Below are 57,313 nucleotides of genomic sequence, written 5' to 3'. Positions count from 1 at the left end.
GTGGCGGAATCACTCCGCGAAGCGCGGCAGGTAACGCCCAAACGTCAGCTTTCAACATGGCTAGGAGAGCGCTTCCCCAAGCGATTGGCGCAAGCATTGCTTGAATGGTATCCCGACCACGATCCAGCGCGGCCGCTGGCACACTATGCCAATCACGCGCTGGACGAGTGGGCCGAAAGGCTCAATGCCTGGCAATTGAAGCCAGCGGGCACCGAAGGTTGGCGAACGGCAGAAGTCACCATGGGGGGCGTTAACACCGACGCTATATCTTCTAAAACCTTTGAAGTGAAAGGCTTGCCGCAGCTACGTTTTATCGGTGAGGTGTTGGATGTAACAGGGGAGCTTGGGGGATATAACTTTCAGTGGGCCTGGGCAAGTGGAGTTGCCTGTGGGCAATCCTGCTGAGCTAGAAATGCATTTTACGTAAACTCTGGCTCAGCAAAACGTGTAGATTAAGTGGCTACTTTGGCTAATAACTTAAGCTTTTTAAGTAGCATATAACCTGCCAACGCCGTTCTACCCGCTGCCATAGCGCCACCAGGGTGGCGTACTATCTTGAAGGCAGCCATGCCGCCAACTATATAAAGCGGCAGTCTAAAGCTTTTCCAGCTTTGATCGAGCGGCGAGGCTGCCTGCTGCAAATATTCGCTATCGACCAATATATCCACACGCTGCTGTTCCAACTCAGCCAACAGTTGGGCTTTACGCTCAGCGCGGCTCAGTGGTTTAGTGGCCGGTTTAACGGCCTCTGCGGATGGTTTCATCACTTGGTTCCTCAAGCAAAGCTCGATCAGCGGCAAGCTGTTTGAGTGTTTCTTTTAAGAGAGAGTGACGCTTTGATTGGCGGATAGCGATATATGCAAGCAGTAAACCTGCGCCTATCAATACGCCTGCACTGATCGCAATGGCTGCGAGGCGATAACTGTCCCAGAACAGAACCACGATGAGTGCCGTTAACGTGGCAATGCCTAGTAGCAGAAGCAATAAACTTGCTCCTGAAAGCAGCAGCAGAACCATTAAGCGGGCACGCTCTTCTTCTAACTCAAACACCGCCAAACGCAGACGGGTTTCGCTATTGGCTATCAGCGAGTTCAGTAAGCGTTTGGCGGCAGAGAAGACGCGTTGGGTTGGCCCCAAAGCCATTAGCGACGACCGAGCAGCATACCGACGACCAAACCCGCAGCAGCACCGATACCGATGCTAGTCCAGGGATTCTCGTGCACGTAACGATCACATGCATCGGCTTGATGCGTTAATGAGTCGCGCGTTTCGTCGTAAATGCGCTCGCCACGCGCTTCAAGCCGCGCACGAGTATCCTTCAAACGGCGCTCGGCACGTGAGCGAAGGTCGTTCATCTCTCCGCTGGCATCTTTGGCTGTCGCATTGACTAGCTCTTCAACGGTTTCACTTAAGTGGCGCAGATCATCTTTAAGTTGATCGGCTTGAGTAGAGTAAGTGGCTTGACGTTTAGCCATGGAGTCTTCCTTTGACGAGTGAATGATTTAGCTGCTGTTCAGCATAGCAGCCACACAATAACAGACAAGCAATTGTGACTATCGGTTCAGCCCTGAAGCACTAAATAAGGGATTGAGGCTAAATCCAATACTTAAACGGTGCACGCGATGGTCATAATCGATCAAACTTTCGCCGTATCCATAATAGTACTGTACATGCGCACGCAAGCTGTTGAAAGCAGGCCAGCTATAATCGATCTGTGTGCCAATATTACCAGCGCTTGGGTTGCCGCGTAATTGTCCGCTCATTTCATGGTTGTTATTAAGACGTTTGGCGAGACGAATATCGCCATATCCCATGTAGCGCTCGATATCCGGGTTGTCGTCATCCTCTTTGGATTCCGGTATGCGCCAATGCGGTGCGACGGTAAACGCCCAATCGCCACGCTGAAAAGTGCTTTCCAGATAGACACGGTTCCAGCTACGCGAAAGCGGATCTGAGCGACCGTTAGACTGGTGATTAAGGGATACTCGGTTGCGGGTGTTCACCCACCCAAGCGCCTCCCAGGCATTATCAAAATCGATAAATATTTCAGGCTCGTAGTTGGTCTCACGGAAAGGTGATGAGGCATCGGTATTGTAAGCCTGCCACCAGCTACGCTGGGTATAACCAAAGTAGACATCGCCATAGTTACCAAAAACCTGCTCAGCGAGATTAACCTTAGCGCTGAACTGGAATTTCAACTCCACGTCATCCGGTTTGCCATCATTAGAAATGTTGCGAAAGCTCTCAGGATTTTGGTTGGCATTGTAACTAACCGGAAACAGGTAGTTGGTGCGGTGCGTAGTGATTGAAAACGGGTTGCGGCTGGATTCCTGTTCAAGCTCGCGACGATCGCTTAGGTCTTCCCGTGCCGCATCTTCAGGCAGCGGTTCAACCTCAGTGCCGAGTGTGGCTGTCTGTGGGTCTTCCGCCTGCTGCAACTGCTGGCGCAAGTCATACAGCTCAGCGTTAAGCGCGCGGATGCGCTCTTCGATCTCTTGCTGGGATTCAGCGAAGGCATCTGCACTGAAAGTGGCAAGGCCCAGCAGGAGGATTAATTTCTTTAACGGCAATTTTGGGGTGACCATCAAGGTGACTCGCAAAGTAATAGGGTGGCAAAAGCCAACCTCGTTTCTAACACGCCGCCTGCGGAAGTCAACACCTCTGATTGCGCTGGCTATCAGAACGTCTGACAATAACCCTAATATCCGTGTATGCGGAGCATTCGATGTCAACGAGGCATAAGTAACGTGGTGAAATGCGTCTATAAATGGATTGTAACGTGTTTATTCCTACTGCTAATTAGCAGTACCGCTATTAATCAGACTTATGCCGCGGTTCAAGCGAACATGCTTGATCGTGTCCCTGAGCAGGCTGAATTGGCAGCACGGCTCGCTGAGCTAGAAGGACTAGAGGATACATTAACCGATCAGCAGGCCAGCGACAAAGGGGCCTTAGAGGCCGCTATTGAAGCCTACGAGCGGCTGACGTCGGTTAATGAGCGGCTCAATGCACTAGACGCTCGGGTTGAGCAAGCCCCGGAGCTTCTATCAAGCCTTCAGCTTGAGTTGAATGACGCGGAAGAGGCAGCCCAGCAGCTTTCAGTTGCCGATTTGAGTGATCGTCCCCTCGACGAGCTGGAATCCTTGCAAACCGAGGCAGTGGTTGAGCTTCAACGGCTGCAAAGTCAACTGGCGGAAGTGAACTCGCAGCTGTTAGCTGCGCAGACTCTTCCTGAGCGTGCTCAACAATCTATTGCGGAAACGCTTCAACGCGCGGAGAGTTTACGCCGACAACACGATGAGCGCGAGGCTTTGCTTGCGGATCGCCAACTTTCTGCGTTGAATGACGCACGGCTTATCCAGTTCCGCCTAGAGCGCGCGCTGGCTGACCGCGAAGTGAGATTTTATCAGCGTGAGCTGAGCGCCAATAGCCGGCTGCGTGAATTGGCTCAGCAGCGCCGTGATGTGCTTATGATACAGGTCGACTATCAAGAGCAGCAGCTCAACATGCTGCAAGGAGTGATAGATCAACAGCGCCGTTTGGCCTCCGAGCAGGCGATTGCCGATGCGGCACGGGATAACCCATTAATTGCCGCCGGACAACCCGTGGTTGTGCAAGCACAACAGACCAATCAAACCCTAAGCCTGGAACTGCTGCGAGCGACGGATCGCGCTAATAGTATTGTGCGCGAGAATATTGAAGCGCAGCGTCAGTTGGAGCATGTGCGTCAACTGCAGCGCAGCCTCAATGAACAAATTGAGGCGATTCGTGGCAGCCAACTGCTATCACGTATTCTCCGTGAACAGCGCCAATCATTGCCTCCGTTAGCTGCCCCACGTGATTTGCAGGATGAAATTGCCGATCTGCGTTTAAAGCAGTTTGATTTGGCACGCCAACGTGACGATCTGCGTCAAAGCGAACAGTTTGCTACCTCGCGATTGGCAGAGGCCGGTATTGAGGCGACGCCGGGCCTTGTCGATTCGTTGTCGCGGCTATATCAATCCAGGCGCGAGCTGGTCGAGCAGTTAGAGCAGTCTTACGGAAGCTTGCTAAGCGCGGCAATTGAGCTGCAACTGAACCAGCAGCAACTGTTGACCACCACCAGCGAACTGCGTGAAACCATCGATGAGCAGCTGTTTTGGGTCGCCAATAGCCGCCCTTTAGATCTTAATTGGCTGCGTCAGTTGCCACATAACCTGCTATTGGAGTGGCAGGAGGGAGAGTGGCGGGCGGTTTTACCTACGCACTGGCAAGGGCTTTCCTGGGAAGTGCTAAGAGGAGCGCCGCTGATCGTGCTGAGCCTAGTGCTTATAGGCTTACGGCGGCAAATAAAGGCTATCTTGGCCAAGCTGCATTCACAAATTGGGCGATTAAAGAGTGATACGCAGTTACATACCCCGAGAGCGGTGTTACTCAATGCGCTGTTGGCAATCTCCGGCCCGTTGGCATTAGCCGGCGTTGGTGTGGGGTTGCTGGCTGCGGAAGGGCCGTTGGCCAAGAGCGTAGCACCTGCGCTGCTGCAATTGGCGCTTAGTTGGGCGGCGGTCGCGTGGGTACGCAGGCTACTGGTTCCCGATGGCGTGGCGGAGCGCCACTTTACCTGGTCGCCCCAGTACAACGCCCGCTTGCGTCAATTATTGGGTGGTTTAGGCGTGGCTTTAGTACCGGTCATTGCGATTGCGGCAATGTCAGGGGAAATGGAAACGCCGCTAGCGCTGCGGCCTGTAGCACTAGGGTTATTATCACTAGGTCTGATAGCCATGAGTTGGTGGTTGGCGCAGCTGATACTGGCACATATCCCCATTTTTGGCGTTCGGCTGTTTCGTTTGCTGCTAGGGTTAGCCATGGCCTCGGTGCCGCTTATCTTGCTGGGTTTGGTGGTTTGGGGCTACGAGTACACGGCGTTACGTCTGGTGGGCAGGTTCGCTATCACCCTTTATCTGCTAGGACTGTGGGTGGTCGTGGAAGCCACGTTGGTGAGAAGCCTTGCGGTGGCTGCGCGTCGGCTGGCCTATCGGCGCGCGCTGGCGCGCCGCCGGGCTCAGGTACAGGAGGGCGCCGAAGGCGGGCTTGAGGTAGTGGAAGAGCCTCCGCTCGACATGGAGCAGATCAATAGTCAGTCGCTGCGGCTCTCTAAGCTGATCGTATTGATAGGCTTTAGCGCGCTGTTTTATTTAGTTTGGTCTGATTTACTCTCGGTGCTGGGCTATTTAGATAACGTGTCGCTGTGGGAGTCGCAAGAGGGTGATCTCGTCAACAACGTTCTGTCGATATCCGACGTGTTTACCGCTCTGTTGGTGGTGGCGATTACGTTTATTATGGCGAGTAATTTGCCCGGCCTTTTGGAAGTGATGGTGCTGTCCCGGCTGTCATTGAAGCAGGGCAGTTCTTATGCGATTACCTCGCTGCTTTCCTACACCATTGTGGGTACCGGTGTGGTCATGGGGCTAGCGACACTGGGCGTGTCCTGGGACAAGCTGCAGTGGCTAGTGGCTGCGTTAAGTGTAGGATTGGGCTTTGGTCTACAGGAGATTTTTGCCAACTTTATATCGGGCTTGATTATCCTGTTTGAACGTCCGATTCGTATTGGCGATACCATTACCATCGGCAACTTACATGGTACCGTCAGTCGCATTCGTATTCGTGCGACTACCGTCACAGACTTTGACCGCAAAGAGATCATTATTCCCAATAAGACCTTTGTCACCGATCAACTGATTAACTGGTCGCTGTCGGACAATATTACCCGGGTGGTGCTTACCTACGGCGTGGCTCACGGCTCGGATATGGAGAAAGTGCACCAGCTATTGTACCAAGCTGCAGATGAAAACCCACGGGTTCTAACCGACCCTGAACCGCAAGTTTTCTGCCTAAGCTACGGCCAGCATAGCCTTAACTTTGAGTTACGCATTTTCGTTAACGACTTGCTCGATCGTCTATTTGCCGCTGATGAGATTAACTGCCGGGTAGACGAGCTGTTTCGAGAGGCAGGCGTTCGAGTGGCCTTTGAGCAGATGGATGTTTGGCTTCATCGAGACCAGGATGAGGGGGTAAAAGTCCAATCCGCAACGCGCCTTTCACCGCCTGGAACGAGTTAAGCCACTTTGACCGCATGAAGGAGGAATTCGCGATTGCCATCACCGCCAGTGATCGGGCTCTCCTGCCAGTGGCGAATGGCCAACCCGCAAGCCTCACAGGCGCTGCGGATGCTGGCTTCCACTTCGTCAAAGCGCTTGGCATCACGCACTACGCCGCGTTTATCCAACGCGCCGGGTGTCAGTTCAAACTGGGGTTTGACTAGTGAGATTAGCTGGCCGTTCGGAGGCAAGAGGTTGGCAATTTCAGGTAGAATTAGCGTTTGGGATATAAACGAGACGTCCATAATAGCGATATCAATAGGTTTAGCGGTCAGCACATTGATAAGCGCGTCGGCACTGCTCATTGAGCGCGCGTTCAAGCCTTCCAGGCAGGTGACGCGAGGATCGCCGCGCAGCTCAGAGGCAAGCTGTCCGTGGCCGACCTCCACGCCCACCACGTGGTGGGCACCAAAATGCAGCGCGCAGTCTGTAAAGCCGCCAGTGGACTGTCCGATATCAAGCACAACATCGTCATCGAAACGAAGCCCAAGCGCTAAAAGCACCGCCTCAAGCTTTAGACCTGCGCGGGATACATAGCGCTCTTCAGGGTCTTCGTCGACGTTAAAATGCGTATCTTCGGGCCATTTCTCCGACGCCTTCATTAACGGTTTACCGTTCTCCGCCAGCTTTATCCGTCCGTGACGAATTAGCCGCTGAGCGCGGGTGCGTGAGTTGGCCAGCCCTTGGCTGACCAACAGTTGGTCGAGTCGCATCATAGTGCTTGAGACATAGTGCTTGAGACATAGTGCTTGAGACATAGTGCTTGAGACATAGTGCTTGAGACATAGTGATTGAGAGTGTCGTTCGGCGGGCTGCTTAACCCGCCTCAGGAGGTGCGTTAGGGCCTTGGTCTGCCTGAAGTTCGGTAGGCGGTAAGCGCGAAGCCCCCCAACTACGATGCAGGTAGTGTTTAACATTACTCAACTCTTCGCTAGTAACAGAAACCAATTCACCGCGTTCGAGTGGATCATAATGATAAATATACAGTCGCGATGCAAAGCGATCAAAAGGTAACGACGCCTCTCCAAAGCGTTCGCCGTTGCCCGATGTGCTCACAATAACGCCATCGCCCCAATCCTGGCCGCTATCATTATTCGGATTGTAGAAATACACCCTCATGATATCGGAAGGGTCGAGGGAGGCACGCAAAATGGTAATCGCATGCCAACCGATAAAACGCGCCGCGCTATCGGTAACTGCAATGCCTGCAGGTTGGGGATGAATCAGCGGCTGATTGCCATTGTAATAAGGGTGATAGTAGGCGTAGAAGCGACGCACAAAATCGTCCACATCGGTTAACTGCCCAGTGGCTACATCGACATTGATACGAAAACCGCGGCCCGACCACCAGCCGTGAAACTCAGGGTTAACCCAGCGGTGGGGGTCGCCCTCGCGGCTCACACAGCGCCGGCCCATTTCCGCATAAATACGGTCCAGGTGGGGCACGACGATCAGTGAGACAGGGTCGAGATCCATTGGCAGTTCCTTGGCAACGCCTGCAATGGTCTCCATTGACGAAATCGCCTGACCTTCAAAATGCATAATGATTTCGTCGTCACGCGCGGCCCAGGCCACCATCTGCAGTAAATAGTCCGGGTCGTTGTAAGCCCACATTGAAAGCGCCCGGGCCGATTGGCAAGTTGGGTTATTGCCTTGGCCCACCCCTAGCGGTAGCCCCAGCATGCACAGCACGCCTTCGATCAAGCGAGCGCGTGGGGATGCAAGGTCCCCGTACGCCATGTTAAGCCGCGACTGTGACCACTCTGAAAGTGGCAGGTTCAGCTGGCGCCACATCGCCGGCGCCACCGGCGGCTGGTAGAGAATGCCACGCTCGAGCATCAGCGCAAGGCCGTAGACTGCCTGCGCTGTGGCGGGATAAACGCCGCCACGTATAAGCGCTTGAACCAGTTCGCGATAACAGAGCAAGCAGTCGCGCCCCGTTGACGATAGCCCCAGCGCCTCGGAAAGTAAGTGATCCCCCTCTTCAAGCAAGTGGCGTAACAGCACGGCGTGATAAGGCGACACGAGACCGGTGTCGTGCATTGCCCGAGCAAACCCTGTGGATTCAGCCTGCAGGGCGGCCTGATCCATATGCTCTAACCGGTCGCGATAAACATCGACGCCGGGATCTTCACGACAGGCCTGGGTGGGGCCATAAAGCGAACTCACTAGACGGTCGGCGCCTTGTCCGCTGGCGCCCAGATCAATGCTGGGATTGGCCTGGCACAGCGCAATTTGGGTGATCATCTGTTTGATCGAATCAACCTGGATAGGGCGCTGTTTTAAAATGCGCCATATCTCATCAATCAGTTGATCAACAATATGTTCGTAGCCAATGCGATCAGCGAGATGCTGGAAGAGGTGACGAGGAATGGATGCCAAGCTTCCTTGCGTCTCACGTTCCGCCTCGCTGGGTGGTAAGAACAGCAGCCATAGATTAATCGCCATTACCTGGGTGAGGTAGTGGTGTGCATGTTCTGCGGAAACGAGAGAATGCACGAAATCGCCTTTGGCGACGGCAAGGAGCCGCAGCTCGCTTAATGCCTCAATGACGACCACATTGGCATCTGCGCTTTTTAGCGCGAAGGTTGTCAACGTAGGCACAAGAAATTGGGGTGTTTCCCAATCGGAGCCCAAAAATACGCCTGAATCTTCAAACGCTTGCGCGCGTAACTCCAGTGCTTCGCAACCGCCATCCTCCAGCAGTACACTCCGCGCAGTGTCTAATACACGTGGCAGTACGGCGGGCTTTGAGAAGGTTGGCGCCTGCGTGAGCAGGTGCACGGCTTCATCAAATTTGCTCAACAGGACATCGAGCTTGCTATCTTCTTGAGAAGACGACACTTGATCTGTCTCCACGGTGACTCCTTATCCCTGCATGAGCGGGGATTATACATAGAAGTCGAGATCTTCTTGGCGTTTTAGCAGATCGCGGATCGTATGCGCATCCTCGCCTTTAAAGTAGATCAGACCCCAATGGGTACCAAACGCGGTGCGTTTAGTGACGGTTTCTTCTACTGGTGAGGTTAGCTCATGTGACTCAAAATAGGTGTGATTTCCGGTCTCGTCAGGGGTGTTTAAGCGGCTGACCACACGACGCTTGTGTAAACGCTAAAATTATCGGCATCGGCTACGTTTTCTTGAACTTGAAGAATGAACAGATTTGCCAACTTATCTGAGTCACCATACACGAGGGTGGCATGAGCGGCTAATGAGTGTTTTGTCCGCAGCATTAACGCGCATAGATTGTCGAAGGCTTACCTGGGAGGCGTAACGGAAGGAATATGGTAAGCTAGGCGGTTCAACTTCATGTACAAGTGGCAAGAGGAACAGGCCAAGATGGCGGCCAAGCCGATCTACCGTGTAGTGGTTCACCAACAGGGTGAAATTTGGGATTTATACGTTCGAGAGATCTTTCAAAGCGAACTCTGGGGCTTTATTGAAGTCGAGGAGTTTGTCTTTGACGATGCTTCACGGGTAGTGGTCGACCCTGCAACTGAAAAATTGCAGCGAACCTTCGACGGCGTTAAGCGTAGCTACCTACCGTTAAATGCGATTGTGCGCATTGATGAAGTAGAGCGCGAAGGGCCATTGAAAGCGGTCAAGACCGATGCTCGGGTCGCGGAGTTCCCCCGTCCCTTTCCGCTACCACCTCGTGGCGAAGGGTAAGCGTATGAGACAAGCGCACCGCTCAGTTAAGCGACAAGCGCTGTTGGCTTCGTCCGCCTTGCAGCGTTTTTAATCAGGACATGATGTCATGCAAGTAAACAAAATACGTTTTCGATATTACGCCGCTGCGGCTGGCATTTTACTCAGTGCGGCGAGCATTGATGCCAGTGCTCAGTCCGATAGCCAGGCCTGGGTGACCGATGAGTTGAGCACTTACGTGCGCAGTGGTCCCACCGATGGTTATCGGATTATTGGCACTTTGAATGCCGGCGAACAGGTTGAAGTACTTGAAACTAGCGGTAATTACACTCGCGTGCGCAACAGCGATGGTAACGCGGTCTGGGTATTGAGCGATGAGCTTCAGCAAACGCCAAGCGCGGTTGAGCAGCTACCCGCACTTGAAGAACAGGTTGAAGAATTGACTGCCGAGCTTGATGGCATTAATGAGACCTGGGAAGAGCGGGTTTCTTCGATGACCGAGACGCTTGAGATTCGTGAGCGTCGCATTGCTGAGCTTGAAGCGAGCAATCAGGAGCTTGATAGCCAAGCGGAAGAGTCGCGTCGACAGGTTAGAGGACTTCAAGCCCGTTTGGAGACCCAGGAGGAAGACCTCTTGATGCGCTACTTCATGTACGGTGGCGGCGTCGCTGGTGCGGGATTGTTGGTAGGGCTGATCGTGCCACATCTGCCGCGCCGGCGTAAAAAGCGTGACCGCTGGTTCTGAAGCGATTTTAAAAACCAGTTCTAAGAACCTTTCAAAGGCAGCCCCACCATGAGTGAGCAGTGGCGCAAGCGTTGGCAAGAGGGGCGTATTGGCTTTCATCTGCAGCAGACGCACCCTGCGCTGCTGCGCCATTGGCAGACGCTGGGCGTTGCCAAACGCACTAAAGTGCTAGTGCCATTGTGTGGCAAAAGCCTTGATATGCGCTGGCTGGCAGATGAGGGATATCCAGTGTTGGGGATTGAGTTCGCCCCTGAAGCTATTGAGCAGTTTTTGGCCCAGCGCAGCACTTCAGTATCGCGTTATCGCCAGGCGGGGTTCAATATTTCCCGCCAAGGCAGTGTTGAACTCTGGTGTGGGGACTTTTTTCACCTGCATATTCAGCAGGCCGCTGAAATAGGCGCGTTTTATGATCGTGCCTCGCTGATTGCGCTGCCGCCTGCGACCCGTCAACGTTATGCTTTTCACCTTGCCCAACTAGTGCCGCCTGGTGCCAAAGGCTTATTGATCAGCTTGTCGCATAGCGAAGGTGAGGTAGGTCCGCCGTACAGTGTTCCCGCCAATGAGATTGAAAGGCTATTTACGCCAAATTTCTCCCTGACCTTTCTTGAACAGGGGGCCCCCGATGACCGCGGCAGAACTGAAAGCGTGTGGGGGCTGGAACGACGCGGGCCGCGCCTTTAAATTTGAAACATTGCAAACGTAAAAGGTGCGGCCCGTAACGGCGGTGCTTCTTAGAAGCTGGGGCCTTAGCGTGCGAGTAGGCGGCCCAGCTCTGGATCGCTAAAGGCGCGATTCATGCCATCGCTAAGTAGGTCGCTCAGCATGCGAGCATTGCTTTCGGCATCGGGTTTAAGAGCGTAGCCCTGAGTACGACGCGAAGTGTATGTGCCGGTATAGGTGGTGCCCTTGTTTTGAGCGATAGCCCGGAAAACCCCTTCAAGGCGCGCTTCGTCCACCAAAGGCTGGCCGCTGTCACCGCGGGCATAGTTCAGGCTAGCAAGTTCCAGCGTTAAACTCGGGCGTCCCTCAGCTTGCTCGGTAGTGGGGTTGAAGCCCATATCTCGTACAGCGCGTTCAGCCTCTTCCTGCAAACGCGGAATCAGCTCGTGGCTGCTAACGGTAATATGTGCCGTCGACATGCCGCCGCCAGCACGATTACCAATAATGTCGCTCTCGCGGCCATCCTGGGCAATGACCGTCACCTGCTGGCCGGAGCCAACTTGCGGTACCTGTGCACTGCGCTCGGGGTTGAGCTGCAAGTATTGGGGGCTGGCGCAACCAGCAAGCCATGCACTGGCAAGCAGTACACCTGAAATCCGTAAAAAGTGACGCCGAAGCATGGTCTTCCTCCGCTATGGCTAAAACGCCAGTATAACGCGGGTAGCGCGTTGGCGGTATGTTCTAGCGATGCGATTACTAACGATAATCTGGGCTTTCTGCCTCACTGTGCTTTTGACTATGACCAAGCGATGTTTTACGCACTGGGCACGATAGAGACTTTGCTATGGATCTGTTCGAAAACGACGACATGAAGTTGATCAAACTGCTTCCAAGGGATGGGGACGTCTATTACCACGGGAGCATTTTGGATGCTGCCACATCCGCAATGTATTTAGATAAATGCATTAGCGAGTTGAGCTGGGAGCATGACCGCGCGTTTATTTACGGCAAAGAGATTGTGACTAAACGACAGATTGTCTGGTACGCGGATAAGCCGGTCTCTTATACCTACTCGGGGTATACCAAGAGGGCGTTGGTATGGCCGGATTTTCTGCGCGAGATTAAGCAGCGGGTGGAGAGTGAGTGTGGAGAGAGGTTTAATTCGTGCCTGGGCAATTTCTATAGCTCTGGCGAAGAAGGTATGAGTTGGCACAGTGATGGCGAGAAAGACCTTGTCGAGAATGGGGTCATCGGGGCATTGAGCTTAGGCGGCGAAAGGAAGTTTTCGTTTAAACATAGACAAACAGGGGAGAGTGTTTCGCTTACGTTAGAGCACGGTAGTCTGCTGGTTATGAAAGGCAGCACCCAAAAAAATTGGTTACACAGTCTTCCAAAAACCAAGAAAGATGTTGAGCCACGGGTGAGCTTAACTTTTAGGCAAATGCGCTTGTGAGCTAACCTGACTAAAGCCCCAGCAGCACTGGCTACTGGGGCAGTGCTCAGCTTTTTCCTAAGCAACGCGGGTTTGTTCCGCCGCTTCTGTTTCTACCTTGGGAAAACGCCGCCAGTGGCGCGGATGGGCGAATAAGCGCTGTCCACGTTGTAGCGCCAGGTGTTCGAAGTCCGTGTGTCGCACGGTGGCTAGCCACGGCTGAGCGAGCCAATCGGCCTCCAGCTCCACGCGCACTTCGGCACCCACTGGCGAGATTGCTGTGATCGTGACCGGTAGGTGACTTTCAGCAGTGGGCTGCTCGGTTAGCCTCACTTCATGGGGGCGTAGCAGTAGCTCTTGATGGCCGTCGGGCAGATCAACGTGCCAATAGGCATCTCCGCAGGTTAAAACGCCGCTGCTTACGTTGCCTTCGAGATGGTTCACATCGCCTAAAAACTCAAACACAAAGCGATTTTTGGGCGTGCGGTAGAGCTCATCGGGGGTGTCGATCTGCTCAATGCGACCGTTGCTCATTACCACCACGCGGTCAGATAACTCCAGCGCCTCTTCCTGGTCGTGGGTCACAAACACGCTGGTAAAGTTGAATTCATCGTGAAGGTGGCGTAACCAGCGGCGTAGCTCCTGGCGCACTTTTGCATCCAGGGCGCCAAATGGCTCGTCCAGCAGCAGTACTTCCGGCTCTACGGCCAAGGCGCGTGCCAGCGAGACCCGCTGCTGCTGGCCGCCTGAAAGCTGAGCAGGGTAGCGGTTGGCAAGGTGCTCCAACTTAACCATTTCCAGCAGCCTAAATACACGAGAGCGGATCTCGCCGCTGCTGGGGCGACGCTTGCGCGAGAGCACGGTCAGCCCAAAGGCCACGTTGTCGTAAACGCTCATATGGCGGAACAGCGCGTAGTGCTGGAAAACAAAGCCAATGCGGCGATCGCGAACATGCATATTGGTCACGTCGCGGTCACCAAACAGGATCTTACCCGGCTGAGGAGAGCGGTCAGCATTTTCCAGGCCCGCAATGATTCGCAGCAGGGTGGTTTTGCCCGACCCCGAAGGGCCGAGTAGACCTACCAACTCGCCTTCGTGAATATCCAGATTGATCGGCTCTAACGCCTGGGTAGTGCCGAAGTGCTTAGCGATGTTGTGTAAATGAATGCTCATGCAAATGCCTCCCGTTGCGCTGCGCGCCATTCCAGCCCGGCCTTGGCGGCGAGCGTCAGTAGGGCAATCAATGCGAGTAGGGCCGCGCAGGCAAACGCCCCGACGGCGTTATAATCCTGGTAAAGCTGCTCAAGGTGCAGGGGTAGCGTATTGGTCTTGCCACGAATAGCGCCGGAGACCACTGATACGGCACCAAATTCTCCCACTGCGCGGGCGTTAGTAAGAATCACGCCATACAGTAACGCCCAACGAATGTTGGGCAGCGTGACGCGACGAAAGGTCGTCCAGCCTGAGGCACCCAGCGTCACAGCGGCTTCCTCTTCACGAGAGCCTTGCGCCTGCATCAGCGGAATCAGTTCGCGGGCAACAAAGGGGCAGGTAACAAAGATGGTCACCATTAAAATACCCGGCCAGGAGAACATTAGTTGGATATCGTAGCTATCCAGCCATCCGCCAATCCAGCCGTTGCGGCCATATAGCAGTAAATAGATAAGGCCAGCAACAACCGGGGAGACCGCAAACGGAATATCGATCAGCGTTTGCAGAATGCGTCGGCCTGGAAAGCTGAACCGCGTGACCAGCCACGCCAAGGCAACGCCGAATACCAAGCACACCGGAATGGTTAACAGCGCAATCACCAGCGTTAAGCCAATTGCATGTAGGGTAAAAGTATCACTGACGTTAGCCCAGAAGACCATAACGCCCTGGGAAAACGCCTGGGCAAAAATAGCCACTAGCGGCAGCAGCAAGAACAGCGCTGACAGCACCAGGGCGACACCTATCAGCAGGCGCCGGATAAGCGGCGCATCACCAATTCGACGCATTACCCCTTACCTCCATGCAGGCGGCGCACAAAGCGGCCCTGCCAAATGTTGATCGCCAGTAGCAGTGCCAGGGAGACAAACAGCACTACCGAGGCAATCGCCGATGCCCCGGCATAGTCATACTCCTGTAGCTTGACGAAGATCATCAGCGCGGTGATCTCCGTTTCGTAAGGCATATTGCCAGCGATAAAGATAATCGCACCGAACTCGCCTAACGAGCGCACAAACGCGAGTCCGGTGCCGGTCACTAGGGCGGGCCAGATGTGCGGTAGGATAACGCGGCGGAAGGCGACACCATCGGTAGCCCCCAGCGACATGGCGGCTTCATCGACCTCAATAGGCAAATCCTCTAGCACCGGCTGCACCGTGCGTACGACAAATGGAATGCTGGTAAAGGCCATGGCCAGGGCAATACCCACCCAGGTGTAAGCGACTTGGAAGCCAAGCGGCTCCAGCAATCCACCCATCCAACCGCTGCTGGCGTAAAGCGTTGCCAACGTAATGCCTGCCACGGCAGTGGGCAGCGCGAAGGGTAGATCCATCAGCGCGTCGAGCAGCCGTTTTCCGGGGAATTCATAGCGCACCAATACCCACGCCAGTAACAGCCCAAAGATAGCATTAATGATGGCGGCCACTGCCGCCGCGCCGATGGTGACCATATAACTGGCCACGACGCGACCTTCGGTAATGATCGCCCAGTACTCGGCAAGGCTAAGCCCTGCTAACTGGCCAAATAGTCCGGTAATCGGCAGCAGCAGTACCAGCGAGATAAACAGTACGCTGATACCCATAGAAAGGCCAAAACCCGGCAGCACGCGGGTGCTGCCGGTTCGCCAGGTGGCTAGTTGACTCATGGTTCAGGCTGGCTCATAAGTGAATATTAGCGACGCTGTAGCTGGTCGAGAAGAGCGCCACCTTCAAAGTGGGTCTTCATGGCCTCGTCCCAACTGCCGAACACTTCGTCAACTTCAAGCAGTTCGGTTTCCGGGAAGTGATCAGCGAACTCTTCGACCACGGTTTCGTTATGGACTCGGTAGTTGAAGCCTGCCAGCAGACGCTGGGTCTCTTCGGTATAGAGGTATTCAAGATAGCTCTGGGCCAAATCGCTGTTACCGTTGCGTTCAGCGTTTTCGCCGACAACCGCTACCGGGAACTCGGCCAGAATACTAACGGGCGGCACAATTACTTCGTAAGCATCGCTACCGTATTCGCTGCGAATATTGTTGACTTCCGACTCGAAGCTAATCAGCACATCGCCAATTTCACGCTCGATAAAGCTGGTGGTCGCCCCACGGCCGCCGGTATCAAATACCGCTACGTTGGCCAAGAAGGTGCGCATAAACTCTTCGATTTTCTCTTCATCACCGTCGAACTCATTTTCGGCAAAGCCCCAGGCGGCTAAGTAGGTGTAGCGACCATTACCCGAGGTTTTGGGGTTGGGGAACACCATCTCCACATCTTCTTTAACCAGGTCGTCCCAGCTCTCGATACCTTTGGGATTGCCTTTACGCACTAGGAAGGCAGTGGTGGAGTAGTAGGGCGAGGCGTTGTTCTCAAACGCATCCTGCCAATCTTCGGCTACCAGCCCTGCATCGGCGAGTACCTGCACATCGGTCACCTGATTAAAGGTCACCACATCGGCACGCAGGCCCTGCAAGATGGCGCGCGCTTGGGCAGAGGAGCCGCCGTGAGACTGGCTGATCTCAATCTCTTCACCATGCTCTTCTTGCCACCAAGCTTGAAACTCGGGATTGATCGCCGCAAACAGCTCGCGAGCAATATCGTAGGATGAGTTGAGCAGTTCACGCTCTTGAGCAGCGGCGGGGCTGCTCACTGTGACGCCTAAGGCAAGTGCAATCAGGCTGCGGCGGAAAATGGTCGGTAGTGTCATAAGCTAGTTCCTTCAAAAGAGTAAGCGCGTTTTATCGCAATATTGGCAAGGTTAAATCTATCAATGTGGAATTACAATTATGTTTTATATTCTATTTGAGAATATAAGTGTGCGTAGATGCCCAATGTAAAGGCATGTAAGTGATGGGGCTTGGCAGGTGGCTCTGGTAATATAGCGAACTCATTCCCCTGTTAATCTAGGAACCTGTTATGACCGCTGCGCAGGACTTTTTGATTGCTCCCTCTATTCTTTCCGCTAACTTTGCGCGGCTTGGCGAGGAAGTCGACAACGTGCTGGCGGCTGGCGCGGATGTAGTGCATTTCGATGTCATGGACAATCACTATGTGCCCAACCTCACCATTGGCCCCATGGTATGCAAAGCGCTGCGCCAGCACGGCGTCACCGCGCCGATTGATGTGCATCTAATGGTCAAGCCGGTAGACCGTATGATCAGTGACTTTATTGAGGCAGGCGCCAGCTACATTACCTTTCACCCAGAAGCCTCTGAACACATAGACCGCTCGCTTCAATTGATTCGTGATGGCGGGTGTAAAGCCGGATTAGTGTTTAACCCAGCCACGCCGCTCTCCTACCTCGACTATGTGATGGATAAAGTTGATATGGTGCTGCTGATGAGCGTCAACCCCGGCTTTGGTGGGCAGTCGTTTATCCCCGGCACACTGAACAAGCTACGCGAAGCGCGGGCGCGCATTGATGCCTCTGGACGTCCGGTTCGTCTGGAGATCGACGGTGGAGTGAAGGTGGATAACATCGGTGAGATCGCCGCTGCGGGCGCCGATACCTTTGTGGCCGGATCCGCCATTTTTAGCGCTCACCAAGCCAGCGACCCGCACGGCTATGACACGGTGATCAAGCAGATGCGTGCGGCGCTGGCCAAGTAAAGGGTAAGTGTCGTTTAGTGAAGCTTCATGCGCGGTTTTAAGTAACGATTAAGCTTATCGACCAGCCACGCTAGCCCCGTCTTCGGCGCCCCATGAATAGAGAGCTGGTGCATGCGGTAGAGCGATGCATAGGCTTGACGAGCCAGCCAGCCCTCTAGAAACAGCCCCTTGGAGGCGGAGCTACGCATTAAATTGCCCACCGCGTCAAAGCGGGCCAGCGATACCAGCGAGCCGTGATCGCGGTAACGGAAATCGGCGAGCGGTTTGCCTTCCAGTTGGTTGACCAGATTTTTGGCCAGCAGCTTAGCCTGCTGGTGAGCAGCCTGGGCGCGAGGCGGCACGGTGCTATCCTCTCCCATTGGGCAACTGGCGCAGTCGCCCAGGGCGAACACCTTCTCATCATCGACGCTTTGCAGGGTCCTGTTGACTTCAATTTGGTTTTTCTTGTTCGTCGTCAGGCCTAGCCCCGCCAAAAATGGCGGCGCTTTAATCCCCGCTGCCCACACGTTGATATCGGTCTTGATCACTTCATCGCCACCGGTGATCAGCTGATGTGCCTGGGCTTCCTTAATGGCGGTATCGGTGTGAACGGTCACGCCCAAGCTCTCAAGTTCTGTTTTGACGGTTTGACTAATGCGCTCGGAGAGCCCAGGGAGTAGGCGAGGGGCGGCTTCAATCAAATGGACGCTAATCGTTTGGTGGTCTTCCGCCGTCACGCCGTAGGCGTTGAGCATACGCGACGCATCAAACAGTTCAGCAGCAAGCTCTACCCCTGTCGCACCGCCGCCGACGATGCCAATCGTTAATTGAGCATGCTGGCGCAGGTTAGGGTCGGTATAGCGCAGAAAGGTGTTGATCATATCGCGCTGGAACGCCTTGGCCTGTTCGGGTGAGTCGATAAAGTGGCAGTGCTCCGTGACACCGGGCGTGCCAAAATCGTTGGAAACGCTGCCTAGCGCCATGACCAAGTAGTCATAGGCAAGCTCCCGGGCGGGCAGCACTTCTTGCCCATCTTCATCATGGATCGGCGCTAATTGCAGCGTCTGCTGCTCGCGATTGATGCCGGTTAGCGAGCCGCGTTGATAGCGGTAGAAGTGAGCAGACGAGTGCCCGCGAAGATCCACCTCGTCCATGCTGGAATTCAGCACTCCGGTGGCCAGTTCGTGGAGCAGCGGTTTCCAAACATGGGTGGTATCGCGATCCAGCAGCACAATTTCTGCGCGTTTGCGCTTCCCTAACGTGTGGCCTAATCGCGTGGCAAGGGCTAAGCCGCCCGCGCCGCCGCCAACAATCACGATTCTGGGAGTGGGCATATCACTACCTCCTGAACAAAATTAGCCCTAGCATAGAAGGTTCTAACGCATATGACTAATGCGAAAGATTGGCTTGAGCAGGTAAGATGGTGGCTTTATGCAAAGGGCTAGCGCAAAAGCTATTGTGAGCGACTATTTTGCAAAGTCATCGTAAAGGCCGAAGACGCCACGAGGGTTGAAAACGATGGTTGAAAAGGCGCTCCATCAGCGATGCAGCAAAAAAGGGGCTATTAAAAGTGCATTCAATACACTATCCGGCACTACATTCAGCATTAAAGGACAAACGGCTAATTGCGTTCGACTTGGATGGAACGCTGATTGATTCCGTGCCGGATCTTGCCGCCGCGGTGTCGCTTACATTAAATGAGCTGGGGCTGCCCCAACCGAGTGAATTAGAGGTGCGTGACTGGGTGGGCAATGGCGCGCCTGTGCTTGTCGAGAGAGCCCTCACCTGGGCCATAAAAGCTGCCCCTGAGGCTGAGCTTCAAGAGCGCGCCTATAACGCCTTTATGTCGCACTATGGCGCGGCGCCCAGTACCCTGACGGCTCTTTACCCCGGGGTTCAACAAGCTCTCCTGGAGCTGCATACCTACGGCTTGACACTTGTGTTGATCACCAACAAGCCGGAGCGCTTTATTGAGCCGCTATTGAGTCATTTCAAATTGCTGGAATACTTTACCCTGTGGATAGGCGGTGATTCGCTAGCCGAAAAAAAGCCCCATCCTTTGCCACTGTTGCACGCTGCCAAGGTATGCCAAATGTCGCCCGCTGAGTGTGTCATGGTCGGTGATTCGCGTCATGATATCGCTGCTGGAAAAGCGGCAGGGTTTGCCACATTGGCGTTAACCTACGGTTATAACCATGGCGAACCCATTGAAGAGAGTGACCCCGACCAAGTGCTTACCTCGTTAACCGAACTACTGATGACGGCACCCCAGGCGACAAGGACTGCTTAATGATGGCCCCGGAATATTTTCACGAGCTTAGCCAGGCAGGCTACAACCGAATTCCTGTTTCGCGTGATGTGCTCGCTGATCTCGATACGCCGCTTTCTACCTACTTGAAGTTAGCCAACACCCCCTGGACGTTCTTGTTTGAGTCCGTGCAGGGCGGTGAAAAGTGGGGTCGCTACTCAATGATTGGGCTGCCCAGCCATGAGCGTATCGAAGTGCGCGGCTTTACGGTTCGTCATATCAAAGAGGGCGAAACTGTCGGGGACACCGAAGTGGACGACCCGCTGGCGTGGATTGAGAAATTCCAAAGCCGATTCAAAGTGCCCAAATTAGATGATCAGCCGCGTTTCGACGGGGGGTTAGTCGGTTACTTCGGTTATGACACTATTCGCTATATAGAACCGCGCCTGCGTGGCGGGGCGGATAAGCCCGATCAGCTTAACGTGCCCGATATCCTGCTGATGGTGTGCAATGACTTTGTGGTGTTCGATAACCTTTCCGGGCGGTTAACGATCTGGACCCACGTAGATCCTGCGCAATCAGATGCCCTTGAGCGCGGCCAGGCGCATTTGAAACACCTTGAGACCCGCCTGCGCGAAGCGCATATCAGCCCCAATAATGCTGGCAGCGGCCGTCAGCCTGTGGAGGAGAGCGACTTTAACTCAGGTTTTACCGAGCAAGGGTTTAAAGCTGCCGTCGATAAAATCAAAGAGTACGTGCTAGCGGGAGACATCATGCAGTGCGTGCCCTCTCAGCGTATGTCGATTCCTTATCAGGCGTCACCGCTAGATCTCTACCGCGCATTGCGCAGCTTGAATCCGTCGCCGTATATGTTTTTCTTTAACTTGGGGGACCACCATGTGGTGGGCTCTTCGCCAGAGATTCTGACCCGCATGGAAGAGGGCGAAGTCACTGTGCGACCCATTGCAGGCACGCGTAAACGGGGTAAAACCCAGGAAGAAGACGATGCCCTGGAAGCGGATTTGCTCGCCGACCCGAAAGAGCTAGCCGAGCACCTGATGCTGATCGATTTGGGGCGCAATGACGTAGGGCGAATTTGCCAAACCGGCAGCGTTGAAGTCACTGATCAGATGGTCGTTGAGCGCTACTCACACGTAATGCATATCGTCTCCAACGTGACCGGCAGGCTGAAGCCGGGCTTAACCGCGATGGACGCGCTGCGGGCGACTTTCCCCGCCGGTACGGTATCGGGAGCGCCTAAAATTCGGGCGTTGGAAATTATCGATGAAGTAGAGCCAGTCAAACGTGGTATCTACTCCGGGGCAGTGGGCTATCTCTCCTGGCATGGCAATATGGATACCGCTATTGCGATTCGCACTGCGGTCATCAAAGACGGACAGCTCCACGTCCAGGCCGGGGCGGGCATTGTGGCCGATTCGGTACCCGAAATGGAGTGGCAGGAAACGCTCAACAAAGGACGGGCTATTTTCCGCGCCGTTGCCATGGCGGAGCGCGGGTTAGACAACCTTTAATATAACAGCCCGGCTACTCGGCTGTTGCGCCGCCTAGGGCCGCATGCAGTACGTCGGCATTGTGGCGCAGCATTGACGGATAATTGTCAGCCGGGCCGCCTGTGCCGCTTAGTGAGTCGACATAAAGCGGGCCTGCCAGTGGTATTGAGGTTTCCCGTGATAGTGAATCCATATGGATTGAAGAAGAGGTGCTTTCATAGAACAGCGCTGATGGGCTAGGGCGCTTCTCGTTAAGGTAGGCACTCATCTTAGCCATGGCATCAGCGCTGCCCTGGGTCTCGGTGTTTATCCCCCAAACCCCGTGCGCCTCAAACGCATAGGCGCGGGCGAAATAGCCGAAGCCAGCTTCGCTGGTCACTAACGTACGATTGGTTTGCGGGATGCCGTCAAGCCGCTCCTTTACCGTTTGGTTAAGCGTGATAAATGCCTGGCGCGCCTCTTCGGCGCGTGCATAAAACGCATCTGCATGAGCGGGTAAATGCTCGGCCAGGGTGGCGGCGATGACATCGACATAGGCGGCGGCACCCTGTGGGTCCATCCACATATGCGGATCTGGTTCACCTTTGTACTGCCCGGTGGAGATCATCAGCGGCGTGTAGTCGGCCTTTGCGGCCACTTCAACTAACGTCAACTGGTCGTCGGACATTGCTTCCACATGACGTATCCAAGGCTCTAAGCCCAGTCCGTTGTAAAAAATAATATGCGTCTCTTCTAGCGCGAGCACGTTGGGGGGCGTCAGTTCCCAGCGGTGCACGTCTTCTCCTCTGGGCACGATGACATTCACGCTAACCGCGTCACCCGCTACTCGTTTAACCAACTCCTCCATGATTGAAAAGGAGGCAATAACTCGGAGCGTTGTGTTGGCATGGGCTGGCACCATGCTCATTAGTCCGATAAATAAGAGCGTACATACCCAGGTAACCCGCTTATACATCCTACGCTCCTGACTGTTTTGTAAACTAACGTAAATGTTGCTAGATAATAAAGACTGCGGTGATCCCTTGCCAGCTCCAACCAATTTGAAGGGCATAAAGAATATGACCTAAGAGAGAATATCCTCGGCAGGCAAGTGCTACTGTGCTGAACAATATTACACCCCTAAGCATAGCGTGCCCTATGACTGAACGAACGGTTTCTTATTTACCGCGACGGTGTTGCTATCCGAAAGGCCTGGAGAGGGCACCCGGTGAGCCCGTGTCTTTGAAGGCGCTCAATGCGTCGCCTGAAGGCAAGCCAGTAAACTGCGGCTAATCTACTTGCTAATCCGGCACTCGACACTAGCGTTACAACCCCAGAATTTAAATACGCGGTTTGTCAGCTGACCCGGGGTGACACTTAATCCCTGCAAGAGTGGACTTGGTTGCGGTATCATCGAAGATATAGAGCCGATGGCAACACATTACCGACCTGGGTGACGCATGAGCCATTGCAATGATAGTGATAGGAGTAGCAAGCAGTTATGGCTCAGAAGGTCCTTATGTTGGATAACTACGACAGCTTCACGTTTAACATCGTGCAGTACTTGGGTGAGCTGGGCGCAGAAGTGATCACGCACCGTAATGATGAGATCACGATCGAGCAAATTGCAGCGCTGGCGCCAACGCACTTGGTGGTGTCGCCGGGGCCCTGCACGCCCAACGAGGCAGGTATCTCCATGGCCGCCATCGAACACTTTGCCGGTAAGTTGCCTATTTTAGGCGTCTGCCTGGGCCACCAGGCGATTGGTCAAGTTTATGGTGGCAAAGTAGTGCGTGCTCCGCAGGTAATGCATGGCAAAACCTCTGCCGTAATGCACGATAACCAGGGTGTTTTCGAAGGGCTGGATAACCCTGTTGAAGTGACTCGTTACCACTCGTTAGTGGTCGATAAAGCGTCGTTGCCTGATTGCTTGGAAATGACTGCCTGGACTGGCAGTGACGACGTAACCCCTGGTTTAGTCATGGGGCTTCGCCACCGCGAGCTGGATATCGAAGGAGTCCAGTTTCACCCCGAGTCGATTCTTACCCGCCAAGGCCATGAGCTATTGGCCAACTTTTTAAAACGCGGCTGATGGCCGGTTTCACACGCTTTTAGGGGCCCTCTACTCATGCAAATGCGAGACGCGATTAATGCGGTAATGCGCCGCGAAGACCTCTCTTTCGATGCCATGCACGCTTTGATGCGCCAAATTATGACCGGCGATGCATCTGACGCACAAATCGGTGGTCTGCTGGTCGGGTTAGCCATGAAGGGCGAAAGCGCGATAGAGATCAGCGCCGCCGCGCAGGTAATGCGTGAGCTGATGAAACGTGTAGAACTCGATGCCGAAAATGTTGTGGATATCGTCGGCACTGGTGGCGATGGTGCGAATCTGTTTAATGTTTCCACCGCCGCCAGTTTTGTCGCCGCTGCTGCGGGTGCCCACGTGGCCAAGCACGGTAATCGCAGCGTTTCGTCTTCATCTGGTAGTGCTGATCTATTTGATGTGGCGGGGATCTACCTTGACCTTAAGCCTGATCAGGTAGCCCGCTGTATCGAGCAGGTGGGCGTCGGCTTTATGTTTGCCCCGAATCACCACCCGGCTATGCGCTATGCCATTGGTCCCCGGCGAGAAATGGGCGTGCGCACACTGTTTAATATTTTGGGCCCGCTAACCAACCCTGCTGGCGCGCCCAACCAGGTGCTAGGCGTTTACGCACCGGAACTGGTGCCGCTGATGGCGGAAGTGCTTAAAACCCTGGGCAGTCGCCACGTGTTGGTCGTGCACTCCGAGGATGGCTTGGATGAGATATCCCTGGCCAGCCCCACTTTGGCGGCCGAGCTTAAAGAGGGTGAGATTACCCAGTACACCATTACCCCCGAAGAGCTGGGCATTGAGCGCCAGAGCTTAGCGACGCTGAAAGCCGCTAGCGCTGAAGATAGCCTGCGCTTGGTTAAAGCAGCGCTTTCTGGTGAGGGGGCCGCGGCCGATATGGTTGCGCTCAACGCCGGGGCCGCGCTCTACTGTTCGGGCGTCGCGGATACTTTAAAAGAGGGCGTGATGGTAGCCCAGGACGCTCAGGCTTCTAAACTGCCGCTTGAAAAACTCAAAGAGCTTTCGCACTTTACCAGCGTTTTTAAGCAGTAGGTTTTTAAACAAGCTATTTTTAAACAAGCTATGTTTTAAATAAGACGAGATCACCATGACTCAACAGGCAACGCCGACTATTTTAACGCGCATTCTGGCTCGCAAAGAGCAGGAAGTCGCCGAGCGCCGTCAGGCTGTCTCAGAGACAGATTTGCTCGCCTTAGGGAAGCAGCAAAGCGCTCCTCGTGGCTTTATTGACGCCCTCAATGCACGCATTGCGTCAGGTGATCCGGCGATTATTGCCGAGGTGAAAAAGGCGTCGCCCTCGAAAGGGGTAATTCGTGAAGAGTTTCATCCTTCGGATATTGCCAAAAGCTATGCCCAAGGTGGGGCGGCCTGTTTGTCGGTACTCACCGATGCGGACTTTTTTCAGGGCCACGAAGACTACTTGATTGCCGCCCGTGATGTTTGCACGCTGCCGGTGATCCGCAAGGACTTTATTACCCACGGCTACCAGGTCTGCGAAGCCCGGGCGATTGGTGCAGACTGTATTTTGCTGATTGTGGCGGCGTTGGACGACGCCCAGTTACGCGATCTGAATCAGCAGGCGATTCAGTTGGGTATGGATGTACTGGTCGAAGTCCACGATGCGGACGAACTAGAGCGCGCTTTAGCGCTGGATTTAAAGTTAGTCGGTATCAACAACCGCAACCTGCACACCTTTGACACCAGCTTGAATACCACTCTGGATCTACTGCCACGCATTCCTGAAAGCGTCACAGTGATTACCGAATCCGGCATTCACACCCGCGATGACGTTGAGCTAATGCGCGACCACAACGTTAACGGGTTCCTCGTCGGTGAAGCTTTTATGCGTGAGAGTGATCCAGGGTTGGCACTTAAACGTCTGTTCTTTTAGCCTGCCCGCTTCAGGCAAGCAAGCAGCGCCTGAAGCGGATGCGGCAGCACCTGTCCCGAGTAGCGCTTCACCTGACTGCGGCAGGAGTAGCCGGTAGCCAGCAACTTACCCGCGTTGCCATCGGCCTCTACCTGGGGCTGCCAGGACTGGGCGTAGATCGTTTTTGACGTAGCGGCGTTGCGGGTTTCGTGGCCGTAGGTGCCGGACATACCGCAGCAGCCACTGGCCATCAGTTCGAGCTCTAACCCAAACGCCGCAAATACCTGCTGCCATGCCTTGGGGCTACCCGGCGCGTTGGTTTTCTCGGTGCAGTGGGAGAGCAGCTTAAAGCCAGGGTCGGTTAGCTTAAGCTGGCTAGGCGCCAGGGTATTGATGCGGGTCGCCAGCCACTCCTGCAGCATCAGCACTTCCGGCACCGCCTCATTGCCCAGCGCTTTGACATACTCCTGGCGGTAGGTCAGCGTCATCGCCGGGTCGATGCCCACCATGGGGATATCAAAGCGGGCCAGAGTGCGGAGCCGCTCGGCCTGCTTGGCAGCGGTACGCTCGAAGGCGCCCAAAAAACCCTGCACTTGGAGCGGTTTGCCGTTCGCGGAGAAGGGCATCACAAACACGCGCAGGTTGAGTCGCGATAGTAGCTCCACCACATCCATCACCAGCTTGGCTTCAAAGTGGGTGGTGAAGGCGTCCTGAACAATAATCACGCTGTTGGCGCGCTGCTGCTCGGTGAGCAGGGCCAGCGAGAGCGGCGTTGCCTCGGCGATGCCCCAGGCGCTGATCTGCTTTTTGACACTGGCCCGGGATAGGGCGGGGGAATCGCTCATGCCCAAGGTGCTGCGCATCAGTTTTTCCACCCAGCGCTGACCTATCACCGCGTTATATAGCGGTGCGACCTTTGTCAGGGTGGGCAGCATAAACTCGGTGCCGCCAATCACGTAGTCCCGGATTGGGCGCAGGTAGCGGCCGTGGTAGACCTCTAAAAACTGTGAACGAAACTGCGGCACGTTCACTTTGATCGGGCACTGACCCGCACAGGATTTGCACGCCAAGCAGCCCGCCATGGCGTCGTAAACCTCGTGGGAGTAGTCGTGGTGCTGTTTGCGGCTTAGCGTGTTCGCCACCCGCAGCGGAAAACTCTTAATAAAGCCCCAGCCGCCTTCGGCTTTCTTCTTGCGCGACTCTTCCACCACATCGATACCCGCCTGAGACTGCAGGCGCATCCATTCGCGAATCAGGCTGGCGCGCCCTTTGGGCGAGTGGCGGCGATCCCGCGTGGCTTTCCATGAGGGGCACATGGGATCGTCAAGGTCGTAGTTATAGCAGGCGCCGTTGCCGTTGCAGTAGACCGCGGCGTCGTAGGCCTGCCAGGCACGCTCGTCGATGGTGCGGTCGAGCTGGCCGCGCATGGGCACGCCATCAATGGTCAGCAGATCCGGGTCGCTATCCTTGGCGATGAGCTCGCTGTTCTCGGCAGGCGTTGCGATCTTGCCGGGGTTAAGCTGGTTGAAGGGATCAAACGCCGTTTTGACCCGCTGTAGGCTGGGGTAGAGTTCACCAAAAAACCTGGGGGCGTACTCCGAGCGCACGCCCTTGCCGTGTTCGCCCCACAGCAGGCCGCCGTATTTTTGGGTAAGCGCTGCCACCTCGTCAGAGACCGCACGAATCAGTTTTTCCTGTTCGGGATCCTTCATATCGATGGCGGGGCGTACGTGCAGCACCCCCGCATCTACATGGCCAAACATACCGTAAGAGAGCCCACGGGCATCCAGCGCGGCGCGGAACTCACTAATAAAGTCCGCAAGATGCTCCGGCGGCACGGCGGTATCTTCCACAAACGGAATCGGGCGCTTCTCGCCCTGGACATTGCCGAGCAGGCCCACCGAGCGCTTGCGCATGGCGTAGACTTTTTGAATCTGCCCGCGTCCTTCGGCCAGGGTATAGCCCAGCCGCTCGACGCTGGTGTCTTGGCTCAGTTGTTCGGTAAATGACGTTACCCGCGCGGCGAGGGCGCTTTCATCGTTATCGTTAAATTCGATCAGGTTGATGCCGCTAATCGGCGTGCTTTCGGTGGTCGGGAAGAATTCCGCCACGCTATCCCAAACAAAGTCCTCCATCGCCAGTTGCAGTACGGTGTCATCAATGGTTTCGATAGAGGTGGGCCGAGCACTGGCGGTTTTCAGCGTTTTGGCATCCCGCAAGGCGTCCATAAAGCGGGTATAGCGAACATTGACTAGCGTGGAGTGCTTGGGGATCGGCAGCACATTCAGCACCGCTTCGTTTAGAAACCCCAGCGAGCCTTCCGAGCCGCACAGCAGGCTGTTGAGATTAAGCTGGCCTTTATCATCGCGCAGATGGGCCAGGTCGTAGCCGGTTAAGCAGCGGTTGAGCGGCGGAAATGTTGCCGTAATCAGCTCACGCTGCTGGTCGATAATCTCGGCGGCGGTGGTATGCACGCGGCCAAGAATGCCTGCCTGCTGGCGCTCGGCCTGTTCTTCGTCCTGGGTTAAGGCGCGGCTGTGCAGGTGTTGCCCGCCAATCAGAATGGTATCCAATTCCAGTACATGGTCGCGGGTTTTGCCGTATTCGCAGCTGCCCTGGCCGCTGGCATCGGTAGAAATCATGCCGCCAATGGTGGCGCGATTGGACGTCGACAGCTCCGGGGCGAAAAACAGCCCGTGGGGTTTGAGCGCCGCGTTTAATTGATCCTTCACCACCCCGGCCTGGACGCGCACACGCCGCGCTTCCACATTGATCTCTAGGATCTGATTCATATGGCGGGACACATCCACCACGATGCCGTCGGTGAGGGACTGCCCGTTGGTGCCGGTACCGCCGCCGCGGGGCGTTAACACAATCCCCCGATGGGTGGTTTGTGCGGCCAAACGGGTGAGGCGTTCTAGATCTTCGCTATGCTTGGGGTAGACCGCCGCCTGGGGCAGGCGCTGATAGATTGAGTTGTCGGTGGACAGCACCGTGCGATTGGCATAATCCGGGGCGATTTCGCCCTCAAAGCCGCGGGTTTTGAGGGCTTGTAGAAATCGCAGGTAATCTTTGCCCAAACGTTCAAACGGGGCGGTACGGGTGTCCAAGGATGCAATCATAGTTGATCAGGCCGTCAGTGCCGGGGGCGCAATAAAAGAAGACCGCTACTTTACCGCAGCGACTGCCCAGGTGCATCACAGGTAGCGCTTTACCTCACACCTTATTCCGCACCCAGAGCTTCTTTTACCAGCGCTAATGAGGCGTCAGTCATTGGCAGCGTTAAGGCCAGTTCGTGGGCGCGGGGCGACATTTTGCGCCAGGTCATCTGCACAATACGTACCATATGGTCGTGCTCGATCTTGCGCGAGAAGTCGGCAAAGTAGTTCTCTAGAAACACCAAGCAGGCGCAATCTTCCAGCGCCTGCACATCGGGGTCGCGGCCCAGGCCCTTCTTACCAATGATTGTTTTGGCTCGATCGGCGTCTTCGTCACTGTAGCCGGCCTCCCGCATTAACTGGGCGGTGGTATCTCCAGCGCGCTTGCCTTGGTCGCGCCGCCAGGTTAGATAACCCACACGCCCTTCAGGGTACTCCTCCCGTGGCACCAGCCAACGCTGTAAATGCTGGGCGCGCACGGCTAATTGAAGTATTTCATTCGGGGCGTCATGTACGCGGTCTAACCAGCCGCTCATGCGATGGGCATAGGCCAGTTCCTGGGGCATGGATGTGCCATCGGCAAGCGTTGCGGAACGTGGATCCTCGCTATGCAGAGCATCGATGGAGACGAGCGTTTGTTCAAAAGCGGTAGGCATGGCAGCGTTGCTCGGCTAAAAGTAATCGACAATAAAGACTAGGTTGCCGAGAAACCGTGCGAATCACAACTGCTGTATTAGGAGAGGAGGGTATCAAGGAGGGTAGCAGCGCCTGCTGCTATTCACAGCTTACAGCAGGCGCCTGTTCACACGCTTAAATGTTAGCGTTAGCGACGGTTGTAGATTTCTTCGTTAAGTTCGCCTTCGCTTTTACCCACCAGTGTGGTCACCATTAAATCACCGGCGACGTTGACGCTGGTGCGTGCCATATCCAGGATACGATCAATCCCCGCGACCACCGCGATGGCTTCCAGCGGCAGGCCGACCTGCGCCATCACAATCGAGAGCATAATCAAGCCAGCGCCCGGTACCCCCGCGGTGCCAATGGAAGCCAGCGTGCCGGTGGCGACAATCATGCCGTAGTCCATCATGCTTAAATCGGTGCCAGTCATTTGGGCGATAAATAGCACCACCACGCCCTGGTAAAGCGCGGTGCCGTCCATATTGATGGTGGCGCCTACAGGCAGCACAAACCCGGAAACCCCTTCAGAAACGCCCAGGTTCTTCTGCGCACAGCGGATAGAGACCGGCAGGGTGCCCGCAGAAGAGGCGGACGAGAACGCCACCACAATCGCGTCCAGGCTGCCCTGTAAATAGCGCATGGGGTTTAGACGCCCCAACAACGAGATAAAGCCTGAGTAAATCACCAGCACGTGCAGAATACTGGCCAGATACGCCACGCCAATCAACTTGGCTAGCGGTAGCAGTATCTCTAAGCCGTACTGGCCGGAGACGTGGGCAATTAAACCAAAGACGCCGAACGGGGCGAAGGCCATCACGATACCGGTGAGCTTGTACATCGCCTCGGCAAAGCTATCGAATACCTTCATCACCGGCTCGCCTTTATCGCCAATCAGCGTTAGCGAAATGCCCAGGCCAATGGCAAACACAATGATCTGCATAATGTTGCCGTTGGCCAGGGCGTCCAGCGGGTTGCGCGGCACTAAGTTAACCAGGATAGAGACCAGCGATGGTGCTTCGCTGGCGGCCACTTCAGAGTCGAAGCTTAATTCAACGCCCACGCCCGGTTGCAGCAGGGTGGAAAGTACCAGACCGATGGAAATAGCAAAGGCGGTAGTGATCAGGTAGAGCGTGATTGTGCGTGCGCCAATACGGCCCATTTTCTGCGGGTCACGCATGGAGGTGATGCCCACCACCAGAGTGGAGAACACCAGTGGCACAATCAGCATCATAATGGCGTTTATAAAAATATCACCAAGGGGCTTAAACACGCTGGCGGTGTCACCCAGCAGCGCGCCTGCCAAAATACCCAACGCCAAACCGGCGAGAATCTTCTTCCATAAGGCAATTCGTCGCCACCAGGCAAACTTTCCTTGCTGTGCTGTTTCCTGCACGGCCTTTCTCCTGTCAAAAAGTGTGAAGATCTATTATTAAGCGATTCCTCAGTGGAATCGGCGGGCACTCTATCACTTTTGACTAATGACCGGGGGGTTATGCAGAGCAGTCATAGCGCATGCGCTAGATTCGATCATTGTGCTTGGTAAGCGGCTGGCCTTGGGGTCTTAACGCGTGGTTATCAAAATAGGGAATTCAGGCGCACGGTGATGTAGGGAACGCTTCTTATAGTGATAAGCAGAAGATAGCGTCTACTTATCCGCTAGAAATATACCTAATCTGCTGTCTCGTTAAGCCGATTACTCACTCGGAAATTTCTGTTTCTGATGAAGCACTCGCATGATGCGAATAGTGGGGCCATCGACCCAGTAGGAAATAATTATCGAGATCTCAGGGATGATAAGCAGTCTGCCTGGAATACCATCTCTTTGAACGCCCATCAGCGGTTGCTCAAGTAGGTTTTCCGCTTTAGTTTCAATAAGGCTATCAGTTTTCTCAGCCACTAAAGGGTTGAAGTCGTGAAGAAACTCGAAGATCACCTCCCGGTCATTAAGCGATTCTTCTTCCCAAAAAATCATGGTTTAGCTCGGTGGCGGATTTTAGCTTTGCGTTCAGCCATATGGGCTTTCGCGCTTTCATGATCAATAAAGGAAGCTTTTCCTGCATCAAGTTTTTCAAACGCCTGGTTAACTTGCTGTGTCAACCATCCATCGTGAGATAACACCTTGCGCTGTTGCTCAGCCAATTGCTCGGTAAATTCACGGCAGGCATCGCTAAGCGTTCGCCCCTGGCTTTCAGCCATTTGTTGGCTTAAGCGTTTTGTTTCTTCATCAACACGAAACTGTATTCTGGTGTCCATAGTGAGCTTCTAACCAAACCAATGCGTGTGTACAAATGTTAGCACAGGTTTGGCTGTATGAGCGTAGGGCGATGATTGGCATGCACGGCAGTGAACTTGCTATACGACGCATCGCCTGCAAGATTATCTTTCTAAACCGCCTGCTCGGCGGTGAACTTCATCCGTCAGCCATGCTACTCCGCCTTTCTTTTCTAAGCCGCCTGCTCGGCGGTGAACCGCTACAAAGATGGCGGGCGCGGTGAGCTCGTTTTCTAAGCCGCCTGCTCGGCGGTGAACTCGCGGCGTCTACCAGGGATTGCAACTCATAATTTCTAAGCCGCCTGCTCGGCGGTGAACCGCCGATGAGTCAGTTCTTTGGCGCCGAGAAGTTTCTAAGCCGCCTGCTCGGCGGTGAACTTTCCATCGGTCAGAATGTGCCGTTCGTCACCTTTCTAAGCCGCCTGCTCGGCGGTGAACAACTAGCGGCCTACGGGCCGCTTTTGCCGTCTTTTCTAAGCCGCCTGCTCGGCGGTGAACTGCCTGGGGCTGCTGCTGTGGGGTGCTCATGCTTTCTAAGCCGCCTGCTCGGCGGTGAACGCGCCTATTTTAACGGCCGTGATGACGTGCAATTTCTAAGCCGCCTGCTCGGCGGTGAACATCGGCGTTGCCGAATCGAAGACCGCGCCTTTTTTCTAAGCCGCCTGCTCGGCGGTGAACATCGGCGTTGCCGAATCGAAGACCGCGCCTTTTTTCTAAGCCGCCTGCTCGGCGGTGAACCACCATGAAAGACGCAGAGGGTAACTACCTGTTTTCTAAGCCGCCTGCTCGGCGGTGAACCGATCACCTCGTCAAATACGGTACGTAGATTATTTCTAAGCCGCCTGCTCGGCGGTGAACTGGTCGATCTCAATCGCGGGCGCTTCGAGCATTTTCTAAGCCGCCTGCTCGGCGGTGAACATATTGCCCTCGCCACTATGCTGAATAGACTGTTTCTAAGCCGCCTGCTCGGCGGTGAACGGATCAGGCGCGTACTGGTCTTCGTGTGCTGTTTTCTAAGCCGCCTGCTCGGCGGTGAACACGATGCGCTGGAATACGCGATGCCTTATTTGTTTCTAAGCCGCCTGCTCGGCGGTGAACGCCCTGCGCGGATGGTTTTTCGTAGCCATTCATTTCTAAGCCGCCTGCTCGGCGGTGAACGATGATGTGGCGGTCACGCATGAAGACGACGATTTCTAAGCCGCCTGCTCGGCGGTGAACGCACAGAATGGGAAGAGGTCGGCAGCTCGCAATTTCTAAGCCGCCTGCTCGGCGGTGAACCTCCCGAGCGCATTATCTCGTCTGCTGTTAAATTTCTAAGCCGCCTGCTCGGCGGTGAACGACCCTAGGATCATCGAAGTGCCCGCCTACATTTTCTAAGCCGCCTGCTCGGCGGTGAACAGCAATTGCGATAATATAGGCGCTATGATTACTTTCTAAGCCGCCTGCTCGGCGGTGAACAACCGGCGTTTTACTGCGTGCGCGTTTCGACTTTTCTAAGCCGCCTGCTCGGCGGTGAACATAAACAATCAATTGTGTCAGGTTGAAATGGATTTTCTAAGCCGCCTGCTCGGCGGTGAACAACGCTGAAGAGCAAACCGCCGCAGCGAGCAATTTCTAAGCCGCCTGCTCGGCGGTGAACATGGGGACTGTCGCTGCAAGTATCGACAAGCATTTCTAAGCCGCCTGCTCGGCGGTGAACATTATACCCTCGGCCGTGGGGAACTTTGGTTTTTTCTAAGCCGCCTGCTCGGCGGTGAACCTGTTGGGGTGACTCAACGGGGAATTTGTCGTTTTCTAAGCCGCCTGCTCGGCGGTGAACACGATGCGCCGGTCATCTACCTCGACCATCCATTTCTAAGCCGCCTGCTCGGCGGTGAACCATTGGAGATTGTCTAGATAAGATGGATCGCTTTTCTAAGCCGCCTGCTCGGCGGTGAACTTTAAGCAATTCATCTTCACCGCCTTTCCACTTTTCTAAGCCGCCTGCTCGGCGGTGAACATGCGCTCGCGCTGCTCGCCAGCATCCATGTTTTTCTAAGCCGCCTGCTCGGCGGTGAACTAGAGTGCTAACTGCGCACCATTCAACAATATCAAATATTTACAGTTTTAAAGAGCAAAAGACCCTTTTTTCTGTAGTTGCTCTAAGTCATTGTTTTTATGTAGATGAATAGAGGTCTGTGAAAAAAGGGTCAAAATGGCTAGCTGATGTCTGGTAAGGGTATTGGGCTTGTCGTTGTTGAAAGTCCCCAGGAGTCTGGGTGTGCCTCATTATTTTCAGACATGCCGCCCGAATGGGGTTTTACTTCCCAGTAAAGCCGAAACCGACCTCCATTGCTGTTGCTCTGCATCTGAAAGAAGGAGAGCTCATTTGCGTTGGCCGCTTGAACACGCTTGAGCCTAACCGACCGGCCGGGTATGCGCTCTGAACGGCGTGCCGGAATACGGAATCGCTGATAGATGCTCCATGATCCAGCGTAGTCTTTCGGCACTGCCCGAGGGTAATGAATAACAGCCTGCTCTGTTAGTGCTTTTGCATCCCGGATAGCGTCAATCAGTGTGTCGAGTTCATCACGGGTAGAAGCAAAGGCGCGCAATACGGAATGTGGCTGACGTTTTTGGCTGGGCATCGCCAGGGCATAGCGCCCCGGATGCTGGCGAAAGGCCCCATGCAAAACACGGGCGACTGCTGAGGCGGCCATGGGGCGTGGGAGGGGCGTTGAGCCCACCTCGATATCACAGAACCAGTTAGGCTGCATGGGGTTACTCCTTGGATCCTGAATACACGCCGCCACGCATCAGTGCAGAGACCATAAACATGCCATCGTCGCTATTGGGGTCGAGCTCATCCAATCGAAGGGCAATTTTGAACGCAGAGGCTGCGCCTTCACGAAAGAAGCGCTGGGTGCCCAGATTAGCGCCGTTGGGTTCAACGGCGATGGGTTGGCCGTGATCGGCAAAAGAGGGATACCACGTATCAAAAGTACGCAGTGCATTACTGACTTTCTGGTCACGTAAAGCGGCTTGGCCCATCACACGGATATCCAGATCATCGGCGTTGCTAGAGCGCTTACGGCTTTCGCCGCTGCGTACATAGTAGAGGGGGCGGGCAAAGCCTGCCGGCTTGCGCTCAACGTAGTTTTGGGAAGGAAATACTTCTAGGGCACCGCTAATACCGAAGTCAATCCGTGCTTCGACGGTTAATCGTGAGGAGAATTCTCCCGTTATACTCTGGGCAATCAGCCTGCCCAGCACTGTTTCGTCATCGGTATAGTCATTGAAATGGGTGATGGGCACGTTGAGCGCCTGAAACGAGGCACAAGTCTCGCCATCTCGCATAACAGTCACTTCAATGCTCTCGGCCAGTTGGCGGTTGCGCCATAACCAGCGGCCATTGGCAATATTGCGTGCAAAACGGCGGCCTATTTCTTGCAAACCCTCAGAAGTTTTGGCGCGTTTGATAAAGTCCTGTAACGCTAAGCGGTAGGCGGCAACATCATCCTTTCCGCCTTTGCTGCTGGCACAGGCAAAGAGTACGTCCTTGAGATCAAGGAAGCTGATGCCAAAGCTCACCACCATGCCCTGCGCTTCGGGGTCAAGTTTGGCTGTCTCGGTTTGTTGGATATTGGAGACTTCGGTAAATTTTTCGGCAATGTTCTGAGTGCCCCGAATACCATGGCGAGTCACTTCGACAGGCGATCGCTGGCTGCCCTTTAATTGATTTTCAAAGACGGCATCGGTAATCATCAGACCGCGTGTGAGTGAGAGCACCCCAGGGAGCTTTTTAAAAGGCATCATTATTTCCTTCTGTTAATCACAGTTGAGACAGATTAATCGGTAGTGGTGGCGTGGCACTGCACGACAAACGTTTGTGAGTCGAGCCAGTGTTGCTGCCAGAAGGGCAGGTCGTCTCCCCATTCGCGTGCGGGCACGTACTGAATAATGCCGATGAGTGGTTCTGCGTAGGCATGCAGGGAGTTCTCCAGCTTTCCATCGAGTTGCTCTTTGAGCCGAACGCCTTCCCGCTCAACAAAGTCAGTGAGCGCCTGGTATCCCAAAACAGTGGGTACTACCCATGTATTGCTAATTTTATGCAGCGGCTTGTTAGCGAGTTGAGGCGTTTTTTGCCTAAGCTCCTTGGCTTTTTTTTCAGGAATGGCGCTGCGTTCTAGGACGGTAAACATAGAACCGAGCGGGTCTTTTTCATCAATCAGCTCGGGCCGTTCAATCAACCAGAAACCGCTTTTACCTAGCTGTTGAAGCGCGTGATCTAGATCGTCGGTAAAAATAGGTTCCCGATAAGAAGTGATCTGACCACCAGCAAGTCGCCCTTTACGTAGGAAGGGCTCCAGGCTTTCTTGATCCGTAAGCCCCTCGAATTCAATAAGCAATGACAGCTCAAGGTTACAGCTAGCGGTGGGTTGAGCGGAAAGCGTTGGCCCTTGGCTCCCTTTGCCGACGTAGTCTTGTTCGTTGATCAGTAGGGCGCTGCGGCGCTGGTGCGGGAGGGCGTCGTAGGCAACATCTTCGAGTGCCTGATGTTCGCCATGGTGGTGGCGTATCGCGACGCCAAGCACTTCGCATTGAAGGTGACGAACAACGAGGTTGTGCGCAAACTGAGTGATTGCCATGACCGGGCTGGCATTAACGATAAACCCGCAGGCCAGTGCGTTAGCCGATTGCACTTTCAGGTGGGGGAGTAGCAGGAAGCTCATAGCAGTTGCTCCTCGATGCGCTTCCTGATGCGATCCAGCCAGGTAGCATTAAAACTAAGGCGGCCTCGCTTAATTTCGTCCGGGTAGGTGTAGTCATCAATAGCTTGGGTGAGCTGGTTGGTCAGTTCCTGTCGCCAGTGACGATTTCTTGCATCAAGAGAGAGCAGACCTTGCTGAATAATCGGAAAGTGTGACCAGTCAATATCGCTGGGTTGGCCTGTCTCGCTACCTGCTTCGGGAGAGAGTATCTCCAAGGCTTCTTGGCTTGCCAACTCGGCGCGTTGCAACAAGTTGTTGATGAGGCGTTTGACAAACTGGTCAATCAGTTCGCGGGTTTTTAAGTTGGATGGCAGTTCACCGCCTTCGCGAAGCTTTATGGGCATGAGCGTGTCGCGCATCTCACGCATGATTATTGGGTTAAGCAGTGGCCAAACGCCGCGATGGGCGGCTAGATATTGCTCCCGAACTCCTTTTCCAATACGTGGGGCGGAGAAGAAAAGTGGGTATTGGACAAAACCACGGTTGGGCAGTCGACCAATGTTTTGCGCATTATCGCCACCAAAACCTAGATAGGCAGTACGTAATCGTCGGATGCCTGTCGGGTTGGGTTGTTGTTCCTGTGTCTCTTTGTGTTCACGCCAACGTTCGAAATTGGCGCGCGTTTGCTCACGTACAATGGCGGTCAGGCCGCTACTGGTGATGGGCGTAATCGTTACATAGTCGCCGTCATCGCAAGGTAGAAATAGCTGTCGTACCCGGGGCGAAACTTTTTCCATGCCAGTTTCAAACGCCACCTGGCTGGCTTCTTGGTGCATTTGTTTGACCGCCGTTGCTTCTTCGGGATCAATAGCAGCAGGTAGATCATTGGTTAAAATCTGTTCTACCTGCTTGGTGATAGTGGCCGCAGGCCCGGAGTTGGTGAGGTAATCCAAGGGGAGTGAGTGGCCCGATGCGAGTACAGACGAGGCGCATACGTAGGGCTGCGAGCGAGCGTTGGCTTTGCTTAACCGGATGCCAACCGCTTTGGCATTGGAGTTGATGGTTTTGGTAGAAAAATGCACAAGGCGGAAGATAGCATCGCGGTACTGATCCTCGGTAAATGGTTTCCACTCAGGTGCTTTGGAGGTTGTGGGCTTGGCCATAGGCTGGTCTCATGAGAGTTAGCATTTCATAATGAGTGAAACGTATGGGACTCAACAAAACAAGCAGTGAAGAGGGATCGAGAGATGATTTCATTCTGAAGCTCCTCTGCATGATCGCTGGCGTGGGCGGGTTGGTACATGATGTTGGCAAAGCGGGTAGTTACTTTGCTGAGAAACTGCAGCGGGCTGCAAACGGCTGCCGAGTTGAAGCGGATCCCGTGCGCCATGAATGGGTATCGATGAAGGTACTGGAACGGATGCTTCAGGGCACCTCTATGGAAGAGGCGCTGAGAGCCCTTACGGCCAGTAAACTTGCCGAAAAACCGCCTCTTCAACGCGGCTTAGTCAGTGCCGCTGATGTTTTGCTCTATGTCTGCGTCACCCATCATCGGCTGCTTGGCCCTTCATTTAGCCGCACAACACGTTCTTTGGCTAGGCTGGATGCGACTCGCCACGTAACCGCTAACTTGCTCGACTTTACTTATCCTATTAGTCCCGATAAGACGCTCAGCGATGAATTTGCTCAAGCGTTGGCGCAGGCGCTTAAGGCGTTGTGTGCCAACGCTGACGCGGAGGAGCGTGCTGAACCCTATTGGTATGGTCTTGCATGGCTGTCGCGCGTTGCACTGATTCTTGCCGATCAAGGCGTTTCGTCAATATTGATGGGTATTAGTGGCGATGAGGGGAAACGTCACGCTATCCCTCCCGGCTCGCATGGACTTTACGCTAATACTTGGCCGAAAAATGCCGAAGCTCCAGCTCATGGTTTCAATCAACCTTTAGAACGTCATTTGACTGCCGTTGCGGAGAAGGCTGGCGAGATTGCCCGCAACATGCTGCAGATGTCATTGCCGGGGCTTAACCTTGAGCAGGTTCGTAGCATTCTTTCCCCAGGGCAGGGGTTGTCTGCTGAGCGCTTTGCGTGGCAAGACGAAGCCGTTGAGGTAATACGACAGCGACGGCAAGCGACCAGTGCGCCGCTATTGCTTTTTAATGTCGCCAGCACGGGTGCGGGCAAAACGGTGATGAACGTGAAGGCAGCTTGTGCTGCCGCGCTAGGCAAGCCACGAATATCCTATGCGCTCAACCTGCGAACCTTGACCCTACAAACGGGGGATGCCTTGAAGAGAGACCTCGCGCTGGGGCGCGAGAGTGTGGCGACCATGATCGGTGACCAAGTTACCGCGAGGTTGCACGAGTCGGAGCAAACAGCAGACGACTCTCAGCATTCTGCGGGCAACGAGGAAGATATTTTTGACGATATTGAGTTCAAAGTAGATGGCGGTTCGGAGCAGTTGCCTGACTGGTTGGCACCTATTACCGATAAGCGCCCCGAGTGGCGGCGTATCCTGGCGAGCCCTGTTTTGGTCTCAACTGTCGATTTTCTGGTTCAGGCCGGAGAGCCGGGGCGGCAGGGGCATCATGCGGCCGCCTTCCTGCGTTTGATGCATAGTGACCTGATTCTTGATGAAGTCGATAGCTACGATACTGAGAGCTTGGTAGCTATTTTGCGGCTCATTCAGGTAGCGGCTCAACTGGGTCGCAACGTTATTTGTTCATCGGCAACACTGCCCTGGACCATTGCACATGCCATTGCTGAGGCCTATCAAGCCGGGCATCGGGTGTGGGCAGAGTGCAACGATCCAAAGTCAGCACATGGCGTTGGGGTGCTTAACGATGCACTATCGACACACTGGCTTTCGCCTGGTGCGAACTTCCAAGATTTTTATCGGCGTACTCTAGATGAGCTGAGTGCCCAGCCTGCCCCAACAACCAAGATTCCTGAACTCCAGCCAGTAAACCGACAACAAGGGCTTCCTGGTTTTATTGCTGCAATAGAAACGAGTGTTGAACGACTCCACTCCGCTCATCAGTGGGCGTTCAAACAGAGCGATAAGCAGATCTCTTTCGGCTTGGTTCGGGTGGCCAATATACAGACGGCTAACGATGTGGCGGAAGCATTGCAACGTATGCCGGACATGTACGTGTGCTTGTATCATGCTCGGGACTTTGTGATGCAGCGGCATTTAAAAGAGAAAGCGCTAGATAAGTTGCTTTGTCGCAAAGCAGGCAATCAGGCGATTGAGCAAGACGCTGATATTCAAACCCTTTGCAATGCAACTGCAACCGGTTCCCTGCGTTTTGTGGTGGTTGCAACCCCAGTCGAGGAGGTGGGGCGAGACCATGATTTTGATTGGGCTGTTATAGAACCGTCGGGGTCACATTCGATTGTCCAGACCGCTGGGCGTGTCAATCGTCATCGTCGAACGTTAGTCAGCCAGCCCAATATAGCGGTGCTGCAATACAACATGCGGGCGGTTCGGCATCAAGAGGGGGCGATATTTACCCGTCCAGGCCCGGAAGGCACCAAAAGCTTTCGGAAGCGACCCAGCATAAAAGAAGCCTATCCTGATTTAGGCCAGCTGTTAAATTGGCAAAAGCTTGGGCAGCTAACGGCGGGTATGGCCTTTGACGTACAGCATCCGCTGGTGGCGGGTGAACAATATCTTCAGCAAGAAGTGCTCAAGGAGCCCCTGAAGGTTCTTAGGCGTGATAAAGGCTACGAAAGTGTCTGGATGACCAGTCTTTTCTATGGCAAGTATCCACTGCGTGCGGGGCAAGATGAGTTGTTGGAGGACTGGCGCGTGGTGCCACGGGAAGGTGGTGGAACTCAATGGGAGCAGCTTGTAAGGGATGGCTTCACTATTCACTATATGACAAAAAATCCGCCGCGTCCCGACATGCGAGAAACAAGCTGGCTTTCCTGGAGCGTTGAGCAGTTATGGGAGGCTTGCGAAGGAGCCGGCATTTCTATTGAAGAAGGAATGACTCTCAAAATTCGATCGGCGACTAAGTAGCGTTAACACGCAGTAGTGCTATTAAGAAACAGCGCCCATGGCTCCCCGCCGCGCTTTTGCCTACAATAGCTGCCTTTACGCACGCGCATCTGCGCGTTGCTTTTATTGTTTTCAGGCCAAGGGACAGGATTCATGCTCGATCCGAAACTGCTGCGCGGTGATCTTGACACGGTTGCTCATCAACTGGCCCGCCGGGGCTTTGTGCTTGATAAAGCGGGACTGCAGGCGCTGGAGTCGCGTCGCCGTGAGCTGCAAACGCAAACCGAGCAGCTGCAAAATGAGCGCAATATGCGCTCCAAAGCGATTGGTAAGGCCAAGGCTAACGGTGAAGATATTCAGCCGCTGCTGGATGAAGTCAGCGATTTAGGCGATCGCCTGGATAAAGCCAAGAAAGAACTGACAGAGGTTCAGGAAGAGTGGGACGACGCCATTAGCGGTATTCCCAATCTGCCCCACGAAAGCGTGCCGGAAGGCACAAGCGAAGACGATAATGTGGAGCTGCACCGCTGGGGCACGCCGCGTGCGTTTGATTTCGAGGTGCTGGATCACGTTGATTTGGGTAAGAAGTCGGGTTATCTCGATTTCGAGCTGGCGGCTAAAATCACCGGTGCGCGCTTTGCGGTCATGCGCGGGCCGGTTGCGCGCCTGCATCGGGCGTTGGCGCAGTTTATGCTGGATACCCAAACCGAGCAGCATGGTTATGAAGAGTGCTACGTGCCGTATATGGTTAACCGTGATTCGCTGATAGGCACTGGTCAGCTGCCGAAGTTTGGCGAAGATCTGTTCAAGCTGGATGATGAGCGCGAATACCACCTGATTCCCACTTCCGAAGTGCCGCTGACTAACTTTGTGCGCGATGAAATCGTCGACCAGGCAGTGCTGCCGATGAAGCTTACCGCCCATACGCCGTGCTTCCGCTCTGAAGCAGGGTCACACGGGCGCGATACCCGCGGCATGATCCGCCAGCACCAATTCGATAAAGTCGAAATGGTCCAGATCGTCGAGCCAGAGAAGAGCTATGCAGCGCTGGAAGAGATGCGCGGCCATGCTGAGGCGATCCTGCAGGCGCTGGATCTGCCGTATAGAGTGGTGACGCTATGCACTGGGGATATGGGCTTTGGGGCGACGAAAACTTACGATTTGGAAGTGTGGCTGCCCAGCCAGGAGACCTATCGGGAGATCTCTTCGGTGTCTAACTGCGAAGATTTTCAGGCTCGACGCATGCAGGCGCGTTACCGCCATCCGGATGCTAAAAAGCCGCAGTTGCTGCACACCTTGAACGGTTCAGGCTTGGCGGTAGGTCGTTGCCTGCTGGCGGTGCTTGAAAACCACCAGCAGGCGGATGGCTCGGTAACTATTCCTGAGCCGCTACGTCGCTACCTGGGTGGCGCGGAGCATCTGGCCCTTTAAGCGCCCACTCAACGCTGACCCCGGCATCTATGCGAATGGTGCCGGGGCTGTAATCACTGGCAGCACTCGATTGGCTGGCACCAGCGGCATCGCTCTCTGCCTGCATCGCCAACATGCGTGGTTGGAAAATGGGTGACTGTGTCTCTTCAATGCGCTGCACATGGCCCAGCTCAGCGTCTAAGCTATCGGCCATAAGATTTGCTTTGTGCTGTGCTTTCTCTAGCGCTTTAACGAGCGCTTCGTCAGTGGCAGCGTCGCGATCTTGTAGATCAAACTGCACGCCGTCCAATGAGTTGACACCTGCGGCTATTAACGCGTCTAACACTTCACTTAACTGATCCAGGTTGGTTAATTCGACGGTGATTGGGCGCTCAAGGCGAGTGCGCTGCAGGGTTTCATGCTCACCATCGTCGTTGCGCGGCCCCTGAACATGCTCAGGATAGACATTTAGCGAGCCTGCGTTAATGGCGTTACGTTTAAGCCCGGTGGCTTCCATCTGTTCGATTAATTCACTGGCGCGGCTCTCCAAACGCTCGCGAGCATCGCTAAGTGCGCTACTATCGCTCTCTTCAAGGGTGGAAAGAGCGGGTGTGTTTTCCCATAGCCGCGCATTCAAAGTGGCTTTGTCGGGTTCTACCTCCACCCATGATTGTGCTTGAACATGTAGGCTTGGCTGAGGTGGGTGTGGCGGTGAGGCGTGTGCTAAAGGGGCGCTTAGAAGTGCCAGCAGGGCACTGCCAAGCAGACCGTAGCCAAGCAATTGAGGGCGCAGCTTTTGAGAGAAAGCTGATATAGAGATAGTTGATGTAGAGATAGGTGATATTGCTTTCATAAATGACTTCCTTAATGAGCGGACAATCGCGCCGCCAAGTTAATACCCGGTTTTAAAAAGCTGTTTCAATAATTAGGACAGACAAAGTTTGGAAGCATAGTGGAAGAGAAAGTTCAGCAGGGAAGAGTGAATGCAAAACAGTTGCTTATTATTTGCATGGTTTGTGCAATATGTCGTATGCAGCCATTATACACTGACAGTAAGCTAAGGATGGATTATGTCGAAATTATCGGACGAGGATTACCGCAGTATTCCACTTAATGCCACCTTGGCGCTCGCCGCCTTGGTCGTGATTATTGCGGGTATGAAAGCAGGCGCTGATCTACTTGTGCCGCTGTTGCTAGCGATATTTATCGCCGTAGTATGTACCTCGCCAGTGCAGTGGCTGCATCGCTGTGGCTTGAGTATGCGGGTGTCGGCTTTCCTAACCTTGATGGTATTGCTGGGGTTTTTATCGCTTATTGGCCTACTGGTGGTCAATAGTTTTAGTACCTTTGTGACGGCATTGCCGGAAATTGAGTCGCGACTTTACGAGCAGTACTGGAACTTGCTTAATGCGCTCTCTTCACGTGGCTTGGCGATTAATCCTGATCAGATTAACTCGCTTTTTGAAGGAGGGGACGAAGGCTCTTGGATGCCCGAGCTGTTGAGCCAGCTAGGCAATCTGTTTATGCAGAGTATTATTGTGGGGCTGCTGGTCATTTTCATGTTGTTCGAAACCCTGAATGTGCGTGACAAAATTTCCCGTGCCTTGGAGAATCCTGCGCCTAGCTTGAAACGCTTTAGTGAGTTCAGCCTAACGCTGAAGCGCTATCTCGCCGTCAAAACCATGATCAGCCTGGCAACCGGGGCATTGGTGTGGCTCTCATGCATGCTTGTCGGGGTTGATTTTCCGCTGCTGTGGGGTGTGCTGGCTTTTGCCCTCAACTTTATCCCCAATATCGGCTCAGCCATTGCGGCCATTCCCCCCGTGCTGTTGCTGTTGGTCTCCCAGGATGGCGGCGCCTTTCAAGCACTCCTGTTGGCTTCCGCTTATCTGGTGATCAACTTCGTGCTCGGCAATTTGATTGAACCGCGGGTAATGGGGCAGGCGCTGGGGCTTTCTACCTTTGTGGCGTTTTTATCGCTGGTGGTATGGGGGTGGATCTTTGGTGCGGCGGGGATGCTGCTGTCGGTGGTGCTAACGATGACGCTGAAGATTGCCCTTGATAGCCATCCACAAACGCGTTGGATAGCTCGACTGTTAGGGCCAGGGAAACGTCACGTGAAAGACGGTCAGGCGAGTGATGCAAGCTTGCCGCCCTGGAAGCGATAAAGCGAAAGAAGTGAACTGGGTAGCAATCGAGCTGGGGAGCAATATAGCTACCGCCGACAGGGTCGGCGGTAGTTTTACGCAGGCACTTTCATCAAGCGTTTTGTTCGATGAACTGTGTCAGTTGTGATTTAGACTGCGCGCCAACCAGTGAGGCGACTTTGGTGCCGGATTTAAACAGCATGACGGTAGGAACGCCGCGTACACCTTGCTCGGCAGCAATTTCAGGCGCATCGTCGACATTGACACTAACCACTTTCAAACTCTCCTGACGTTCAGCAGCGACTTCATCAACAACCGGGGCCATGACTTTGCACGGGCCACACCAGGGCGCCCAGAATTTCATCAGCACAGGCTGGTCAGCGTTGAGGACTTCTTGCTCAAAATTGGCGTTGGTGACATCAACATTATTAGCCATTTGCTTCTCCGTTTGCGTTGCTCTTACTGTTTCGTTGCCTCAAATGGAGCAACGGTCATTACGCGATCAATCGGCGCTCTTTCACCACGCCTCGTGACTATCGCGATAAGCGTGGGCAGATGTTAGCGGGCGCGAAGGTTGCTGGCAAATTTCCTGCATGGTGAATTAACTCAATAGCAGAAATTAAAGGATGCTGATAGCAGGATTTTTTTATAATATAAAAGTATTATTGAGGTGTTTTTTATTCTATCTGGTGCTGTAAAGTATGACGTCAGCACTGCTGAAGAGCAAAAACACAATTTACATGGATCTGTATAGAGAATAAATAAGGTGAGGGTATGAAGCTACAGCAGCTCCGCTATATCTGGGAAGTCAATCGGCATAACCTGAATGTCTCAGCCACAGCGCAAAGTCTATTTACCTCACAGCCGGGGATCTCCAAACAGATTCGTTTGTTGGAGGATGAGCTTGGCGTCGAGATTTTTGCCCGCAGTGGCAAGCACCTGACACGGGTTACACCGGCCGGGCAGTCGATTATCGACCTGGCCGGGCAGGTTCTGCGGCTCACTGAAAACATCAAGCAGGTGTCCCAGGAGCATAGCGATGAGCGTCGCGGTAGCTTGGCCATTGCCACGACGCATACTCAAGCTCGCTACGCACTGCCGCCGATTATTAGCGAATTCACCCTGAAGTATCCTGATGTGGCCCTGCATATGCAGCAAGGTACGCCTAAGCAGATTGCCCAGATGGTCAGCGAAGGGCAGGCGGATTTCGCTATTGCTACCGAGTCGCTAGAGCTATTCACCGATCTGGTACTGCTGCCATGCTATAGCTGGAACCGCTGCGCATTGGTGCCCAAAGGGCATCCACTTGCCTCTCTGCAAGGCCCGTTAACGCTTGAAGCGCTAGGCGAGCACCCGATAGTCACCTACGTGTTTGGGTTTACCGGTCGCTCTCAGTTGGACGATGCCTTCAAAGCCAAAAATTTAAAGCCCAATGTGGTGCTGACCGCCGCCGATGCTGATGTGATTAAAACCTACGTACGATTAGGCATGGGAGTGGGCATTGTGGCGCATATGGCCGTCGATGAGGCGCTGGATGATGATTTAGTAGCGCTTGATGCTAGCCACTTATTTGCCAGTTCCACCACCAAGATCGGTATTCGTCGTGGTACTTTTATGCGCGGCTATATGTATGATTTTTTAGAACGTTTTGCGCCTCACCTAACTCGCGACCGAGTAGAGGAAGCGTTAATGGCAGGCCCGCGTCATGAACAGTCTTTGTTCGATGACTTAGACCTGCCAGAGTATTAAGCGTCAGTGGGCATTAGTGCTGTAGGTGAAGCCCGCATTCGCGTTTCTCTTCCACCTTGGTGGGGTCGAAGTAGTCGAAATTGTTAGGCAGATTATGCGCCTGTAGGTACTGGTACATATCTTTGGCGCTCCACTGCAGCAGCGGAGCGACTTTCAATAGGCCATCGCTGTTGCGACTAACCGGCTGCATTTTGGCCCGCTCTGGGGTGTCTTCAGCGCGCAGCGCGGTGAACCATACGTCGGGCTGCATCTCGCGTAGTGCGCGCTCGAAGGGCTCAATTTTGACTTCCTGAGTAAAAACCGCGTGGCGCGGGTCGTCGATGCCGGGCATGGGACCTTCCAGCGCTTCACGATGGGCGCGGGTGCGCTGGGGGATAAAGCTGATCAGGTTGAGATTGAGCTGTTTAATGACCTCATCAGCAAACTGATAAGTGGCTTCGGTATTGTAGCCGCTGTCCATCCATACAATGGGAATATCCGGGCGTACCTGGGTGACCATATGCAGAATCACCGCCTCAAAGGGGCGGAAGTTGGTGGTGCAAATAGGCCGGGCGCCCTGGGCCAGCGCCCACTCAACTAAACCTTGAGGGTTATTTGCGAAATCCCTATTGATCGCTTCAAGCTCTGAGGACATGCTGCCTCCTAATCGAGAGTTAAATATCGATAGTTAAATAATACTGACTAGGCTACCAAACAGGAGGTAGCGAACCCCAATACCGTTTAGTTAGGCTTTTATATTCCTTTTTGATATAGAGCTTTCGCTGCTTATTCCAGGGCGCCAATTAGGTGACGAATTTTATCCAGCGTCTCGATGTACTCTTCCTCCGCCAGGGAGTCTGCCACCAAGCCTCCACCGCCCCACACATGCACTCTTCCCGCCTCGGCCACCATAGTGCGAATCGCAATAGAAGTGTCCATGCTGCCGCGCACATCCACATAGCCCAGGCTGCCGCAATACACGCTGCGTTGGCAGGGCTCTAGTTCATCGATGATCTGCATCGCGCGAATTTTAGGTGCGCCGGTAATTGAGCCACCGGGAAACGCTGCTTTAAGTAGTGCCAGCGGGGTATAGTTTTCGGCCAGCGTACCCTGCACCACGCTAACCAGGTGGTGCACGTTAGGATAACTCTCTAAGTGGCATAGCTGCGGTACGCGAATGGAACCCGGCTGGCAGACGCGGCCGAGGTCGTTGCGCAGCAGATCGACAATCATCACATTCTCAGCGCGATCTTTAGTGCTGCTCATTAGCTGTGCAGCCAGCGCCTGATCCTCCTCAAGTGTTGCACCGCGCGGACGGGTGCCTTTAATCGGCCGGGTTTCGACTGAGCGGTTGCGGCACTGAATAAAGCGTTCTGGTGAAAGCGAGAGTACGGCTTTGTCATCCCAGGCCATAAAGCCTGAATAGGGCGTGGGGGTAGCTTTTCGCAACTGCAGATACGCCTGCCACTCATCGCCCTGGTAATCGGCATAAAAGCGCTGGGCCAAATTGATTTGATAACAATCACCCGCCCGAATATAGCGCTGTACGGCGTTAAAGCGCGTCACGTATTGGGCGTGGCTAAGTTCCGCTTTAAAGGCAGCCGTTAAGGTAAATGATTTAGTCGGCTTAGGCGTCTGAGTCAGCCAGCCCTCCACCTGCTCACGGCGCTCTGGTGAGGCGATTAACCACGCCTGCTGGGTCACGTGATCCAGCGTGATACACCAGTCGTAAAGCCCTAAACGAGCTTGTGGTAGTGCGACCGGGCACGCTTGTCGGCTCGGGATGGATAAGCTTTTACGGCCTAAATCGTAGCCCCAGTAGCCAATCAGCCCGCCGAGGAAGGGCAGTTCGCTGGTCTCATTAGGGATATCCAGTTGATCCAGTAACCACTGCTGCAGCGCAAACGTATCGTTGGTGAGATGTGCCGGTGGACTTAGCTGCGCTGAGACAATCTGGGGATGGCCCGCGTTAGTGACTTCGAGCGTAGCCAAAGGGTCGCTGCTAATAATATCAAAACGACCGGTGGCGATAGGCCGGCCACTGTCGAGTAGCACCGCGCCAGGCCTTTCGCGCAGGCAGGCGAATATCCCCAGTGGATCGGGTGAATAGGGCAGGGCAGTTATCGACAACGCCTTGATCATTAAGCAAACGCCTGGCCAGTTAGGGCGAGCTATTTTAGAGGGGCGAAGACGGTGACACCAGCACTTGGCTTCGACGCCTTTCTCACGCAGGGCTTTATAGCCAGAATTAGGCGCGATAATGACGGGATTGTTGACAGACGATATTTTGTTGCGACTGCTAGTACAACGAAAGGGGTATAAAATCGGCTAACAAGGTTGGTTGACGGTTCAATTGGCACGCGCTAGAGTTTGTTTACTTTTCAATTGTCGACAATTAATTATGGCTTCTCTCGCTACTTCCTCAATAAGCGCCACCGAAAGTTCATCTGAATTAGCTTCGTCTGAATCGAATTCCTCAGAAGTACGCACGCTCGCCGAGCGGGTATTTAATCAGCTCCAGGATGCCATCGTGCGCGGCGAACTCGCTCCTGGCAGTAAAATCACTGAGCCTGGGCTGTCTAAAACCTACGGCATATCGCGGGGGCCGCTGCGTGAGGCAATGCGGCGCCTGGAAGCGCACCGCCTGATTGAGCGCGTTCCTCATGTGGGGGCCCGTGTTGTCCAGCTCTCCATGAAAGAGCTGCTAGAGCTGTTTGATCTGCGCGAGGCCCTGGAAAGCATGGCTGCCCGGCTGGCGGCTGAGCATATGACGCCGGAAGAGGTTCAGGGCTTGCGGGATGTGCTGGCGCTGCACGAAGGCCAGGCGGATTTAAAGCGCGGCGAAGCTTATTACCAGCGCGAAGGCGATCTCGATTTTCACTACTGTATCGTCCAGGGCAGCCACAACAAGATGCTAATGAACCTGCTTTGCGATGACCTTTACTACCTGGTGCGGCTTTATCGCACCCAGTTTAGTGCTAGTGGCACCCGGCCCCAGCGCGCCTTTGTGGAGCACCACCGCATTGTCGATGCCATTGAAGCGGGCGATGCGGAGCTGGCCGAGCTGTTAATGCGCCGCCATGTCAGTGCCTCCCGCGCCAATGTGGCCGATCGCTACGCCGCGGCCCTGGAACAATCAGCAGCTAAATCGCAAAGCTAAGGCACAACTAAAATTAGCAATAGGAGAAACGCCCCATGTCCCAGATGACTCCCGGCGCCCGCTTTCGGGCCGCGCTTGAGGCTAACCGTCCGCTACCCATCTTAGGCACCATCAATGCCTACACTGCGCTAATGGCCGACAAAGTAGGCCATCAGGCGATTTACCTCTCCGGCGGCGGGGTGGCCAACGCCTCGTTCGGCTTACCTGATCTGGGCATGACGACCATGAACGATGTGGTGGAGGATGCTCACCGTATATGCGGCGCCACCGAATTGCCGCTATTGGTTGATATCGATACCGGCTGGGGCGGCGCCTTTAATATCGCCCGTACCGTCAAAGAGATGCAGCGCGCTGGCGTAGCCGCGGTGCATATGGAAGATCAGGTGGCACAAAAGCGCTGTGGCCATCGCCCCAATAAGGCAATTGTCTCCCAGCAGGAAATGGTCGACCGCATTAAAGCCGCCGCGGATGCCAAGATCGATCCCGATTTCTATCTGATTGCCCGCACCGATGCGTTCCAAAAAGAGGGTCTTGATGCGGCCATCGAGCGCGCTAATGCCTGTGTCGAAGCGGGGGCGGATGCCATCTTCGCCGAAGCGGTGCACACCCTGGATGATTACAAAGCTTTCTGCGAACGGGTCAATGCGCCGATTCTGGCTAACATCACCGAATTTGGCGCGACCCCGCTGTTTACTCAAACAGAGCTTGGCGAGGTGGGCTGCCGTATGGTCCTTTACCCGCTTTCCGCGTTCCGCGCCATGAACGCCGCGGCGCTGCAGGTCTATCAAAGCATCCTCGACAACGGCCACCAGAAAGACGTGGTGCCGATGATGCAAACCCGCGATGAGCTCTACGACTTTCTCAATTACCACGACTTTGAGCAGAAGCTGGACGCCCTGTTTGCTGAAAAAGGTGATGACCAATAAGCCAACTGGTGAGAGGGCAGGTTGGAGCGAGGGTCTTTCGACCAGGGATGGCGAAAGTAGCGCCCAGGGATGGGTTCACAGCGCCCTCGCGGAAACCTGCCCTCGTCGCTGAGGCTAAAGTTTAATGAGATACACAATTTAAAATAAAAGCAGTAATAGGAGACACACCATGGCTGATAAACCCGTGACAGGTGCAGGATTACGTGGCCAGAGCGCCGGCTCCACCGCGCTATGTACTGTAGGCAAAACAGGCTCAGGCCTGACCTATCGTGGCTTTGATATCAAAGAGTTAGCTGAAAAAGCCAAATTTGAAGAGGTTGCTTACCTGCTATTGAAAGGCAAGTTGCCCAATCAGGCCGAGCTGGATCACTACATTAGCAAGCTGAAAAGTTTGCGCGGCCTGCCCGAGGCGCTGAAAACAGTGCTTGAGCAGATTCCCAAAGACGCCCACCCGATGGATGTGATGCGCACCGGCGCCTCTATGCTGGGTAATCTGGAAACCGAGGAGAATTTCGATCAGCAGCAGGACGTTGCCGACCGCCTGCTGGCGGTGCTGCCCTCGATTATCTGCTACTGGTACCGCTTCTCCCACGACGGCGTGCGCATCGATACCGAAACCGATGATGACTCAGTCGGCGGCCACTTCCTCAATATGCTGCGCGGCGAGCCCGCCTCTGAGCTGCATGCGCGGGTAATGAACGTGTCGCTGATTCTTTACGCCGAGCACGAGTTCAACGCCTCTACCTTCACGGCACGAGTATGTGCCTCAACGCTTTCCGATATGCACTCCTGCGTCACCGGGGCGATTGGCTCGTTGCGTGGCCCGCTGCACGGCGGCGCCAATGAAGCAGCGATGGCGATGATCGAGGATTGGCAGTCGCCGGAAGAAGCAGAGAGCAAGATTGTGGGCATGCTCGAGCGCAAAGATAAAATCATGGGCTTCGGGCATGCGATTTACCGTGAGTCCGACCCGCGCAACGCAATTATCAAGCACTGGTCCAAAAAGCTGGCTGACGATGTCGGCGACGAAGTACTTTATCCAGTTTCCGAACGGGTTGAAGAAGTCATGTGGCGGGAAAAGAAGCTGTTCTGTAACGCCGACTTCTTCCACGCCAGCGCTTATCACTTTATGGATATTCCCACCAAATTGTTCACGCCGATTTTTGTGATGTCTCGGCTCACCGGCTGGGCGGCCCACGTGTTTGAGCAGCGCGCCAATAACCGCATTATTCGTCCCAGCGCCGACTACACCGGCCCCGAGAAGAGCGAGTGGGTGCCGATCGAAGCGCGAGACTGACCCGCGTGCTGCCCGGTGGCTTGGTCACCGGGCTTTTTTCAGCCCCTTCTTGTGAGTCTGTCTGCTATGAATACCCAATACCGTAAACCCCTGCCCGGCACAGAGCTGGATTTTTTCGATGCTCGTGAGGCGGTGGAAGATATCCAGCCCGGTGCCTATGCCAAACTGCCTTACACCTCCCGTGTACTGGCGGAGCAACTGGTGCGTCGCTGCGCCCCAGAACTACTCACCGATGCGCTAAAACAACTGATCGAGCGTAAGAGCGACCTGGATTTCCCCTGGTACCCGGCGCGAGTGGTGTGCCATGACATCCTGGGCCAAACCGCGTTGGTCGATCTAGCCGGGCTGCGCGATGCCATTGCCGAGAAAGGTGGTGACCCCGCTAAGGTCAATCCGGTGGTGCCGACCCAACTGATTGTCGATCACTCGCTGGCGGTGGAGCATGCCGGGTCGGAAGAGGGTGCCTTCGAGAAAAACCGCGCCATTGAAGATCGCCGCAACGATGATCGCTTCCACTTTATCAACTGGACGAAAACGGCTTTTGAAAACGTCGATGTGATCCCCCCCGGCAACGGCATCATGCACCAGATCAATCTGGAGAAGATGTCCCCGGTGGTGCAGAACCGCGACGGCATTGCCTACCCGGATACCTGTGTGGGTACCGATAGCCACACGCCGATGGTCGATGCTCTGGGCGTTATCTCCGTAGGCGTGGGGGGGCTGGAAGCCGAAAGTGTGATGCTGGGCCGTGCTTCCATGATGCGCCTGCCGGATATCGTCGGCGTGGAACTGACCGGCAAGCTGCAGCCGGGGATCACTGGCACCGATATGGTGTTGGCGATTACCGAGTTTTTGCGTAAAGAGCGGGTAGTCGGCGCTTATCTTGAGTTTTATGGCGAAGGCGCCGATGCGCTGACGGTCGGTGACCGCGCCACGATCTCCAATATGACCCCCGAATACGGCGCGACTGCGGCGATGTTCTATATCGATGGTCAAACCATCGATTACTTGAAGCTCACCGGTCGCGAGGATGAGCAGGTAGCGCTGGTCGAAACCTATGCCAAGCACACCGGCCTGTGGGCGGATAGCCTGACCGAAGTTACCTACGAGCGAGTGCTGACCTTTGACCTCTCGTCGGTAACGCGCACCCTAGCAGGCCCTTCTAATCCACACGCCCACTTGCCCACTTCAGAGCTTGCCCAGCGCGGTATTGCCGTGGGTTTGGAGGCCGCGCAGGCGGAAGAGAAGGCCGGTAAAATGCCTGATGGTGCGGTTATTATTGCCGCCATTACCAGCTGCACCAATACTTCTAACCCCCGCAATATGGTGGCCGCCGGGCTGATTGCCCGTAACGCCAACCGGTTGGGTCTGCTGCGCAAGCCGTGGGTGAAGTCGTCGCTGGCGCCGGGGTCTAAAACGGTTAAGATGTACCTGGAAGAAGCCGGTTTGATGAGCGAGCTGGAAGATCTTGGCTTTGGGGTCGTTGCCTACGCCTGTACTACCTGTAATGGCATGTCTGGGGCACTGGATCCCAAAATCCAGCAGGAGATTATTGAGCGTGACCTTTACGCTACGGCGGTACTTTCCGGCAACCGCAACTTTGATGGACGGATTCACCCCCACGCCCAGCAGGCGTTTTTAGCCTCGCCACCCTTGGTCGTTGCGTATGCCATTGCGGGCACCATTCGCTTTGATATTGAGAAGGATGCTCTGGGGGTGGATCAGGCGGGCAATCCCGTCACCTTGAAGGATATCTGGCCCGCGGATGAAGAGATCGATGCGATTGTCAAAGCGTCGGTAAAACCCGAGCAGTTCCGCCAGACCTATATTCCCATGTTTGATCTGGACAAGAGTGCCCGCGCCCAAGTCAGCCCGCTGTACGACTGGCGGCCCCAGAGTACCTATATTCGCCGTCCTCCCTACTGGGAGGGCAATATGGCCAAAGTGCGCACCCTTAAAGGTATGCGGCCGCTGGCGATTTTGCCGGACAATATCACCACTGATCACCTGTCTCCCTCCAACGCGATTCAGTTGAATAGCGCGGCGGGCGAGTACCTGGATAAAATGGGCGTGCCGGAGGAGGACTTCAACTCCTACGCCACCCACCGTGGCGATCACCTCACCGCCCAGCGCGCGACATTCGCCAATCCCAAGCTGTTTAACGAAATGGTGCGCGACGACGATGGCAAGGTAAAGCAGGGCTCGCTGGCGAGGGTAGAACCGGAAGGCGAAGTGACTCGCATGTGGGAAGCCATCGAAACCTATATGGCGCGCAAGCAGCCGCTGATCATTATTGCCGGTGCCGATTACGGTCAGGGCTCCTCACGGGACTGGGCTGCTAAAGGCGTGGCGCTAGCGGGCGTTGAGGCAATTGCTGCGGAAGGCTTTGAGCGTATTCACCGCACCAACCTGATTGGCATGGGTGTTATGCCGCTGGAGTTTGAGCTAGGCACTACACGTATAACCCTAGGTTTGGATGGCACCGAAACCTTTGATGTGGAGGGTGCGGTTTCGCCCGGCGCACAGCTTTCCCTGGTGATCCATCGCCACAGCGGTGATAGCGAGCGGGTGGCGGTGAAGTGCCGTTTGGATACTGCCGAGGAGGTATCGATTTATACTGCCGGCGGTGTGCTGCAGCGCTTTGCTCAGGACTTTCTTGAATCCACTGCCGCGTAGCAGGAGATAACGTTCATGCCTTATGCCCCGCAGATTAAAATTCCCGCCACTTATATGCGTGGCGGTACTAGTAAGGGCGTGTTTTTCAAGCTCAACGACCTACCCGAAGCGGCCCAGCAGCCGGGTGTGGCGCGGGATCAGTTGTTGCTACGTGTAATCGGTAGCCCTGACCCCTACGAAAAGCAAATCGATGGAATGGGGGCCGCGACCTCGAGCACGAGCAAGACAGTCATCCTGTCGAAAAGTGAGTCCGCCGACCATGATGTGGATTACCTGTTTGGCCAGGTCTCCATTGATAAGCCCTTCGTGGATTGGAGCGGTAACTGCGGCAATCTTTCTGCGGCTGTCGGTCCTTTCGCGATTGCCAACGGTTTGGTCGACCCGGCCCGTATCCCAGAAAACGGGGTGGTCGAGGTGCGTATTTGGCAGGTGAATATTCAAAAAACCATCGTCTCAAGGGTGCCCATCGTCAATGGCGACGTGCAGGAAACCGGCGACTTCGAGCTTGATGGCGTGACCTTTCCCGCCGCCGAAATTCCGGTAGCCTTTATGGATCCCGCTGACGGCGAAGGGGCAATTTTCCCCACCGGCAACCTTATGGATCAGCTTGAGGTGCCCGGCGTGGGAACGCTGAAAGCGACGATGATCAACGCGGGGATTCCCACGGTGTTTATTAACGCCGCCGACATTGGTTACACCGGCTGCGAACTACAAGACGCGATCAATGGCGATAGCAAAGCGCTGGCAATGTTTGAAACTATTCGTGCCCACGGCGCTGTGCGAATGGGGCTGATCAGTGACATTAGCGAAGCGGCCAATCGCCAACATACGCCCAAAGTCGCTTTCGTGGGGCCACCGGCAGACTATCTCTCATCGAGTGGTAAAAGCGTAAAGGCTGCCGACATTGACTTGGTCGTACGGGCGCTCTCCATGGGCAAGCTGCACCACGCCATGATGGGCACTGCCGCAGTGGCCATTGCTGCTGCAGCAGCGATTGAAGGCACGTTGGTCAACCTGGCAGCAGGTGGTGGTAAAAGAAACGCTGTTACCTTTGGGCATCCGTCGGGCAGCCTGCGCGTCGGTGCAGAAGCAAACCTGATAGAGGGGCGTTGGCATATCGAGCAGGCGGTGATGAGCCGTAGCGCCCGAGTGTTGATGGAAGGATTCGTGAGAGTTCCTAGCGATAGCTTCTAGGAAGCCTTCCTTGGGCCATACTGAATGGATTGGTGTAAAAGAGGAGAGTGCAATGGCTACCAGACCGTCCGCCACATCCGAAGCCAACGAGCGCCCGGATTACGATCCCGAGCTACAGACGATTGCCGACTACGTCCTCAATTACCAGGTAGCGTCCCAGGAGGCGTTGGAAACCGCCCGCTACTGCCTGATGGATACGCTGGGTTGCGGGCTACTGGCGCTGCGCTTTCCTGAGTGTACCAAGCACCTTGGGCCGATAGTGGAAGGCACGGTGGTGCCGTTTGGGGCACGTGTGCCAGGCACCTCGCTCCGCCTTGACCCGGTGAAGGCAGCGTGGGACATCGGCTGTATCATCCGTTGGTTGGATTATAACGATACCTGGCTCGCCGCAGAGTGGGGGCACCCCTCCGATAATCTGGGTGGGATACTCGCTGTGGCCGACCACCTCTCTCAGCGGCAGGTCGCCCAAGGTGAAGTGCCGCTGGTGATGCGTGATGTGCTAAATGCCATGGTAATGGCTCATGAGATCCAGGGTGTGCTGGCGCTGGAGAATAGCTTTAACCGGGTAGGGCTCGATCACGTGGTGCTGGTGAAAGTGGCCTCAACCGCGGTGGCCGCCAAGCTGATGGGCGCCAATCGCGAGCAGTTACTGTCGGCGCTCTCCCATGCCTGGGTCGATGGCCAGAGCCTGCGCACCTATCGCCATGCGCCCAACGCTGGGTCGCGTAAAAGCTGGGCCGCGGGCGATGCCACATCAAGAGGCGTGCGCTTGGCAGATATCGCCCTGCGCGGTGAAATGGGTATTCCCAGCGCGCTATCGGCGCCCCAGTGGGGGTTTTACGATGTGCTATTCAGCCATGCCAACAAAGATTTGAGTCTAAAGCTGGAAGCTGACCGCCGGTTGCGCTTTCAGCGCGAGTTTAGCTGCTACGTGATGGAGAACATTCTTTTCAAGATCTCCTTCCCGGCGGAGTTTCACGCCCAAACGGCCTGCGAAGCTGCTGTGATGCTGCATCCGCAGGTGAAAGACCGCTTGGCCGAGATCGATAAAATCGTGCTGACGACGCACGACTCGGCCATTCGGATTATTTCCAAAACCGGCGCGCTCGCCAATCCGGCGGACCGCGACCACTGCTTGCAGTATATGACCGCCGTGCCGCTCATTTTTGGTGAGCTTACTGCCGACTACTACGAAGACAGCTTTCACGCGGCACATCCGCTAATCGATGAACTGCGTGGCAAAATGGTGGTAGAAGAAGATGCCGAATATTCGGCGGCTTATCATGACCCTGATAAACGCTCAATCGCTAATGCTGTGCAGGTCTTTTTCACCGATGGCAGTGTGACGGATAAAGTCGCGGTGGAGTACCCGATAGGTCATCGTCGTCGGCGAGAAGAGGGGATGCCGCTCTTGGTAGATAAGTTTGAACGCCATTTGGCGACACGCTTTGCGGCAAGCCGTTGCCAAAATATTGCTGAGCTATGCCGCCAGCAGAGAACGCTCGAAGCGATGCCCGTCAACAAATTTATGGATTTGTGGATGGTTTAAACGTGCCATAAACAACGCCCAGTGCGCATAAACGCTACCGGGCGGTGGTTTAAAGAGTGACGTGACTATTCGAACGCTAACTGGTCACGCATGCGGTCGATGGTGGCAGGCCCAATACCGCTAACGCGTTCAAGGTCCTCAGCGCTTTCAAAGTTGCCGTTGGCTTCGCGTTCTTCAATCAATGCTTCGGCGCGGCTGGGCCCAATGCCCGGTAGCTCGGCCAGCAGCTCAACATCCGCAGCATTGACGTTAATAGGTGCTACCTCTTGAGCCAGTACGCCACTGGAAAATCCCAAGCTAATGCTAAGTAATAGTGCTGTAAAAATGCCTTTAAGTGTCATGTTCATCCTCGTGATCCTTATTAATAGCGGTAATTAACGGAGGTTGCGTGCGCGAGGCGCAAAAGCAAATGCTACTTATGCCTTGAGCAATACAAGTAATTAAAGCGACGCAACATGACTAACTTAGCTTTATAGCGTTGGCGATTATGTCAGCGATGTATGACAGTCATTGTAAGTTTTTCGCTATAGAAGCATGGTAATTGGCTTACACAAGGAGGCGCGAGGAGAGGTGTGAGACTGATATAATGCCTAAAAATGCATTTGGAGCGACGTTGTGGCCACCGATTCACCCATTATTATTGCGCTAGATTACCCCTCGCTAGACGCCGCCTTGTGTATGGCGGATCAGTTAGACCCTACACGCTGCCGCGTAAAAGTTGGCAAAGAACTGTTTACTCGCAGCGGTCCTGCCGTGCTGGAAGCACTCCATGGCAGAGGGTTTGAGGTGTTTTTAGATCTCAAATTTCACGATATTCCCAATACCGTCGCTAGTGCCGTTCAGGCGGCGGCGGAGCAGGGCGTCTGGATGGTCAATGTGCATGCCAGTGGCGGGCGTCGGATGATGGAAGCGGCTGTTCAGCGCCTTGATCAGCATGCTTTAACGACCCACTTAATCGCCGTTACTGTGTTAACCAGCATGCAGGCCGATGATCTAGCGGATGTTGGTATCGATGCGCCGCTGACTGAGCAAGTAGAGCGCTTGGCGCTGCTGGCAAAGCAGAGTGGTTTGCACGGCGTGGTATGTTCGGCCCAGGAGTCGGCGCAGCTTAAAGCAGCGTGTGGTGAGTCATTCTTGAAAGTCACTCCCGGTATTCGTCCAAGCTTTGCGGCCGCTAATGATCAGCAGCGCATCATGACCCCCAGCGAGGCCATTCAGGCGGGCAGCAGCCACTTGGTGATAGGTCGCCCTGTAACCCAGGCCAGCGATCCTATGGTGGCCCTTGAAGCGATTGAAGCAGAGTTAGCGTAAAA

The 57,313-nt window shown here is 54.7% G+C and carries 50 protein-coding genes, 1 pseudogene and 1 CRISPR repeat array (1 of these 52 cut by a window edge); of the genes and pseudogenes, 23 read left to right on the top strand and 28 right to left on the bottom strand.

Annotation, left to right across the window (positions count from 1 at the left end; genetic code table 11):
- Positions 1–405 carry the end of an NAD(P)/FAD-dependent oxidoreductase gene (locus QT230_RS07085; RefSeq protein WP_308320890.1) on the top strand. It extends 780 nt beyond the left edge of the window, so only the last 405 of its 1,185 coding nucleotides appear in the window; the start codon falls outside the window, past its left edge; it ends in the stop codon at positions 403–405.
- A gap of 47 nt (positions 406–452) precedes the next feature.
- Here the strand turns inward: QT230_RS07085 and QT230_RS07080 are convergent, their stop codons facing one another.
- The 4 genes from QT230_RS07080 to QT230_RS07065 all read right to left on the bottom strand — a co-directional run bounded on the left by QT230_RS07080 (position 453) and on the right by QT230_RS07065 (position 2,585).
- The gene (locus tag QT230_RS07080) at positions 453–764 is read right to left on the bottom strand and encodes a YqjK family protein (RefSeq protein ID WP_308320889.1); all 312 of its coding nucleotides are present in this window, start codon (positions 762–764) and stop codon (positions 453–455) included.
- Entirely contained in the window at positions 739–1,143 is a 405-nt protein-coding gene (locus QT230_RS07075) for a phage holin family protein (RefSeq protein WP_308320888.1), read from the bottom strand. Before QT230_RS07075 ends, QT230_RS07080 begins: the two co-directional genes overlap by 26 nt.
- Positions 1,143–1,475, bottom strand: coding sequence for a DUF883 family protein (locus tag QT230_RS07070; protein WP_308320887.1), 333 nt, complete (start codon positions 1,473–1,475; stop codon positions 1,143–1,145). Before QT230_RS07070 ends, QT230_RS07075 begins: the two co-directional genes overlap by 1 nt.
- A 78-nt stretch (positions 1,476–1,553) precedes the next feature.
- Positions 1,554–2,585 carry a phospholipase A gene (locus tag QT230_RS07065; RefSeq protein ID WP_308320886.1) on the bottom strand — a complete coding sequence of 344 codons (1,032 nt, stop codon included), beginning with the start codon at positions 2,583–2,585 and terminating at the stop codon, positions 1,554–1,556.
- Between the two features lie 126 nt (positions 2,586–2,711).
- Between QT230_RS07065 and mscK the strand changes: the two genes are divergently transcribed.
- A complete protein-coding gene (gene mscK, locus QT230_RS07060) occupies positions 2,712–6,098 on the top strand; it encodes a mechanosensitive channel MscK (RefSeq protein WP_308320885.1) in 3,387 nt (1,128 codons plus the stop codon).
- On the opposite strand, the gene QT230_RS07055 is transcribed toward mscK, so the two are convergent.
- From QT230_RS07055 to QT230_RS07045, 3 genes and pseudogenes are all read right to left on the bottom strand, one after another.
- Positions 6,095–6,853 (bottom strand): TlyA family RNA methyltransferase, encoded by a 759-nt coding sequence (locus QT230_RS07055; RefSeq protein WP_308321396.1) that lies wholly within the window; start codon positions 6,851–6,853, stop codon positions 6,095–6,097. The two genes, mscK and QT230_RS07055, sit on opposite strands and share 4 nt — an antisense overlap.
- A 100-nt stretch (positions 6,854–6,953) precedes the next feature.
- Complete coding sequence (locus QT230_RS07050) at positions 6,954–8,996, bottom strand: hypothetical protein (RefSeq protein WP_308320884.1); 2,043 nt, start codon at positions 8,994–8,996, stop codon at positions 6,954–6,956.
- 30 nt (positions 8,997–9,026) lie between these two features.
- A pseudogene (locus QT230_RS07045) lies at positions 9,027–9,239 on the bottom strand (carboxylate--amine ligase); the annotation flags it as partial.
- 237 nt (positions 9,240–9,476) lie between these two features.
- Here QT230_RS07045 and QT230_RS07040 point away from each other — a divergent pair.
- From QT230_RS07040 to QT230_RS07030, 3 genes are all read left to right on the top strand, one after another.
- Positions 9,477–9,806 carry a DUF1820 family protein gene (locus QT230_RS07040; RefSeq protein WP_007113264.1) on the top strand — a complete coding sequence of 110 codons (330 nt, stop codon included), beginning with the start codon at positions 9,477–9,479 and terminating at the stop codon, positions 9,804–9,806.
- 88 nt (positions 9,807–9,894) lie between these two features.
- The gene (locus tag QT230_RS07035; protein WP_308320883.1) at positions 9,895–10,530 is read left to right on the top strand and encodes a TIGR04211 family SH3 domain-containing protein; all 636 of its coding nucleotides are present in this window, start codon (positions 9,895–9,897) and stop codon (positions 10,528–10,530) included.
- A gap of 48 nt (positions 10,531–10,578) precedes the next feature.
- Entirely contained in the window at positions 10,579–11,211 is a 633-nt protein-coding gene (locus tag QT230_RS07030; protein ID WP_308320882.1) for a thiopurine S-methyltransferase, read from the top strand.
- Between the two features lie 65 nt (positions 11,212–11,276).
- On the opposite strand, the gene QT230_RS07025 is transcribed toward QT230_RS07030, so the two are convergent.
- Complete coding sequence (locus QT230_RS07025; protein WP_308320881.1) at positions 11,277–11,870, bottom strand: YajG family lipoprotein; 594 nt, start codon at positions 11,868–11,870, stop codon at positions 11,277–11,279.
- A 164-nt stretch (positions 11,871–12,034) separates the two neighbouring features.
- Between QT230_RS07025 and QT230_RS07020 the strand changes: the two genes are divergently transcribed.
- Positions 12,035–12,643, top strand: coding sequence for an alpha-ketoglutarate-dependent dioxygenase AlkB (locus tag QT230_RS07020; RefSeq protein WP_308320880.1), 609 nt, complete (start codon positions 12,035–12,037; stop codon positions 12,641–12,643).
- Positions 12,644–12,700: 57 nt separating this feature from the next.
- Here QT230_RS07020 and QT230_RS07015 read toward each other — a convergent pair whose 3' ends face one another.
- Genes QT230_RS07015 through cysP form a run of 4 tightly spaced genes read right to left on the bottom strand, consistent with a single transcriptional unit; the run spans position 12,701 to position 16,510 of the window.
- Positions 12,701–13,795 (bottom strand): TOBE-like domain-containing protein, encoded by a 1,095-nt coding sequence (locus QT230_RS07015; RefSeq protein WP_308320879.1) that lies wholly within the window; start codon positions 13,793–13,795, stop codon positions 12,701–12,703.
- Positions 13,792–14,619, bottom strand: a complete 828-nt coding sequence (gene cysW / locus QT230_RS07010) for a sulfate ABC transporter permease subunit CysW (protein ID WP_308320878.1) — start codon at positions 14,617–14,619, stop codon at positions 13,792–13,794. The genes QT230_RS07015 and cysW overlap by 4 nt, the downstream gene beginning before the upstream one ends.
- Positions 14,619–15,473 carry a sulfate ABC transporter permease subunit CysT gene (cysT, locus tag QT230_RS07005; protein ID WP_308320877.1) on the bottom strand — a complete coding sequence of 285 codons (855 nt, stop codon included), beginning with the start codon at positions 15,471–15,473 and terminating at the stop codon, positions 14,619–14,621. Before cysT ends, cysW begins: the two co-directional genes overlap by 1 nt.
- A 26-nt stretch (positions 15,474–15,499) precedes the next feature.
- Positions 15,500–16,510: a thiosulfate ABC transporter substrate-binding protein CysP gene (gene cysP, locus QT230_RS07000; protein ID WP_308320875.1), complete on the bottom strand. Its 1,011-nt coding sequence runs from the start codon at positions 16,508–16,510 to the stop codon at positions 15,500–15,502.
- Between the two features lie 209 nt (positions 16,511–16,719).
- Here cysP and rpe point away from each other — a divergent pair, with 209 nt between their 5' ends.
- On the top strand, positions 16,720–17,412 hold the full coding sequence (gene rpe / locus QT230_RS06995) for a ribulose-phosphate 3-epimerase (protein ID WP_308320874.1): 693 nt from the start codon (positions 16,720–16,722) through the stop codon (positions 17,410–17,412).
- Positions 17,413–17,426: 14 nt separating this feature from the next.
- Here the strand turns inward: rpe and QT230_RS06990 are convergent, their stop codons facing one another.
- Positions 17,427–18,725 (bottom strand): NAD(P)/FAD-dependent oxidoreductase, encoded by a 1,299-nt coding sequence (locus QT230_RS06990; RefSeq protein WP_308320873.1) that lies wholly within the window; start codon positions 18,723–18,725, stop codon positions 17,427–17,429.
- 236 nt (positions 18,726–18,961) lie between these two features.
- On the opposite strand from QT230_RS06990, the gene QT230_RS06985 reads away from it, so the two are divergent.
- The gene (locus QT230_RS06985) at positions 18,962–19,681 is read left to right on the top strand and encodes a phosphoglycolate phosphatase (RefSeq protein WP_374694446.1); all 720 of its coding nucleotides are present in this window, start codon (positions 18,962–18,964) and stop codon (positions 19,679–19,681) included.
- Between the two features lie 2 nt (positions 19,682–19,683).
- On the top strand, positions 19,684–21,171 hold the full coding sequence (gene trpE / locus QT230_RS06980; protein ID WP_308321394.1) for an anthranilate synthase component I: 1,488 nt from the start codon (positions 19,684–19,686) through the stop codon (positions 21,169–21,171).
- A 13-nt stretch (positions 21,172–21,184) separates the two neighbouring features.
- Here trpE and QT230_RS06975 read toward each other — a convergent pair whose 3' ends face one another.
- The gene (locus QT230_RS06975) at positions 21,185–22,105 is read right to left on the bottom strand and encodes a metal ABC transporter solute-binding protein, Zn/Mn family (protein WP_308320872.1); all 921 of its coding nucleotides are present in this window, start codon (positions 22,103–22,105) and stop codon (positions 21,185–21,187) included.
- A 525-nt stretch (positions 22,106–22,630) separates the two neighbouring features.
- Here QT230_RS06975 and QT230_RS06970 point away from each other — a divergent pair.
- Genes QT230_RS06970 through trpC form a run of 3 tightly spaced genes read left to right on the top strand, consistent with a single transcriptional unit; the run spans position 22,631 to position 25,136 of the window.
- Positions 22,631–23,221 carry an aminodeoxychorismate/anthranilate synthase component II gene (locus QT230_RS06970; RefSeq protein ID WP_308320871.1) on the top strand — a complete coding sequence of 197 codons (591 nt, stop codon included), beginning with the start codon at positions 22,631–22,633 and terminating at the stop codon, positions 23,219–23,221.
- Between the two features lie 36 nt (positions 23,222–23,257).
- Positions 23,258–24,277 carry an anthranilate phosphoribosyltransferase gene (gene trpD / locus QT230_RS06965; RefSeq protein WP_308320870.1) on the top strand — a complete coding sequence of 340 codons (1,020 nt, stop codon included), beginning with the start codon at positions 23,258–23,260 and terminating at the stop codon, positions 24,275–24,277.
- A gap of 55 nt (positions 24,278–24,332) precedes the next feature.
- The gene (gene trpC / locus QT230_RS06960; RefSeq protein ID WP_308320868.1) at positions 24,333–25,136 is read left to right on the top strand and encodes an indole-3-glycerol phosphate synthase TrpC; all 804 of its coding nucleotides are present in this window, start codon (positions 24,333–24,335) and stop codon (positions 25,134–25,136) included.
- Here the strand turns inward: trpC and QT230_RS06955 are convergent.
- The 9 genes from QT230_RS06955 to QT230_RS06915 form a co-directional block, all read right to left on the bottom strand.
- Positions 25,133–28,237 carry an FAD-binding and (Fe-S)-binding domain-containing protein gene (locus tag QT230_RS06955; protein ID WP_308320867.1) on the bottom strand — a complete coding sequence of 1,035 codons (3,105 nt, stop codon included), beginning with the start codon at positions 28,235–28,237 and terminating at the stop codon, positions 25,133–25,135. The genes trpC and QT230_RS06955 overlap by 4 nt on opposite strands.
- Positions 28,238–28,338: 101 nt before the next feature.
- Complete coding sequence (locus tag QT230_RS06950) at positions 28,339–28,929, bottom strand: DUF4202 domain-containing protein (protein ID WP_308320866.1); 591 nt, start codon at positions 28,927–28,929, stop codon at positions 28,339–28,341.
- Positions 28,930–29,096: 167 nt separating this feature from the next.
- Positions 29,097–30,344 carry a dicarboxylate/amino acid:cation symporter gene (locus QT230_RS06945; protein WP_064233626.1) on the bottom strand — a complete coding sequence of 416 codons (1,248 nt, stop codon included), beginning with the start codon at positions 30,342–30,344 and terminating at the stop codon, positions 29,097–29,099.
- Positions 30,345–30,644: 300 nt separating this feature from the next.
- On the bottom strand, positions 30,645–30,923 hold the full coding sequence (locus QT230_RS06940; RefSeq protein WP_308320865.1) for a type II toxin-antitoxin system RelE/ParE family toxin: 279 nt from the start codon (positions 30,921–30,923) through the stop codon (positions 30,645–30,647).
- Positions 30,920–31,204, bottom strand: a complete 285-nt coding sequence (locus tag QT230_RS06935; RefSeq protein ID WP_308320864.1) for a type II toxin-antitoxin system RelB/DinJ family antitoxin — start codon at positions 31,202–31,204, stop codon at positions 30,920–30,922. The genes QT230_RS06940 and QT230_RS06935 overlap by 4 nt, the downstream gene beginning before the upstream one ends.
- 128 nt (positions 31,205–31,332) lie before the next feature.
- Positions 31,333–33,281: direct repeats of the CRISPR family, unit length 28 nt; unit sequence TTTCTAAGCCGCCTGCTCGGCGGTGAAC.
- A gap of 139 nt (positions 33,282–33,420) precedes the next feature.
- Positions 33,421–33,978 carry a type I-F CRISPR-associated endoribonuclease Cas6/Csy4 gene (locus tag QT230_RS06930; protein ID WP_308320863.1) on the bottom strand — a complete coding sequence of 186 codons (558 nt, stop codon included), beginning with the start codon at positions 33,976–33,978 and terminating at the stop codon, positions 33,421–33,423.
- 4 nt (positions 33,979–33,982) lie between these two features.
- The gene (gene csy3, locus QT230_RS06925; protein WP_308320861.1) at positions 33,983–35,014 is read right to left on the bottom strand and encodes a type I-F CRISPR-associated protein Csy3; all 1,032 of its coding nucleotides are present in this window, start codon (positions 35,012–35,014) and stop codon (positions 33,983–33,985) included.
- Between the two features lie 35 nt (positions 35,015–35,049).
- The gene (locus QT230_RS06920; RefSeq protein WP_308320860.1) at positions 35,050–35,934 is read right to left on the bottom strand and encodes a type I-F CRISPR-associated protein Csy2; all 885 of its coding nucleotides are present in this window, start codon (positions 35,932–35,934) and stop codon (positions 35,050–35,052) included.
- The gene (locus QT230_RS06915) at positions 35,931–37,076 is read right to left on the bottom strand and encodes a type I-F CRISPR-associated protein Csy1 (RefSeq protein WP_308320859.1); all 1,146 of its coding nucleotides are present in this window, start codon (positions 37,074–37,076) and stop codon (positions 35,931–35,933) included. The genes QT230_RS06920 and QT230_RS06915 overlap by 4 nt, the downstream gene beginning before the upstream one ends.
- 44 nt (positions 37,077–37,120) lie before the next feature.
- Between QT230_RS06915 and QT230_RS06910 the strand changes: the two genes are divergently transcribed.
- Together QT230_RS06910 and serS are read left to right on the top strand one after the other, a co-directional pair.
- Complete coding sequence (locus QT230_RS06910; protein ID WP_308320858.1) at positions 37,121–39,934, top strand: hypothetical protein; 2,814 nt, start codon at positions 37,121–37,123, stop codon at positions 39,932–39,934.
- A gap of 132 nt (positions 39,935–40,066) precedes the next feature.
- The gene (serS, locus tag QT230_RS06905) at positions 40,067–41,344 is read left to right on the top strand and encodes a serine--tRNA ligase (protein ID WP_308320856.1); all 1,278 of its coding nucleotides are present in this window, start codon (positions 40,067–40,069) and stop codon (positions 41,342–41,344) included.
- Here the strand turns inward: serS and QT230_RS06900 are convergent.
- Positions 41,289–42,176: an SIMPL domain-containing protein gene (locus QT230_RS06900; protein WP_308320855.1), complete on the bottom strand. Its 888-nt coding sequence runs from the start codon at positions 42,174–42,176 to the stop codon at positions 41,289–41,291. The two genes, serS and QT230_RS06900, sit on opposite strands and share 56 nt — an antisense overlap.
- 217 nt (positions 42,177–42,393) lie before the next feature.
- Between QT230_RS06900 and QT230_RS06895 the strand changes: the two genes are divergently transcribed.
- A complete protein-coding gene (locus QT230_RS06895; protein WP_308320854.1) occupies positions 42,394–43,491 on the top strand; it encodes an AI-2E family transporter in 1,098 nt (365 codons plus the stop codon).
- A 91-nt stretch (positions 43,492–43,582) separates the two neighbouring features.
- Here the strand turns inward: QT230_RS06895 and trxA are convergent, their stop codons facing one another.
- Positions 43,583–43,906, bottom strand: a complete 324-nt coding sequence (gene trxA / locus QT230_RS06890; RefSeq protein ID WP_308320853.1) for a thioredoxin — start codon at positions 43,904–43,906, stop codon at positions 43,583–43,585.
- 338 nt (positions 43,907–44,244) lie between these two features.
- Here trxA and cysB point away from each other — a divergent pair, with 338 nt between their 5' ends.
- Entirely contained in the window at positions 44,245–45,219 is a 975-nt protein-coding gene (cysB, locus tag QT230_RS06885; RefSeq protein ID WP_308320852.1) for an HTH-type transcriptional regulator CysB, read from the top strand.
- A 13-nt stretch (positions 45,220–45,232) separates the two neighbouring features.
- Here cysB and QT230_RS06880 read toward each other — a convergent pair whose 3' ends face one another.
- Together QT230_RS06880 and pabB are read right to left on the bottom strand one after the other, a co-directional pair.
- A complete protein-coding gene (locus tag QT230_RS06880; protein ID WP_308320851.1) occupies positions 45,233–45,853 on the bottom strand; it encodes a phosphoadenosine phosphosulfate reductase family protein in 621 nt (206 codons plus the stop codon).
- Between the two features lie 131 nt (positions 45,854–45,984).
- On the bottom strand, positions 45,985–47,340 hold the full coding sequence (gene pabB, locus QT230_RS06875) for an aminodeoxychorismate synthase component I (protein WP_308320850.1): 1,356 nt from the start codon (positions 47,338–47,340) through the stop codon (positions 45,985–45,987).
- A 259-nt stretch (positions 47,341–47,599) separates the two neighbouring features.
- On the opposite strand from pabB, the gene QT230_RS06870 reads away from it, so the two are divergent.
- The 6 genes from QT230_RS06870 (at position 47,600) to prpD (ending at position 56,000) form a co-directional block, all read left to right on the top strand.
- Positions 47,600–48,358: a GntR family transcriptional regulator gene (locus tag QT230_RS06870; RefSeq protein WP_308320849.1), complete on the top strand. Its 759-nt coding sequence runs from the start codon at positions 47,600–47,602 to the stop codon at positions 48,356–48,358.
- Positions 48,359–48,393: 35 nt separating this feature from the next.
- Positions 48,394–49,284, top strand: coding sequence for a methylisocitrate lyase (gene prpB / locus QT230_RS06865; RefSeq protein WP_308320848.1), 891 nt, complete (start codon positions 48,394–48,396; stop codon positions 49,282–49,284).
- 169 nt (positions 49,285–49,453) lie between these two features.
- The gene (gene prpC / locus QT230_RS06860; protein WP_308320847.1) at positions 49,454–50,581 is read left to right on the top strand and encodes a 2-methylcitrate synthase; all 1,128 of its coding nucleotides are present in this window, start codon (positions 49,454–49,456) and stop codon (positions 50,579–50,581) included.
- Between the two features lie 66 nt (positions 50,582–50,647).
- Positions 50,648–53,257, top strand: a complete 2,610-nt coding sequence (gene acnD / locus QT230_RS06855; protein ID WP_308320846.1) for a Fe/S-dependent 2-methylisocitrate dehydratase AcnD — start codon at positions 50,648–50,650, stop codon at positions 53,255–53,257.
- Between the two features lie 15 nt (positions 53,258–53,272).
- A complete protein-coding gene (gene prpF / locus QT230_RS06850) occupies positions 53,273–54,451 on the top strand; it encodes a 2-methylaconitate cis-trans isomerase PrpF (RefSeq protein ID WP_308320845.1) in 1,179 nt (392 codons plus the stop codon).
- Between the two features lie 52 nt (positions 54,452–54,503).
- Complete coding sequence (gene prpD / locus QT230_RS06845) at positions 54,504–56,000, top strand: 2-methylcitrate dehydratase (protein ID WP_308320844.1); 1,497 nt, start codon at positions 54,504–54,506, stop codon at positions 55,998–56,000.
- A 65-nt stretch (positions 56,001–56,065) separates the two neighbouring features.
- Here prpD and QT230_RS06840 read toward each other — a convergent pair whose 3' ends face one another.
- Complete coding sequence (locus QT230_RS06840; RefSeq protein ID WP_308320843.1) at positions 56,066–56,347, bottom strand: ComEA family DNA-binding protein; 282 nt, start codon at positions 56,345–56,347, stop codon at positions 56,066–56,068.
- Positions 56,348–56,615: 268 nt separating this feature from the next.
- On the opposite strand from QT230_RS06840, the gene pyrF reads away from it, so the two are divergent.
- Complete coding sequence (gene pyrF, locus QT230_RS06835; protein WP_308320842.1) at positions 56,616–57,311, top strand: orotidine-5'-phosphate decarboxylase; 696 nt, start codon at positions 56,616–56,618, stop codon at positions 57,309–57,311.
- Positions 57,312–57,313: the final 2 nt, after the last annotated feature.

Origin of the sequence: Halomonas sp. SpR8, assembly GCF_031010195.1 — a bacterium.
Taxonomy (GTDB): Bacteria; Pseudomonadota; Gammaproteobacteria; order Pseudomonadales; family Halomonadaceae; genus Vreelandella.
This window is presented reverse-complemented; position numbering and strand designations above follow the sequence as displayed.

Bases quoted from the DNA above. Each gene is read 5' to 3' on its own strand.
- QT230_RS07080 (WP_308320889.1), bottom strand. From the start codon at position 764: ATGAAACCATCCGCAGAGGCCGTTAAACCGGCCACTAAACCACTGAGC.
- QT230_RS07075 (WP_308320888.1), bottom strand. From the start codon at position 1,143: ATGGCTTTGGGGCCAACCCAACGCGTCTTCTCTGCCGCCAAACGCTTA.
- QT230_RS07070 (WP_308320887.1), bottom strand. From the start codon at position 1,475: ATGGCTAAACGTCAAGCCACTTACTCTACTCAAGCCGATCAACTTAAA.
- QT230_RS07065 (WP_308320886.1), bottom strand. From the start codon at position 2,585: ATGGTCACCCCAAAATTGCCGTTAAAGAAATTAATCCTCCTGCTGGGC.
- mscK (WP_308320885.1), top strand. From the start codon at position 2,712: ATGCGGAGCATTCGATGTCAACGAGGCATAAGTAACGTGGTGAAATGC.
- QT230_RS07055 (WP_308321396.1), bottom strand. From the start codon at position 6,853: ATGATGCGACTCGACCAACTGTTGGTCAGCCAAGGGCTGGCCAACTCA.
- QT230_RS07040 (WP_007113264.1), top strand. From the start codon at position 9,477: ATGGCGGCCAAGCCGATCTACCGTGTAGTGGTTCACCAACAGGGTGAA.
- QT230_RS07035 (WP_308320883.1), top strand. From the start codon at position 9,895: ATGCAAGTAAACAAAATACGTTTTCGATATTACGCCGCTGCGGCTGGC.
- QT230_RS07030 (WP_308320882.1), top strand. From the start codon at position 10,579: ATGAGTGAGCAGTGGCGCAAGCGTTGGCAAGAGGGGCGTATTGGCTTT.
- QT230_RS07025 (WP_308320881.1), bottom strand. From the start codon at position 11,870: ATGCTTCGGCGTCACTTTTTACGGATTTCAGGTGTACTGCTTGCCAGT.
- QT230_RS07020 (WP_308320880.1), top strand. From the start codon at position 12,035: ATGGATCTGTTCGAAAACGACGACATGAAGTTGATCAAACTGCTTCCA.
- QT230_RS07015 (WP_308320879.1), bottom strand. From the start codon at position 13,795: ATGAGCATTCATTTACACAACATCGCTAAGCACTTCGGCACTACCCAG.
- cysW (WP_308320878.1), bottom strand. From the start codon at position 14,619: ATGCGTCGAATTGGTGATGCGCCGCTTATCCGGCGCCTGCTGATAGGT.
- cysT (WP_308320877.1), bottom strand. From the start codon at position 15,473: ATGAGTCAACTAGCCACCTGGCGAACCGGCAGCACCCGCGTGCTGCCG.
- cysP (WP_308320875.1), bottom strand. From the start codon at position 16,510: ATGACACTACCGACCATTTTCCGCCGCAGCCTGATTGCACTTGCCTTA.
- rpe (WP_308320874.1), top strand. From the start codon at position 16,720: ATGACCGCTGCGCAGGACTTTTTGATTGCTCCCTCTATTCTTTCCGCT.
- QT230_RS06990 (WP_308320873.1), bottom strand. From the start codon at position 18,725: ATGCCCACTCCCAGAATCGTGATTGTTGGCGGCGGCGCGGGCGGCTTA.
- trpE (WP_308321394.1), top strand. From the start codon at position 19,684: ATGGCCCCGGAATATTTTCACGAGCTTAGCCAGGCAGGCTACAACCGA.
- QT230_RS06975 (WP_308320872.1), bottom strand. From the start codon at position 22,105: ATGTATAAGCGGGTTACCTGGGTATGTACGCTCTTATTTATCGGACTA.
- QT230_RS06970 (WP_308320871.1), top strand. From the start codon at position 22,631: ATGGCTCAGAAGGTCCTTATGTTGGATAACTACGACAGCTTCACGTTT.
- trpD (WP_308320870.1), top strand. From the start codon at position 23,258: ATGCAAATGCGAGACGCGATTAATGCGGTAATGCGCCGCGAAGACCTC.
- trpC (WP_308320868.1), top strand. From the start codon at position 24,333: ATGACTCAACAGGCAACGCCGACTATTTTAACGCGCATTCTGGCTCGC.
- QT230_RS06955 (WP_308320867.1), bottom strand. From the start codon at position 28,237: ATGATTGCATCCTTGGACACCCGTACCGCCCCGTTTGAACGTTTGGGC.
- QT230_RS06950 (WP_308320866.1), bottom strand. From the start codon at position 28,929: ATGCCTACCGCTTTTGAACAAACGCTCGTCTCCATCGATGCTCTGCAT.
- QT230_RS06940 (WP_308320865.1), bottom strand. From the start codon at position 30,923: ATGATTTTTTGGGAAGAAGAATCGCTTAATGACCGGGAGGTGATCTTC.
- QT230_RS06935 (WP_308320864.1), bottom strand. From the start codon at position 31,204: ATGGACACCAGAATACAGTTTCGTGTTGATGAAGAAACAAAACGCTTA.
- QT230_RS06930 (WP_308320863.1), bottom strand. From the start codon at position 33,978: ATGCAGCCTAACTGGTTCTGTGATATCGAGGTGGGCTCAACGCCCCTC.
- csy3 (WP_308320861.1), bottom strand. From the start codon at position 35,014: ATGCCTTTTAAAAAGCTCCCTGGGGTGCTCTCACTCACACGCGGTCTG.
- QT230_RS06920 (WP_308320860.1), bottom strand. From the start codon at position 35,934: ATGAGCTTCCTGCTACTCCCCCACCTGAAAGTGCAATCGGCTAACGCA.
- QT230_RS06915 (WP_308320859.1), bottom strand. From the start codon at position 37,076: ATGGCCAAGCCCACAACCTCCAAAGCACCTGAGTGGAAACCATTTACC.
- QT230_RS06910 (WP_308320858.1), top strand. From the start codon at position 37,121: ATGGGACTCAACAAAACAAGCAGTGAAGAGGGATCGAGAGATGATTTC.
- serS (WP_308320856.1), top strand. From the start codon at position 40,067: ATGCTCGATCCGAAACTGCTGCGCGGTGATCTTGACACGGTTGCTCAT.
- QT230_RS06900 (WP_308320855.1), bottom strand. From the start codon at position 42,176: ATGAAAGCAATATCACCTATCTCTACATCAACTATCTCTATATCAGCT.
- QT230_RS06895 (WP_308320854.1), top strand. From the start codon at position 42,394: ATGTCGAAATTATCGGACGAGGATTACCGCAGTATTCCACTTAATGCC.
- trxA (WP_308320853.1), bottom strand. From the start codon at position 43,906: ATGGCTAATAATGTTGATGTCACCAACGCCAATTTTGAGCAAGAAGTC.
- cysB (WP_308320852.1), top strand. From the start codon at position 44,245: ATGAAGCTACAGCAGCTCCGCTATATCTGGGAAGTCAATCGGCATAAC.
- QT230_RS06880 (WP_308320851.1), bottom strand. From the start codon at position 45,853: ATGTCCTCAGAGCTTGAAGCGATCAATAGGGATTTCGCAAATAACCCT.
- pabB (WP_308320850.1), bottom strand. From the start codon at position 47,340: ATGATCAAGGCGTTGTCGATAACTGCCCTGCCCTATTCACCCGATCCA.
- QT230_RS06870 (WP_308320849.1), top strand. From the start codon at position 47,600: ATGGCTTCTCTCGCTACTTCCTCAATAAGCGCCACCGAAAGTTCATCT.
- prpB (WP_308320848.1), top strand. From the start codon at position 48,394: ATGTCCCAGATGACTCCCGGCGCCCGCTTTCGGGCCGCGCTTGAGGCT.
- prpC (WP_308320847.1), top strand. From the start codon at position 49,454: ATGGCTGATAAACCCGTGACAGGTGCAGGATTACGTGGCCAGAGCGCC.
- acnD (WP_308320846.1), top strand. From the start codon at position 50,648: ATGAATACCCAATACCGTAAACCCCTGCCCGGCACAGAGCTGGATTTT.
- prpF (WP_308320845.1), top strand. From the start codon at position 53,273: ATGCCTTATGCCCCGCAGATTAAAATTCCCGCCACTTATATGCGTGGC.
- prpD (WP_308320844.1), top strand. From the start codon at position 54,504: ATGGCTACCAGACCGTCCGCCACATCCGAAGCCAACGAGCGCCCGGAT.
- QT230_RS06840 (WP_308320843.1), bottom strand. From the start codon at position 56,347: ATGAACATGACACTTAAAGGCATTTTTACAGCACTATTACTTAGCATT.